The organism is Streptomyces sp. NPDC005576 (assembly GCF_042871745.1).
Taxonomy (GTDB): Bacteria; Actinomycetota; Actinomycetes; order Streptomycetales; family Streptomycetaceae; genus Streptomyces.
Genome location: NZ_JBIAJC010000016.1, coordinates 1 through 56,992, shown reverse-complemented (window position 1 = coordinate 56,992; position 56,992 = coordinate 1). Strand labels below are relative to the sequence as shown.

Below are 56,992 nucleotides of genomic sequence, written 5' to 3'. Positions count from 1 at the left end.
GACTACCACAACAACTTCGCCTTCAACCCGAACAACGAGCCCGACTTCCACACTCCGTGGATGTACACGTGGACCGACTCGCCGTGGAAGACCTCCTCCGTGCTGCGCGCGATGCGGACCCTCTTCACCGATGACGCGTACGGCATGCCCGGCAACGACGACCTCGGCGCCACCTCGTCGTTGCTCGTCTTCGCCATGGCCGGCGTCTTCGAGGCGCAGCCCGGTTCCGCCAACTACGTCCTCACCGCCCCGATGTTCGAAAAGGTCGAGATCCGGCCCGAGCACGGGCGCAGGATCAGCATCGAGGCCCCCGGCGCGAGCGCGTCGAAGCTCCAGTACGTGTCCTCCGTGCACACGGCGAAGGGCAAGCTGCGCCAGAGCTGGCTCTCCCACGAGAACCTGCTCCACGCCGGTACGGTGCGGATCAACCTCTCCGACAGGCCGACCACTTGGGGCGTCAACGCCGCCCCGCCCGCCATGGGCGCCACGGCCGCGAAGCACTGACTGCCCGGGGGTCCGGCCGAGTCGGCCACGACCGCCGCACGAACCCCGGTGGAACCACCCCGCAGGAGACGGCCCTGCCGTACGCGTCCGCGTACGGCAGGGCCGTCTCCACGACGGCGATTTTCAGCCACACGGACCTCCCCACCGCCGGAGAGGCCACCCCTTACCGTGCTCTCCGGCCTCCCGGACGGGGCCGGGGCCCGCGCATCGTGGCCGGCACCGTCAGGATGCAGGCGAAACTCCGAACATCCCCGCCCCCATTGGCACTTCGCCCCTCACGCCGCGAACTACGTGCTGCGCACCCCGTACTTCGCGGGAGTTGGTAGAAACTCTTGCGCGCCTCGCCCCGCCGGTTTAGCGTCTGTGCCACCCAAGCACCCCTCCCCCCACTCGACGTCATGTCAGAATTGTTAGCGCTAACAATTTCTCTCGATGACCTGACCTGCATCAACGTCACGACCGCCTCCGCCCCGCCGCCCGATTTTCCGGTGCGGCCCGGCCGGGCCGTCATACCGCGCACCCGCTCCGTCAACACCCCGCAGGCGCCGGACAGTCCCCCCACTCCGACGGCTCACCACGCGCGCCCGCGCACCGGATCCGCGCCCCGGCACTCTCCCGTACCCCTGTCACAGAGCTCCGTGCTGCCCCTCCGCACAACGGCCTCACCCGGTACCCGCCTCCGGGGGTGTCCGGCGGCTTCCCCTCCGAGCGGCGCGGAAGGACGGGGCCCCGAGGCTGCCGTAGCCGCTCCGGACCCGAACCGGACCACCCGTCGCGTGCACGTTCCCGACACCCATCAACGAATCGAGGACAGTGATGAAAGGACTCCGGTCCGCTTTCCGTCGCCGCGCAGCCGCGCTGACGGCGGCTCTGGCCGCCGTGCTCGTCGCGGGAGCCCTCTCGGGCACCGCGGTCTCCCAGGCCGCGACGTCCCAGCCCTGCGACCTGTACGCGGCCGGCGGTACCCCGTGCGTCGCCGCGCACAGCACCACCCGCGCCCTGTACGGCTCCTACAACGGGGCGTTGTACCAGGTGCGCCGCGCCTCGGACAGCACCACCCGTGACATAGGGGTGCTCAGCGCCGGTGGGTACGCCAACGCCGCGGCGCAGGACTCGTTCTGTGCGGGCACCAGTTGCGTCATCACCGTCATCTACGACCAGACCGGCCGCAACAACCGTCTCACCCAGGCACCTCCCGGCGGCTTCAACGGCCCCGCCGCGGGCGGTTACGACAAGCTCGCCAACGCGACGATGGCGCCGGTCACCCTCAACGGCAACCGCGCCTACGGCGTCTTCGTCTCGCCGGGGACCGGCTACCGCAACAACGCGACGAACGGGATCGCCACCGGCGACAAGGCCGAGGGCATGTACGCGCTCTTCGACGGCACGCACTACAACGACGGCTGCTGCTTCGACTACGGCAACGCGGAGACCAACAGCCGCGACAACGGCAACGGCACCATGGAGGCCATCTACTTCGGCAACAGCCGGGGCTGGGGCTCCGGCGCCGGCAACGGCCCCTGGGTGATGGCCGACCTGGAGAACGGCCTGTTCTCCGGCGTCAACACCGGGTACAACGCCAACGACCCGACCGTGAGCCACCGCTTCCTGACCGCGATCGTCAAGGGCGAGCCGAACCACTGGTCCATCCGCGCGGGCAACGCCCAGTCCGGTTCGCTCTCCACCTACTACAACGGGGTCCGGCCGAACGCCGCCGGCTACAACCCGATGAAGAAGGAAGGGGCGATCATTCTCGGCATCGGCGGCGACAACAGCGTCAGCGCCGCCGGCACCTTTTACGAGGGCGTCATGACCTCGGGGTATCCCACCGACGCCACGGAGAACGCCGTCCAGGCCAACATCGTCGCGGCCGGCTACGCCCAGGGATCGGGCGGTGGAACCGCCCTCAACTCCGGCTCCTCCGTCTCGCTCCGGGCGACCACCTCCTGCTGCACCACCAGCTACCTCAGCCACTCCGGCGCGAACGTCACCACCACGGCGCTCACGTCCGCGAGCTCCGCGACCGACAAGGCGAACGCCTCCTGGATCGTCCGGCCCGGCCTGGCCAACAGCGCCTGCCGCTCCTTCGAGTCGAGGAACACACCGGGCAGCTATCTGCGCCATCAGAACTACCAGCTCTATCTGCACGCCAACGACAGCACCGCCCTGTTCGCCAACGACGCCACCTTCTGCTCGCAGGCAGGCGTGAACGGCCAGGGCTCCACGCTGACCTCGTACAACTTCGCCGACCGCTCCATCCGCCACTACAACAACACCGGATACGTCGCCTCCAACGGCGGGTCCAACACCTTCGACGCCGCCGCGCTCTGGCCCGACGACGTCAGCTGGGCCGTGGTCGCCGCCTGGACCCCCTGATCCCGTGAAGCGCGGGCGGCCGCCCCCGAAGGACGGCCGCCCGCGCTCCGCTGCGCCCTCACTCGAAGAGCTTGAGACTCCAGCCGGTGTCCGTGGCCGCTCCGGGGACGTTGGCGCGGCTGTAGGTCGTACCGCCCCACCAGCAGAAGGTGCCGGTGTACCAGTACCGGTTGTCCCACGAGTACGCCGTGCCCTTCGGGACCGCGTGGAACATCAGGGGAAACGTCGGGCCGGCGGGCGGGCTGGTGGCGATGTCGCCGTCCAGCAGCACGAAACTGTGGTGCCCGGGACCGTTCACCTGCTGGGTGGGGTCCCATCCGGACATCATCGTGGAGCGGTTGGAGCCGAACAGGCACCCGTTCGACTTGTACCAGTCCCATACGTACGTGGGGTCGCCACCGGCCCGCAGTCGCAGTTCGGCCAGGCAGTACTGGTCGCTCCAGCTGCCGTTGGCCGAGTACACGATGTGCAGTCGGCCGTTCGGGTCCTTGATCGCCTCGGGTGCCTCGTTGATGAACGGGTTGCCGACCACCCGCTCCCAGCTCTCCCGGGGCTGGGAGATGACGTAACGCGCGCCGGTCGGCGTGGTGGGGCTGCTCATCCGGGCGATGTAGAGGTTCTGCTCGACGTTGGTGTCCCCGGCCCAGCCGGACCAGACGAACCAGCGCTGCCCGTCGAAGGTGAACATCGTGCCGTCGATGGCCCATTTCCCGTCGGGCAGGGCCAGTTGGGTCTCGGTGGTGTACCCGCTGTCGGGGGTCGCCGAGCTGATCACGTACATCCGGTGGGCGCTTCCGCGTCCTGCCGTGAAGTAGATGTAGTACCGGCCGCCGTCCCGTACGACCTCGGGCGCCCAGACCTCGCCGAGGCCCCGGGTGTCGGACCAGACCTGCCGCGCGGGAGCGGACGCCAGGGCGGCCGTGGACGACGCCTGGCGCACGGCGATGCCGCCGCCGGTCGACTGTACGGAGACATAGGTGGAGCCGACCCGGATCACGCTCGGGTCGGCGGCCCGCATGCTCGTCTGGGAGGCCCTGGCCGGCCCGGCCGACGACACGGACATCACGGCCGTGAGGAGCCCTGCGAGAACGAAGGCGGCAAGGCCGCTCACCTTCGTACGGCGGATGAGATTCATGGTCCTGTTCATGGTCCCGTTCCCGTGATTCCTCCGCTTCGACACCGGACGGGAGCCGGCCGGGGAGGGCCGGACCGTGCACGGCATCCGGCCGGGACCGCTTCGGAGGACGCCGCAGGGGCGGTTCCGGCCGTCGAACTCCCCCGCTCGCCGGGCTTCCCGGCCCGGCCGCCCCCTGACGGAGCATCCCCACATCGCTGTGAGAGCGCTCTCACAGCATCGGGAATGGCCCTGTGCATGTCAATAACTGGGGCCGGACGGCCCTCCCCACGAGCCGTCAGGTGTCACACCGTCGGGCGCTCCACGCCGACGTCGGCGCCCGCCCACCCAACTCCCCGGCATCCGCCCCGGACTCGTCCCGGAACGATCAGTTAGCCCGTTCGCCGTCCGGTCCCGGTCCCTCCCCGGGTCCGCCCCGGACGAAGGTGACCTGCGTAAACAGAAGGCCCCAGTCGCCCCACCGGGCCTGACCGGGTGACACGGGCGGCGACTCTCCGTGTTGCGGGGGTGATGGAGTGTCGGTTGCCTCGGACGCGGAGCACAGCGGAGGAGCCGCGCAGTCCGGCCGGGCCCCGCTCTCGATGGAGGAACCTCATGCGCAACACACGCACCGGTGCGGGTATCTGTCTGGCCGTGGGTCTGCTGGCCCTCGCGGCCCCGGCGGCCGTGGCCGCGGACCCCGCCGGTGAGCAGACCATTCGCATCAGCCCGGCGAGCGCCTCGCCCGGTTCGCTGGTCACCGTCAGCACCCGGGCCTGCGGCAAGGAGACCTACGGCAAGGGGACCTCGGAAGCCGCAGGCGCGTTCCACCTCTTCGAGGGCGACCGCAAGGGTGTGCTCGTCGGCGAGTTCGAGGTGCCGGACGATGCCCGGCCGGGCACCGACACGGTCACCGTGAAGTGCCCCCCGCGCATCCAGATGACGGACGACTACCGGGTCGCCGACCGTACCCCCAGCGGCGGGGTGGCCGCCGGATTCAGCGTCCCCGTGAACCACGGCGCCCAGCTCGCCCTGGGAGGCGTGCTGCTCGCCGGGGCGGCGGCCGGGACCGTGTTCAAGATGCGCCGCCGGGCGTCGTCGGCCCGCGGCTGACCGTACGACAGCTGTCCGCGCGCCCCGTATCCCGCCGTGCTCCGGGGCGCGCGGACGTGCCACCCACCCACCGCGACACAGAGGACACGCGATGCAGACCGGGCGCAGGACCAGTACGTCGCCCCAGTCGTTCCCGGCGGTGAGACACCTGGTCTGGGCCGTGGTGGCGGGTACCGTGCTGGTGGTCAACGGCATGCGGGACGACCGGCCTCCGCAGCCACCGGCCGTCGCCGCGCCCGCGCCGCCCACCGCCGCTCCGTCCTCCTCCCCCCACGCCGCCCGGCCCACGTCTCCGGCCGCCCCGGGGCCGGTGTACATGGCGCCGCGGTATCCGGTGCGCCTGCCGCCCTCCCTCGTACGCCGGTCCACCGCCCCGCCGGTGCTGCTCCCCCGGCCGCCCGTCCGGCCGGCGCCCCTGCGTCCGTTGCCGACGGGCCCCCGCGCGGCCGGATCCGCCGGCCCGGCCGCCCCGGCGCATCCCGCCGTACGGCCCCTTCCGCCGTCTGCGCCCGTGCGGCTGCGGATTCCCGTACTCAAGGTGGACTCGCCCATGATGAAGCTGGGCCTCGACGCCTCCGGCGCGCTGGAGACTCCGCCCGACAACAACCCCGTGCTCAGCGGCTGGTACGCCGACGGGACGGTACCGGGGTCGGTGGGCACCGCCATCACGACCGGGCATGTCGACACCCGGCTGGGGCCTGGCGTCTTCTTCGAGCTGGGCGCCCTGCGCAAGGGCGCCACCGTCGAGATCGTCCGGGCCGACCGGAGCATCGCCGTGTTCACGGTGTACGCCGTGGACTCCTACAGCAAGAAGGACTTCCCCGACGAGACGGTCTACGGCCCCTCGGACCGACCGGAGCTGCGGGTGATCACCTGCGGTGGCGACTACGACAAGAAGTCCGGCTACCAGGAGAACGTCGTGGTCTTCGCGGCCCTGACCGGCTCGCGCTGACAGCCGGGCGGCGGCGACCACACCGTCGGCCGCGCGCCGACGACGACATCCCGGCGACGCACCGGTCCCCGGCGGCCCGAGGGCGCGCCGGGGACCGGTGTGCGTCGGTCAGACCCGGTGGAGCAGGGTCGTCATCACCTGGTGGAGCGCCGCCTCCGGGTCGGGGACCGCGTCCTGCGCGCGCCACGCGACGAATCCGTCGGGGCGTACCAGCACGGCGCCCTGGGCGGTGGTGCCGTGGACGGCGGCCCAGTCAGCAGCGTCCTCGGACCGCAGATCCGCGTCGGGGCCGGACCCGACCGTGAACGCGTCCAGACGGATCGCCAGTTGTTTCGCCACCTGGCCGGCCGCGCCGCGCCACTCCGGGCTGTTCGCGTCGCAGAGCAGCACGAACGCCTGCTCGTAGAGGTCCAGCGTCGAGACCCGCTCGCCGGCGCGGTCGAGCCACATGTGCGGGGCGCGGGTGCCGGGTTCGCCCGACAGGCCGACGCCCTCGGGAACGACGGGCGACTCCGGGTCGGCCCCCAGGACCGCTCCCCGCACGTAGCGGTAGCCGAGGGCGACGGAGAGCATGCCGCCCTTCCTGCCGCCGCCAGGGCCGCCGGGCCCCCCGGAGCCGTCCTGTCCACCCGGACCAGCCGGTCCACCCGGTCCGCCCTGTCCATCAGGTCCGCCGGGAGGACCGGCGTACCCGGGGTGGCTGTGCTCCCCCGAACGGGCCGAGGCACGCGCGCTCGTGGCCTTCGCCACCGGGAGCCGCTCCGCCTCGTAGGAGTCCAGGAGCTCCGGGCCCGCCGCCCCGCCGACCACGGCCGCGAGCTTCCACGCCAGGTTGTGCGCGTCCTGGATGCCGGTGTTCGAGCCGAATGCCCCGGTGGGCGACATCTCGTGGGCGGAGTCACCGGCCAGGAAGACCCTGCCGGAGGCGTACCGTTCCGCGACCCGCTCGGCCGCGTGCCAGGGGGCCTTGCCGGTGATCTCGACGTCGAGGGCGGGATCACCGACCGCCAGGCGGATGTGCTCGGCGCACCGCTCGTCGGTGAAGTCCTCCAGGGTCTCGCCCCGGTCGGGCTGCCACGGCGCGTGGAAGACCCACCGCTCCTCGTTGTCCACCGGCAGCAGAGCCCCGTCCGCCGCCGGGTTGGTCAGGTAGCAGACGATGAAGCGCCGGTCACCGACGACGGAGGCGAGCCGGCGGGAGCGGAAGGTGATGCTGACGTTGTGGAAGAGGTCTCCGGGGCCGGTCTGGCCGATGCCCAGTTGCTCGCGGACGGGGCTGCGGGGGCCGTCGGCCGCGACCAGGTAGTCCGCCCGCACCGTGGTGTGTTCCCCGGTCTCCCGGTCCTTGACGACGGCGGTGACCCCGTCCTGGTCCTGCTCGAAGGTGAGCAGTTCGGTGGAGAACCGCAGGTTGCTGCCCTGGGACCGGGCGTGGTCCACGAGGACGGGTTCCAGGTCGTTCTGGCTGCACAGGCACCAGCCGCTCGGGCTGAACCGGGCGAGGCCGCCGCCCGGGTCGATCTCCTTGAAGAGCCACTCCTGGTCCTCGCCGGTGAGTGAACCGGCTTGCAGGATGCCGTGGTTGTCCGCGAGCACGGACGCCGCGTCCCGGATGAGCCGCTCCGCGCCCGCGGCGCGGAAGACCTCCATCGTGCGGACGTTGTTGCCCCGGCCCCGGGGGTGGGTCGAGGTGCTTCGGTGCTTCTCCACCAAGAGGTGGTCGACGCCGAGCCGGCTCAGGAAGAGAGAGGTGGACAAGCCCACCAGGGAGCCACCCACGATGAGGACCGGCACGCGGTGGTCGACGCTTTCGTTCATTCGACTGCTCCAGCTCGGAGACATGGGGACGGAGTGTCCATGCCCTGGCGGGAGGCGGTCGGCGGGGCTTGTGCCGACGCCTCACCTGAACGGTTCATAAATCTGGCGCCGCCCGTACCAGCGTTCCACGATCGGTCGCGGGAGCGGTGCGCGCGTCGCACGGGGCGGGACGCGACCCACCGGCAGGCAGGGACCTGCGCGACTTCACCGAAACCGGCCCATGCCGGGCGGGAACGGGACAGGAGAACAGAAGCGATGACAATCCTCTCGGAACGGGTATCCCAGTCCGCCTTCGACGGTTCGAGGCTCCGGGTCATACTGCTCCTTGACCTGCACGACGGCGCCCAGAACCAGTTCCTGGAGGCGTACGAGCACATGCGCAACCAGGTCGCGTCGACCCCCGGACACATCAGCGACCAGCTGTGCCAGTCCATCGAGAACCCCTCGCAGTGGCTCATCACCAGCGAGTGGGAGAGCGCGCCCCCCTTCCTCGCCTGGGTGAACAGCGAGGAGCACGTGGCGACGGTGCAGCCGCTGCACAGTTGTGTGCGCGACACCCGTTCACTCCGCTTCAGCGTGCTGCGGGAGACCGGGGCCGCGTTCGAGAGCACCCCCGAACCCCTCCGGGGCCGGCTCCAGTCCGCGCCGCGTCTGGGTGACGGCATCGTGCGCCACGCGCTCACCTTCACGGTGAAGCCGGGGACCGAGGAGATGGTCGCGAAGATCCTCTCCGACTACGACCCCCCGCAGGCACAGGTCAACGAGAACACCCGGCTGCGCCGCACCTCGCTCTTCATGCACGGGAACCGCGTCGTGCGGGCCGTCGAGATCGAGGGCGACCTGATGGCGGCCCTGCGCCACGTCTCCCGCCAGCCCGAGGTCAGGGCGGTCGAGGAAGCGATCAACCCGTACCTGGAGCAGGACCGGGATCTGGGCGACCCCGACTCCGCCCGGATGTTCTTCACCCGGGCGGCGCTGCCGACCGTCCACCATGTGACGGCCGGGCGCCACAGCGCCGCTGACGTCCAGCGGCACGCGCTGTTCTACCAGGCCAAGGAGGGCTGCGGGATGGCGCTGGCCCGGTTGCTCGCCGGCCAGGACGAGGAGAACGCGGACGACCTCGCGAGCCCCATCGAGAGCAGCACGATCTTCCAGCGCGACGACGTGGTGGTGCGGCTCCTCGAAGTGGTCGGCCCGCTCGACGCGCAGCCCACCCAGGCGCTGGGCATCGGTGGTGACCGCAAGGCGGCCATGCTCGACCGGCTCCTCGACGGCGGTGCGCAGGGCATGCCGACGAACGACCTGGAGGCCGCGCGCTTCCTCGCCCGGGCGGAGATGAACCTGATCACCGACCGCCGGTCCGCCGAGTCCTGACGCGTCACCGGCAACGGGGGCCCGCCCCGGCCTGCCGTCACACCTCACAACGTGCCTGGAGAAATGCAGCCATGACCATCCACCGGCATCGCATCGTGGATCTCAGCGAGACCCAGCCCAACCGCAGGCGCGGCGGCGACCTGCGCGCCTTGCTCACCCCGACGGCGGTCGGCGCCACCAGCGGCTTCATGGGGCTGGCCCTCGTCGACCCCGGTGACCGGATCGGCGAGCACTACCACCCCTACTCCGAGGAGTTCGTCTACGTCGTGGCCGGACAGCTCGAAGTGGACCTGGACGGTGAGACGTATCCGATGCGGCCCGACCAGGGTCTGCTGATCCCGCCGCACGTGCGCCACCGCTTCCGCAACGTGGGGGACGTGGAGGCGCGCATGGTCTTCCACCTGGGCCCGCTCGCCCCGCGACCGGAGCTCGGCCACGTCGACACGGAGGTCACCGAGGCCACGGAGGCGACCGTGACGGCCGAGCGCGGAGCGCCGCCAGAACGAACGGCGGCGTCCTCATGACCCGGCGCGTGGCGGTCACCGGGGTCGGCGTCGTCGCCCCCGGTGGCATCGGCACCTCCGCGTTCTGGGATCTGCTCGCCAACGGCCGTACGGCGACGCGCGGCATCACCCTGTTCGACCCGTCGCAGTTCCGCTCGCGGATCGCCGCCGAGTGCGACTTCGATCCTGTCGCCCACGGCCTGGACGCGGAGCTGATCGCCCGTTCCGACCGGTACGTACAGTTCGCCCTGGTGGCCGCCAGGGAGGCGCTGGGCGACGCCGGGCTCGACCTGGAGAAGGAGGACCCCTGGCGCATCGGGGTCTCCCTCGGAACGGCGGTCGGCGGCACCACGCGTCTGGAGCACGACTACGTCGCGGTCAGCGAGAGCGGGGCGCGCTGGGACGTCGACCACCGGTCGGCCGGCGCCCACCTCGAGCGGGCGTTCGCGCCGAGCACCCTGGCCTCCGCGGTCGCGGAGGAAGTCGGCGCGCACGGGCCGGTACAGACCGTCTCCACGGGCTGCACCTCCGGTCTCGACGCGATCGGCTACGCCTTCCACTCCGTGGAGGAGGGCCGGGTGGACGTCTGCATCGCGGGGGCGTCCGACACGCCGATCACTCCCATCACGGTGGCCTGCTTCGACGCCATCAAGGCGACCTCGGCGAACAACGACGACCCGGAGCACGCCTCCAGGCCGTTCGACGCGCGCCGGGACGGGTTCGTGATGGGCGAGGGCGGTGCCGTCCTCGTCCTGGAGGAGCTGGAGCACGCACGGGCCCGCGGGGCTACCGTCTACTGCGAGATCTCGGGGTACGCCACCTTCGGGAATGCGTACCACATGACCGGGCTGACCACCGAGGGGCTGGAGATGGCCGAGGCCATCAACAGCGCCCTCGCGCACGCCCGGCTCGACGGCTCCCAGGTCGACTACGTCAACGCGCACGGTTCGGGCACCAAGCAGAACGACCGGCACGAGACGGCAGCGGTGAAGCGGGCTCTGGGCTCGCACGCGTACAAGGTGCCGATGAGTTCGATCAAGTCCATGGTCGGCCACTCGCTCGGCGCCATCGGCGCGATCGAGATCGCCGCGTGCGTCTTGGCCCTCAAGCACCAGACGGTGCCGCCGACGGCCAACTACGAGACCGCGGACCCGGAGTGCGACCTCGATTACGTACCGCGCACCGCACGGCCGGTCAAGCTGCGCAGTGTGCTCTCGGTCGGCAGCGGATTCGGGGGATTCCAGTCCGCCGTCGCCATGACCCGATCGGGCGGGAGGACCTCATGAGTGCCACGACAGCGTCCGCACACCGCACCTCCGTCATCACCGGCATCGGTGTCGTCGCCCCCAACGGGACCGGCGCCGGCGCCTTCTGGAAGCAGACCCAGGAGGGTGTCAGCGTCCTCGACCTGGTTTCCCGGGAGGGTTGTGAGAACCTTCCGCTCCGGGTCGCGGGCGAGGTCAGGGACTTTGACCCGGTCGCGTTCATCGAGGAGCGCTACCTCGTCCAGACCGACCGTTTCACGCACTACGCCATGGCCGCCGCCGACCTCGCCCTGAGCGATGCGAGGCTCGGCCGCGCCGACTACGAGGACGCGCCGTTCAAGGTGGGTGTGGTCACCGCAGCCGGTTCGGGAGGCGGCGAGTTCGGCCAGCGTGAACTCCAGCGGCTGTGGGGCGAGGGCTCGCGGTTCGTCGGTCCGTACCAGTCCATCGCCTGGTTCTACGCGGCCAGCACCGGTCAGATCTCGATCCGGGGCGGCTTCAAGGGGCCGTGCGCCGTCGTGGCGAGCGACGAGGCCGGTGGCCTCGACGCTCTGATGCACGCGGCGCGTTCCATCCGGCGGGGCACGGACGCCGTGGTGGTCGGCGCCGCCGAGGCGCCCCTCGCGCCGTACTCCGTCGTCTGCCAGCTCGGTTACGCCGACCTCAGCCTCAGCGACGAACCCACCCGTGCCTACCGGCCGTTCACCGCGGACGCCTGCGGATTCGTGCCGGCCGAGGGCGGCGGCATGCTGGTGGTCGAGGAGGAGGCGAAGGCCCGCGACCGCGGCGCCAGGGTGCGGGCCGAACTGGCCGGCCACGCCTCCACCTTCACCGGCGCGTCCCGGTGGGAGGAGTCCCGCGCGGGTCTGGCCCGCGCGATCGAAGGGGCGCTGCGGGAGGCCCGATGCGCGCCGGAGGAGATCGACGTGGTCTTCGCGGACGCGCTCGGTGTCCCCTCGGCGGACCGGGCCGAGGCGCTGGCGATCGCCGACGCGCTCGGCGCGCACGGACGCCGGGTGCCGGTGACGGCACCCAAGACCGGGACGGGGCGCGCCTACTGCGGCGCACCGGTGCTGGACACGGCAGCCGCCGTACTCGCCATGGAACACGGGCTGATCCCGCCGACGCCCAACGTCTTCGACGTCTGCCACGACCTGGACGTGGTCACCGGGCGGGCGCGCCCCGCAGAACTGCGCACGGCGCTCGTGCTGAGCCGCGGCCTGATGGGTTCGAACTCGGCCCTGGTGCTGCGCCGCCCCACCGACACCCCGCTGTGAGAAGGAGTTGCCCCCATGCCCGATCAGCTGACGTACGAAGAGCTGTCCACCCTGATGAAGAGCGGTGCCGGCCTCACCGCCGATGCCTCCGAGATGGCGAGCCGTCCCGAGTCGAGCTTCGAGGAGTACGGCCTGGACTCGCTCGGCCTGCTCGGCATCGTGGCCGCGCTGGAGAACCGCTACGGCCACGCGCTGCCGGCCGACGCCGACCAGTGCAAGACGCCCGCCGAGTTCCTCGACCTCGTCAACAACACCCTCGTGACAGGAGCCTGACGTGTCCGGACACACCGAGAACGAGATCGTCATCGCCGCGCCGCTGGATCTCGTCTGGGAGATGACGAACGACCTGGAGAACTGGCCCCGGCTGTTCAGCGAGTACGCGGCCGTCGAGGTGCTCAAGAGGGAGGGGCAGAAGACGACCTTCCGCCTCACCATGCACCCCGACGACAACGGCAAGGTCTGGAGCTGGGTCTCGGAGCGCACCACCGACCGCTCGGGGCGGCATGTGCAGGCCCGCCGGGTCGAGCCCGGACCGTTCCAGCACATGGACATCCGGTGGGAGTACGCGGAGGTCCGGGGCGGCACGCGAATGCTCTGGCGGCAGGACTTCGCGATGCGCCCGGACGCCCCGGTCGACGACGTGTGGATGACGGACAACATCAACCGCAACTCCCGGGTCCAGATGGAGCTCATCCGCGACAAGATCGAGCAGCGCGACCGGGAGCTCCGGTCCGCCGCCGTACCCGCCAACTAGTCCCGAGAGGCAGCCAGATGCACCACGCTCTGATCGTCGCCCGGATGGCTCCGGGTTCGGCTCCGGACATCGCGAAGGTGTTCGAGGCCTCCGACAACACGGACCTCCCCCATCTCGTCGGCGTCCACCGGCGCACCCTGTTCCAGTTCGGCGACGTGTACCTGCACCTGATCGAGTCCGAGCGTCCCCCGGGTCCGGAGATCGCGAAGGTGATGGAGCACCCGGAGTTCAAGGCCATCAGCGACCGGCTGACCGCCTTCGTGAGCCCGTACGACCCGCAGACCTGGCGCGGTCCGAAGGACGCGATGGCCCAGCCGTTCTACACGTGGCAGCGGTAGGGCTCCGGCCTCCGCACGGGAAACGCCCCGGGTCCGGCACTGCGGTGCCGGACCCGGGGCGTTTCCGGTCGCGCGACCGGTTGCGGGCGGGCCTTACGGCACGGTGCACTCGAACGCGTGGAGGTAGGCGTTGACCGGGTGGATCTCTCCCACCCGGAGGCCGGCCTCGGCCATGCGTCCGAGCAGGCTCTCCCTGGTGTGCTTCGCTCCCCCGACGTTGAGCAGGAGCAGCAGGTCCATGGCGGTGGTGAACCGCATCGACGGGGTGTCGTCGACGAGGTTCTCGATGATCACCACGCGGGCGCCGGGGCGGGCCGCGGCGACGACGTTCCGCAGGGTCCTGCGGGTGCTCTCGTCGTCCCATTCGAGGATGTTCTTGATGATGTAGAGGTCCACCTCGAACGGGATGTCCTCGCGGCAGTCGCCGGCGACGATCCGGACCCGGTCGGCGAGCGGGCCGCCGTCCCGCAGCCGCGCGTCCGCGCGGGCGACGACACCCGGGAGGTCCATGAGGGTTCCCCGGACCGAGGGGTGCTTCTCCAGCAGGCTGGCGAGCACGTGTCCCTGGCCGCCGCCGATGTCGGCGACGGAGGAGACACCGGTCAGGTCGAGGAGCTCGGCGACGTCCCGGGCCGACTGCACGCTGGAGGTGGTCATCGCACGGTTGAACACCTGGGCCGACTCGCCCGCGTCCTGGTGGAGGTAGTCGAAGAAACCCTTGCCGAACGCCTCGGGGAAGACGCTGCTGCCGGAGCGCACCGCGTCCTCCAGGCGCGGCCAGACCTCCCAGGTCCAGGGCTCGGTGCACCACAGGGAGATGTAGCGCAGGCTGTGGGGGTCGTCCTCGCGCAGCAGCCGGGAGGTGTCGGTGTGGACGAACATGCCGTCCGCGGTCTCGGCGAAGACGCCGTAGCAGGTCAGCGCCCGCAGCAGGCGCTGGAGCGGTACGGGCTCGGCGTCCACCACGAGGGCGAGCTCGGCCGCGGAGGCGGGGGTCTCCCCGAGGGCGTCGGCGACGCCCAGCCGCGCCGCGGCGCGTACGGCCGCGGCGCAGGCCGCTCCGAAGGCGAGCTCGCGCAGTCGCATGGACGGGTGCGTGGACGGGGCCGGGGCGCCGGCGTGGATCTGGGGCCCCGCGAGGGTGGAGGTGAGGGGGGCGTTCTCGGGGCTGGTCTCCGGGGTGGGGCTCACGGTGGTCATACCGTCTCGTTCCTCCTGGTACGGCGGTGGGGGGTCATTCGGCGCACATCCCGGCCGGTACCGAGGTGGCGCACGTGTTGCCGACGAACGTGTTGCCGGTGCCAGAGGTGTCGCGGTTGGCGAGGTCGGCCGGGCTGTTGCCGCTCACGAGGTTCTCGCTGACGGTGTTGTCGGTGTTCAGCGCGCCCACGAAGCTCTTGATGAGCAGGATGCCGCCGGAGAAGTCGGTGGAGCCGACGTTGTCCTGGATGACGTTGGACCGGACGACGGTGCTCTCGCTGCCGGTGAGGACGATGCCGGACCCCTGGATGGCGGAGAGGCGCGGGGTCGCGGCGCAGGACTTGTTGTTCTTCACGATCCGGTTGCCACTGATCGTCATCGCCCCGGCCGCGGGCTTGGACTCGTCGCCCACGACGAAGATCCCGCTGCAGTTGCCGGTGATGGTGTTGTCGTCGACGTTGAGGTTCCTGACCCGGCGTACGGTGACGCCGATGCGGTTGCCGCTCACCGCGTTGTCCGCGATGGCCGTCCCGCCGGTGTCCGTCGCTCCGCCCTCCTCGCTGACCGAGTTGGCGACGAAGATTCCCGCGTCGCCGTTGCCGGTGGCGGTGTTGTGGCGGAAGTCGGCGCGGGTCGAGCGCTCCTGGGCGATGCCCCAGGTGCCGTTGTCCCGGGCGGTCACCCTGCGGACGGAGAGCCCGTCGGTCCGGGACGCCCAGACGCCGTTCTTCGTGAAGCCGGAGACGGTGAGTGCGCGGATCCTGACGCCGTCGACGGGGTTCTTCTCGGTGCCCACGACGCAGATGCCGTTCCCGCCCGCCGCGCAGGCGTTGGCCGCCCTCGGTCCCTTGGCGGCGGCGGGAGCTCCGGCTGACGTCGGGGCGGGCGCCGACTCGGCCGCCTGCGGGGCGAGGACCGTACGCTCGCCCGTTCCGCGCAGCGTCAGGTTCGGCGTGGTGATCAGCACGCTCTCGCGGTAGGTGCCGGGCAGGACGACGACGGTGTCGCCGGGGTGTGCGGCGTCGACCGCCTCCTGAATCGATTCCCCCGGGCGCACCACGCGCTCGTGGTGTCCGGACGCGGCCGTGGGCGCGGCGGAGAGCCCGAGGACGGTGGCCGTGACGGCGGTGACGCCCGCCAGGCATTGCATGTGTGTTCTTCTCATGAGCCGAAGTTATGGGCGATCAACCTCCGACGCCACGCAGGGTGAGCGAGTGGATACAACGCGCGCACGAATGGCTTACCGGTGTACCCCACGGCCTCGCCGGTCCCTGTCGCGACGGGGCCTGCGGGGTGGTCAGTGGGCGTCTCCCGTCGTGGACGAGGTGATGATGTCACCGTGTGCGAAGACGCCCGGCGGGATGCCCGGATGATGGCTCTCGGGTCCCGGCCGCGGGGCGGAGGTCCCGAGGGCCAGCCGGGAGACGATGCGGTAGCGGTCACCCCGGTAGAGGGAGTGCACGTACTCGACGGGCCGGCCCGCCGTGTCGGTGGTGAGACGCTCGATCAGCAGGGCGGGAGAGAGAACCGGAATGTCCAGGACCGCCGCCTCGGCCTCGTTGATGACGGTCGGCTCGATGGACTGGACCGCCTGGTCGACATGGACGTGGTGGTGCTCGCGCAGATGGTCGTAGAGGTCGCCCGCCTCCAGCTCCTGCGGGGTGAGCGAAGGGACGAGCCCGGCCGGGATGTGCAGGTGCTCGATCGCCATCGGTGAGCCGTCCACCAGGCGCAGGCGGGCGATGTAAACCACCTCCGCGGCGGGCGAGACCCGCAGCTTGCGCCCGATCCGCGCTCCCGCCCGGATCGTGTCGAGCTGCAGGAGCCTGCTGGACCAGGTGCCCGCCGCCCGGGGCACCGCGAAAGCCGCGTCGTCCGAGACGAGTTCCTGGGTGATCTTGGCCGGGGCCACGAACATGCCGCGCCCGTGTTCGCGTACGAGCTGTCCGGTGGCGACGAGTTCGTCGACCGCGGCTCGCAGGGTGGGCCGGGAGACGCCGAGTTCCGCGCTGAGCGTGCGCTCCGAGGGGATGGCGTCCCCGGGCCGGCGCACCTCGATCAGTCCGAGGAGATGCTCACGGACCCGCTCCCGTTTGAGTACGCCACCTGAGCCCGAAGAGCTGTTCTGCATGGATCCGACCTCTCCGCCTTCTCGTCGGCAACTGGTTCAGTGGTAAGCGATGACTGGGACACCAGGGAGTCTACAACGCACTCAACTGCGCGTATTCCTGCGAGGGTTGACGTCATCACTGGTCTATGCCACCTTCTACCCACGCCGTTGTCCAGTTGACCAATTGGTCAACTCTTTCTCGAGGTGAATCCAGTGAAGATCCGCTTCATCCCGGCCGCGGTCGCCCTGGCGGCCACATGTGCGCTCACCGCGTGCGACAGCTCCTCGTCGGGGTCCGACCAGTCGGACGGACCCGCCACGCTCACTGTGTGGATCATGAAGGACAGCGTCTCCGACGCCTATCTCCAGCGGTTCGAGAAGGACTTCGAGACCCAGCACGAGGGAACCGCTCTGGACATCCAGATACAGGAGTGGGACGGGATCGGTGAGAAGATCACCGCCGCGCTCGCCAGCAAGGACGCCCCGGACGTGATCGAGGTGGGGAACACCCAGGTCGCCCAGTACGCGCAGAGTGGCGGGGTGCTCGATCTCAGCGACAGGGTCGCGGAGTTGAAGGGGGCGGACTGGCTGCCCGGCCTCGCCGAGCCGGGGAAGGTCGACGGGAAGCAGTACGGCATCCCCTGGTACGCGGCCAACCGCGTGGTGATCTACAACAAGGACCTCTTCGCGAAGGCCGGTGTCACCGCGCCGCCGGCCACCCGGGAGGAGTGGCTGGAGATCACGGGGAAGCTCGACAAGGACGGCACGCAGGGCATCTACCTCCCCGGGCAGAACTGGTACACCCTGGCCGGGTTCGTCTGGGAGGAAGGCGGCGAACTCGCCGTCAAGGACGGGGACACGTGGCGGGGCGCGCTCGACAGCCCCGAGGCGCTCCGCGGCATGGACTTCTACCGGCGGCTCCAGGCCCTGGGCCAGGGCCCCAAGGACTCCGACGAGGCGAAGCCTCCCCAGGCGGACGTCTTCGCCAAGGGCGACGTCGCCCAGATCATCGCCGTACCCGGCGGCGCCAAGATCGTGGAGCAGGCCAACCCCGCCCTCGCGGGCAAGCTCGGCTTCTTCCCGATTCCCGGCAGGACGGCCGGCAAGCCGGGGGCGACCTTCACCGGCGGTTCCGACCTCATCGTCCCGGTCGCCTCGCCCCACCAGAAGGCGGCGTACGAGGTGATCGCGGCGCTCGCCGGAGAGAAGGAGCAGACCGAACTCGCCCGCACCATGAGCTACGTGCCCAACCGGACGTCCCTGGCCGGTGTCCTCAAGGACGACGAGGGCGACGCGGCGATGGCCGCCGCCGCCGCGCAGGGGCGCGCCACGCCCAACTCCCCTCAGTGGGCGGCCGTCGAGGCCACGAACCCGATCAAGGAGTACATGACGGCCGTGCTCACCGGGACCGACCCGGCGAAGGCGGCGAAGGCCGCGTCCGACGCCATCAGCAAGACCCTCAACCCGTGAGCCGGACCCTGCCCGAGGGGGGACGCGCGTGACGCGGACCGCGGACCGGCCCGGCACGGCGCGGCCCGTACCGGCCGGCCCCGCCGCCCCGGAGGCCGATCCCCGCGGGCGCGGGCGGGGCAGTCTCCGCCGCAGCGTACCGGGCACCCTCTGGCCGTATCTGCTGATCGCCCCCACCGTGATCGGGTTCGCGTTCCTGCTGGCCTATCCCCTCGCCCGTAACCTGCTGATCTCCTTCCAGCACTACGGCATGGCGGAACTGATCCGCGGGAACGCGGACTTCGCGGGCCTGGAGAACTACTCGGCGATCCTGCGGGACGGCGAGTTCTGGCAAGTGGCGCGGCGCACGCTGTGGTGGACCGCGATCAACGTCACGCTCATCATGGTGATCGGCACCGGCGTCGCGCTGATGCTGCAACGGCTCGGCAAGCGGATGCGGACCCTGGTCCTCGTGGGGCTGGTGCTCGCCTGGGCCAGTCCGGTGATCGCCACCACCACGGTCTTCCAGTGGCTCTTCTCCTCCCGGCTGGGAGTGGTCAACTGGCTGCTGGTCCGGCTGGGCTTCGACTCCTTCGAGGACTACTCCTGGTTCGCGCACGGTCCGGCCGCCTTCACCGTCCTGGTGCTGCTCGTGGTGTGGCAGTCGGTACCGTTCGTCGCCATCACCCTGCACTCCGCGCTGACCACGGTCCCGGCCGAACTCTTCGAATCCGCCCGGATCGACGGAGCGGGCGGCTGGCGGATCTTCCGCTCCATCACCCTGCCGGTCCTGCGGCCGGTCTTCGGTCTGATGCTGAGCCTCGAAGTCATCTGGGTCTTCCGGTGCTTCGCGCAGATCTGGGCGGTCACCAAGGGCGGTCCCGGCGGCGCGACCACCACGCTCCCCGTCTACGCCTACCAGGTCGCCCAGTCGCTGCACCGCTACGACCTCGGGGCCGCGGCGGCGACCCTCACGGTGCTCGTCCTGGTCGGCGCGCTGATCCTCTACTTCCGCCAGATGTTCCGTCAGGAGGCCGAGCTGTGAGCACCCGTCCCGCCCGTGTGGCCCTGCGCGGCTTGCCCGTGAACGCCGGGGCGCTGATCGTCTTCGCGCTCAGTGTCTTCCCCGTCTACTGGATGATCCTCACCGCATTCAAACCGACCGCGGACATCCAGGCCGAGACTCCGGTGTTCCTGCCCACCTCGGTGACGCTGGAGCACTTCTCCGACGCGGTGACGGCCGACGGCTTCTGGTCGTTCTGGCGCAACAGCCTCCTCGTCACGGCCGGCTGCGTGCTGCTCGCCCTCGCCGTCGCCCTCGGTGCGGCGTTCGCCGTGGCCCGGTTGCGGTGGAAGGGGCGGCGGGGCTTCGTCCTCATGGTGTTCGTCGCGCAGGTCGCCCCCTGGGAGGCGCTGCTGATCCCGATGTACGTCATCGCCCGCGACACCGACATGCTCGACCGGCTCACGACCCTGACCCTCGTCTACTTCATGATCACGCTGCCGTTCACCATCGTGACCCTGCGGAGCTTCCTCTCCGCGATCCCCGCCGAGCTCGAGGAGGCGGCCCAGGTGGACGGCTGCACCCGGGCCGCCGCCTTCCGCCGGGTCACCTTCCCCCTGCTGGCGCCGGGCCTGCTCGCCACGTCCCTCTTCGGCTTCATCACCGCCTGGAACGAGTTCGCCTTCGCCAACATGCTGATCATCAAGAACCAGGACGACCGGACGCTGCCCGTCTGGCTCTCCTCGTTCTCGAACGTCTTCGGCACGGACTGGGGCGCCACCATGGCGGCCTCCACCCTCTTCGCGCTGCCCGTCCTCGTCCTCTTCCTCGTTCTCCAGCGACGGGTCGCCACCGGTATGACCGGTGGCGCGGTCAAGGGATAGGAGAAACCGTGTCCATGCCCCCCGCCGGCCTCGGCCTCGTACCGGGTCCCTTACGGCTCCACGTCCGACGAGGCCGGTTCACCTTCGACTCCGCCACGGCGATCCGCGCGACCCCGGGCACCGCGCCCGCCGCCCTGCTGCTGCGTACCCTGCTCGCCCCGGCGACCGGGCTGCCGCTGCCCCTCGCGAACGACGGCCGTATCGTCCTCGCCCTCGATCCCGGGCTCACCGGACTCGGCACCCAGGGCTACGGACTCACCGTGAGCGAGGACGCCGTCCTGCTGCGGGCGGCCCGGCCCGCGGGCCTGCTGCACGGCGTCCAGACACTCCGTCAGCTCCTGCCACCCGCCGCCCTCTCCGCCGTCCCGGTGCACGGCACGCCGTGGTCGGTCCCCTGCCTGGAGACGACGGACGTGCCGCGCTTCGCCTGGCGCGGGGCAATGCTCGACGTGGCCCGCCACTTCCAGCCCGTCTCGTTCCTGCGGCGCGTCACGGACCTGCTCGCCCTGCACAAACTCAACGTGCTGCACCTGCACCTCACCGACGACCAGGGCTGGCGGATGCCGGTCGGTGCCTACCCCCGGCTCACCGAGGTGGGCGGGCTGCCGCACGGGGGCGCGTACACGCGGAGGGAACTGACGGACTTCGTCGCGTACGCCGCCGACCGCGGGGTGACCGTCGTCCCGGAGATCGAGATGCCCGGCCACGTCCGTGCCGCCCTCGCCGCCTACCCGCACCTCGGCAATTTCCCCGACCGCCGGCTGGACGTCTGGGACCGCTACGGCGTGTGCGACACCGTCCTGGGCGTCCACGACGAGGCACTCGACTTCTGCCGGACCGTGCTAGGAGAGGTGATGGAGGTCTTCCCCTCGCCGTACATCCACGTCGGCGGCGAGGAGTGCCCGACCGACGAGTGGCACTCCTCGCCCACCGCGCTGCGGCGCGTCGCCGAACAGGGTCTGGCCGGGCCCGAGGAGCTCCGCGGCTGGCTGATGGAACAGGTCGGCACGTTCCTGACCGAGCACGGCAGACGCCCGCTGGGCTGGACCGAGAGCGGTGACGACCTGCCGGAGTCGTTCACCGTGCTGGCCTGGCGGGAGGCGGAGCACGGGCTCGCGGCGGCGCGTCAGGGCCACCCGGTCGTCATGACCCCGCACCGCTCCACCTACCTCGACTACCCGGCGTCCACGCACCCCGAGGAACCGCCGGGGCAGCCCGGCCTCACCGTGGACCTGCCGACCGTCTACGCCACCGACCCCGCGCCCGGCCACTGGGATCCGGCGGACGCCGCCCAGGTGCTCGGCACCCAGGCGCAGTTGTGGACCGAGTACGTGCCCACCGCCGCGCACGCCGAGTACCTCCTCTTCCCCCGGCTCTGCGCTCTCGCCGACACCGCCTGGTCCGGCGGCGGCGACTGGGACGGGTTCCGGACGCGACTGGACCACCACAAGACCCGGCTCGACGCCCTGGGAGTGCCGAGCCGTCCCTCCACGCTCCACCATCCCGAAAGGAACACCAGGTGACGAGCACAGCCACGAACGACAGAGCACGCACCCGCCGCCCCCACGTCTCCCGAGTCCGCGTCGCACTGGCCGCCGCGGCGCTGGCCGGCCTCGGCTGCGCCACCTTGGCGGCCGTACCCGCCACCGCCGCCGGCGTACCGCTGACGGTCCAGTACCGGCAGAGCTCCGCCGGCTCCGACCAGGCGGAACCCTGGTTCAAGGCCGTCAACACCGGCAGCGCCTCCGTCTCCCTCGCCCAGGTCAAGATCCGCTACTACTTCAAGGCGGAGGCCGGCGCCTCGTACACCTACGCCTGTTCCTGGGCGGTCAAGGGGTGCGCCAACATCACGGGCACCTTCGGCACGCTCGCGAACCCCACCGCGACGGCCGACCGGTACCTGGAGATCGGCTTCACCGCCGGGGCCGGCTCGCTCGCCCCGGGCGCGGACACCGGGGACATGCAGTTGCGGTTCTACCGCTCCAACTGGCAGCCGCTGAACCAGAGCGACGACTACTCCTTCGGGTCCGGGCAGACCTCGTACGCGAACTGGTCCAAGGTCACCGCGACCGTCGGCGGCACCCAGGTGTGGGGCACCGCGCCGGCCGGCAACGGACCGGGCACCGACCCCACCGGCCCGACCGACCCGCCCGCCGCCGGCCCCCGGCTCTTCGACGACTTCGACTACACCTCGTACAGCGACCCCTCGATCGGCGCCCACGGCTGGAACGTGCGCTCCAACTCGGGCGGCCCCGGGGTGCCCGGTGCGAGCTGGCCGGCCGAGAACGTCACCTTCGCCAAGGAGGGGACCAACTCGATCATGAACCTGGAGACCTCCACCGCCGGTACGGCGGAGACCACCGAGCAGGCGGAGGTCCTCACCAAGGCGACGAAGTTCCGCAACGGCACCTACGCGGCGCGGGTGCGGTTCGCCGACGCGCCGAAGTCCGGCCCCGACGGGGACCACCTCGTCAGTACCTTCTTCACCATCAACGACCTCAAGGCGCCGATGGCCGACGACTACGCCGAGTACGACTTCGAGTACCTGCCCAACGGCGGCTGGGGCGAGCCCTCGAACATCCTCTACACCACGTCCTGGGAGACCTACCGTCCCGACCCCTGGGAGGCGGTCAACCAGCACTCCGAATCACGGGTCAGCTACGCGGGCTGGCACGACCTCGTCCTCGCCATAGACAACACGTCCATCGTCTACTACATCGACGGCGTCGAGTTCGGGCGCCACGACTCCCGCTACCTGCCGGAGCGGCCGATGTCCATCAACTTCAACCAGTGGCTGATCGACCTCGCGGGCCAGACCAGCACCACCCCGCGCGCCTACGACCAGAAGGTCGACTGGGTACTGCACGTCAAGGACCAGGTGCTGACCCCGGCCCAGGTCACGGCCGAGATCGCCGCCTACCGGGCGGCGGGCAAGTCCTTCGAGGACACCGTGCCGGCTGCCTGACCCCGCCCTTCCCGCCGGAGCCCTCCGGCGGGAAGGGTCCTCGCACCCGCTCACCCCGTCGGTCCGGCGGACCGGGGTGCGCTCAGCGCGCGAGCAACGCCCGGGCGGCGGACTCCACGTACTCGTGAAGTCCGTACGGCAGGACCAGTCCCAGCAGCGCCGACACCGCGACCACCGCCGCGAGCCCGGCCGTGGCCGCCCGCGCACCGCGCGAATGCGGCCGCGAAGGTTCCGGGCCCAGCAGGGCCCTGACCCGCTGCGGGACCGGGCCGGTGGCGACGGAGAGCAGCGGGCCGCGGATCGTGTCCGGCCGTCCGGAGGACGCGACGGCCAGTGCCGCGTGCGCGATCGCCGTCGCGGCGAGCTTCCGGTCGCCCACCGAGGCGGCCGCCGACTCGTCCGCCCAGCGCTCCAGGTGGTAGTCCAGGGCCGGGAGCAGCGAGCGCAGGGCGGGGTGCACCGCCCCGGCCAGGTGGACGGCGAGGGTCAGCAGGTGGTGACGGCCCGCCAGGTGGGCCCGCTCATGGCTGTACAGCACCTCGTGCTCCGCCGGGTCCAGAGCCTGGAGCATGCCCGTCGTCACCACGACGCGCCCGTGCCGCCCGCGCCGGCCCGGAAGTGCGAAGGCCTGTGGACCGGAACCCGGCACCACCAGCAGGTCGCCGTCGCTCCCCGCTTCACCGGTCGCCGCCCAGGCGCTCGCCAGGATCGAGCGGAGCTCGTACCAGCGGCGGCCGGCCAGCAACGCCTGGATCGAGAGCACCGCGCCGGCGGCGGCGGCGAGCGGCGCGGTCGCGGGCCACTCGGCGGCCGACCGCGCCAGCGACACCTGTTCGAGGGAGGCGAGGAACGGTACGTGGAAGAGGCCGACGAGCGCAGCGACCGTACCGGCCGCCAGCAGCAGGGCAGCCGACGTGAGCGCGGCGCAGGCTTCTCGCGGCGGCAGGAGCGAGGCCAGCCGACGGGTTGCCGCGGCTGCGCCCCACGGAAGCAGCAGGGTCAGCACGACCACGGTCAGAACGAGCGTCACGCGTGTGCCCCCGACGCGTCTCCCCCGGACTCCAGCAGCATGCGCCGCAGTGCCTCTTCGTCGCCCTCGGAGAGCGAGGAGACGAAGCGTTTCAGAACGAGGTCGCGACGGGGCTCGCGCTCCAGTTCACGGCGCATCCGGCCGGCCGCCAGCCCGGCGGCGTCGTCCGCCGCGGCGTAGGCGAAGCCCCGGACCGCACGGGTCCGCACGAGCATCCCCTTCTCGTGCAGCCGGGTCAGGATGGTCGTCACCGTGGTCCGCGCCAGGTCCCGGCCGATCGCGGCGTTGATCTGCTGCGGGGTCATCGGCTCGCGTGCGGCCCAGAGAACCGCCAGTACGTCCGCGACGAGCCCACCGTGCGGACGCCTCGCGTCCTGGCCGTCCCCCACCGTCCCGCCACCGCCTTGCCGTCACCCCGGGCGAGCATGCCCGGGCATCAGAGTAGGTATGCCTCACCTCACTCTACAAAGGCGGTTCCCGGCCGTGGCCCGCGCCGTCCTTCCGATGGCACGCCGCTCCGGTTCAGGCGTCTCTCAGGGCTGCTCGCCCTGGGCGATCTCGATGCCGGTGTGCAGGTCGGCGGCGGCGTGGAGGGACGCGCCGGCGGACACGACGACGCAGGCCAGCAGGGCGGCGGCGGCCACCCGCCGGGTCAGGGGCCGGACGGTTCGGTCCGGAGCGTGCCCACCGAGCAGGGCGGCCACCCGCTGGGGGACGGGGCCGGCGGTCGCCGCGAGGGCCGGGCCGGGTCGTGCGGGCGGAGCCAGGGAAGTGGCGCGCGCCGAGAGGGCGGCCCGGCCGATGGCCCGGGCGGTGAGCCGGCGGTCTCCGACGGCGGCGGCCGCCGATTCGTCGGCACTGCGTTCCACCGCGTAGGCAAGGGGTTCACGCAGGGCGCGCAGAGCCGGATGGCAGAGTCCTGCCAGATCGACCACGGCGGTGAACAGGTGGTGGCGGTCGTCGAGGTGGGCGCGCTCGTGGGCGAGGAGGGCTTCGCGTTCGGGTGCGGTGAGCGCGCGCAGCATGCCCGTGGTGACGACGATGCGGCCGGGCCGGCCGGGCAGCGCGTAGGCGTCGGGGAACTCCTCGGGCAGGACGACCAGCTCACCGTCCGCCCGGGCCGCCAGGTCGCGGGCCTGCCGCAGGCGGCTCCGGCGCCGGACGACCCCGCGCACCAGCAGGGTGACGCACCACACCAGCGACGCTGCCGCGACGACGGTGACGGCGACGGTGGCGCCGGGCGGTCCGGAGGTCAGCGGTGTGAGCAGATGCGCCAGGACCGCGACGTCGTGCAGATGGGTGGCGCCGGGGACGACGAGCAGTGCCAGCGCACAGGTGCTGGTCGCCGCGAGGCCGACGGCGGTCAGGGCCAGCAGCCGGACCGCCTGCCTCGGGGGCAGAGCCGCGCTCAGCCGACGGCCCACCGGACCCGCGAGGAAGGGAAGCAGCAGGGGAAGCCACACGGCGAGCATCACGAGGGGGCCCCGTCCTCGTCGAGGAGGGAGCGCAGCAGACGTTCGTCCTCGTCGCTGAGCTGGGAGACGAACCGGCTCAGCACCGCGCCCCGGTCCTCGTCCTTGGCGAGTTCGGCGTGCATCCGCCGGGCGGTGAGCCCGGAGGCGTTCTCGGCCGGGACGTAGGCGAAGCCGCGCCCGGATCGCGAGCGCGTCACGGTCCCCTTCTCGTGGAGGCGGGACAGAATGGTCGTCACCGTCGTACGGGCGAGTGAGCCGCCGACCGCCTCCTGGACCTGGGCCGGCGTGAGTGGGCCTTCCGCCGCCCAGAGTGCTGCCAGCACACCGGCCTCGAGCTCTCCGGCCGGGCGCCGCTCACCGGTCGCGTCCCCCATGGGTGCGCTCCTCCACGATCGATCGTCTACAGTGATGTAGACCGTCTACAGCACTGTAGACGGTCATGCGCTGAGGTGTTCCCCTCCGGCCTCGGTCCTCTCAAGCTTATGGGAGCTGTTCGAAGTGACCCTGTCCGTGAATGTGCTCGACGCCGGTTCCCTCCTGTCCGCGTTCGGTGCCATCGGCATCGCGGTGGTCCTGTTCGCCGAGACCGGTCTCCTGGTCGGCTTCTTCCTCCCCGGTGACTCCCTGCTCTTCACCGCGGGCCTCCTGGCCGCCCCGGGCATCCACGGGCCGGTCCACCTCTCTCTGCCGCAGGTGCTGTGCGCGGCGGTCGCCGGAGCACTGCTCGGGGCGCAGGCGGGCTACCTGCTCGGCCGTCGGGCCGGCCGGGCGCTGCTCACCCGCAGTTCCAGCCGGAAACTCCACGAGGGCGCCGAGCGGGCCGAAGAACTCCTCGACCGCTACGGACACGCCAAGGCCATCGTCCTCGCCCGCTTCGTACCGATCGTGCGGACCGTGCTGAATCCGCTGGCCGGGGCGCTCAACGTACCCGCCCGGGTCTTCACCCTCTGGCAGATCGTCGGCGGGATGGTGTGGACCGCCGGTCTGGTGCTGGCCGGTTACGGGCTGGGCTCCTCCGTCCCCAACGTCGATCGCTACCTCCTGCCGATCGTCGCCCTCGTCGTACTCGTCTCCCTCACCCCGCTGGCGGTCGAAGTGATCCGCCGCCGCGGCAGCGGCAAGCCCACGAACGGAGGCTCACATTGAGCCCACTCGCCCTTGACGGACCGTCCGTGGACGGAAGTCTCTACACCTCGATCACCGGCCTCGCCCAGCGCGCGCCCTCCTGGCTGGACAGCCTGATCTCGGCCTGGTCCACCTACGGTCTCGCCCTCTTCGGTCTGCTGATGGTGGCCGCGTGGTGGCGCGCCCGCAAGGCCGGTGACCCGGCGAGGACCGCGATGGCCCTGGCCGCACCCCTCGTGGTGTGTGCCACGTTCGTCGTCGACACCGGCATCAAGTCCGTCTTTCACGAACAGCGGCCCTGCCGCGCCCTGCACGCGGTCACGCTCGAGGCCTGTCCGCCGCCCGGCGACTGGTCCTTCCCCAGCAATCACGCCACCATCGCGGCCGCCACCGTCGCCGCCCTGTGGCTCGTCGACCGTCGGATGGCGGCGATCGCGGCCCCGGCCGCCCTGCTCATGGCCTTCTCCCGCGTCTGGGTGGGCGCGCACTATCCGCACGACGTCCTGCTCGGGCTGCTCGTCGGAACGGCCCTCGCTCTGCCCCTCTCCCGGGCGGCACGCCGCGGCGCGCCCGCCGTACGACGGCTGGGCACCACCGCACTGCGGCCCCTGGTCGTCTCGGGCTGAAGGGCTCGGGACGAAGATGAAGCTGACGGGCTCAGGGATGAAACTCCCCCTCGTACCGCCGGGGCGGTGGTGGCCGGCCGCGGCACTGGGCGCGGCGGCATTCGCCCTGCTGACCGCCCTGATCGCCCTCCGCCACGGGGCCCCGTATCCCTTCGACGAGAGTCTGCACCGATGGTCGGCTGCGCACCGGCCCCCGGTCGCCGTGACCCTCGCCCGGGGGATCACCGCGACCGGCAGCGGCCCCACGCCTTACCTGTGTGCCGCCGCAGCGGGACTCGTCGCCGGCCGGGGCGTCCGCGGGCGACTGCTGGCGGCGGTTGCGACGACGGGCTTCCTGCTGCTTGCGCAGGGTGTGCGCCTCGCCGTGATGTACCCCCTCGCCCGGCCCCGCCCGCCCGCGGTGGACTGGGCCACGCACGCCTCCGGGTACTCCTTCCCTTCCGGTCACGCCACGACCTCGGCGCTCACGGCCGGACTGCTGGCCTGGGCCGCCTGGCGGGCAGCCGCCCCGGCCGTCACCCGGATCTGCTGGTGCCTGCTCGCCGCCTGGGCCGTCACGGTCGGTCTCACCCGGGTCTACCTCGGCGTGCACTGGTTCACCGACGTGGTCGGCGGCTGGCTCCTCGCCGCGACCTGCCTCACCGTCACGTCGGCACTGCTGGGGCGGTTCCACCGGGAGGGGCGGCCGGGGCGCCCTCACACCCCGCACGGGCCCGGGGGCAGACGTATCGACGACCATCGTCTACAGTTCCGTAGTCGGAAGGGCAGCCTTGCCTAACTCTGCGGCTCTGCCGCCCCGCTTTCCCTGGAGCCATGATGTCCTCATCCTCCCGCGCGGCATTTCTTGCAGCCGCCGGTCTGGCGATAGTCACCGTCACCGCCACGGGGTGTGCCCAGAAGACCGACGCGGGAGCCACCGGCGCCATCCAGGTGACCGCGTCGGACAGTGCCTGCAAGGTCTCCAAGACCGAGTTCCCGGCGGGCAAGATCTCCGTCGAGGTCGAGAACAAGGGCTCCAAGGTCACTGAGCTGTACGTCCTCTTCCCGGACGACCGGATCGCCGCCGAGCGCGAGAACATCGGCCCCGGCACCAAGGCCACCATCACCGCCGAGGTCAAGGCGGGCGACTACGAGTTCGCCTGCAAGCCCGGTATGAAGGGTGACGGCATCCGCACCAAGGTCCAGGCCACCGGCAAGGGCGCGCAGAAGCGCAGCCCCGAGCTCGACGCCGCTGTCGCCGCCTACCGCTCGTACGCGCAGGGGCAGGCCGACGAGACCCTCCCGAAGGTCAAGGTCTTCACGGACGCGGTCCGCGCCGGTGACATCACGGCGGCAAAGGCGGCGTTCGCACCTTCCCGCACCGGCTGGGAGCGCACCGAGCCGATCGCCGAGTCCTTCGGCGACATCGACCCGCTGACCGACACCCGCGCGGACGGCCTGGAACCCGGCCAGAAGTGGACCGGATGGCACCGCCTGGAGAAGGCGCTGTGGGCCGACAAGAAGATCGGCGACGAGGAGAAGGCCCTCGCCACCCAGCTCGACAAGGACCTCACCGACTGGCAGAAGCGGGTCGGCCAGGCGGAGATCACCCCCACCTCGATGGCGAACGGCGCCAAGGAGCTGCTGGACGAGGTCGCCACCGGCAAGGTGACCGGCGAGGAAGACCGCTACTCCCACACCGACCTCGACGACTTCAAGGCCAACGTCGAGGGTGCCCAGAAGGCGTACGAGCTGCTCAAGCCGACCGCCGCGAAGAACGACGCCGCCCTGGTGACGGAGCTGGACAAGCAGTTCGCCGCCCTGGACGCCCTGCTGGAGAAGTACCGCAGTGCCCCGGGAGCCACCGCCTTCGTCACGTATGACAAGGTCGGCACGGCGGACCGCAAGCAGTTCTCCGACAGCGTCAACGCGCTGGCCGAGCCGCTCTCCAAGCTCGCCGCAGCGGTCGCCAAGTAGGGCCGGCCGGGAAGAAACGGGAATCACCATGCCGGAAGAACCCGAGCAGCACGACCAGTACGAGCAGCCCGAACAGGTCGAACAGACCGAACAGGTCGCGCGGGTACCGAAGGCCGGTCGCTCCGCGTTCTCGCGCCGTGCCGTGCTCGGCTGGGGCGGAGCCGGGCTCGCGCTCGGCGCCGCGGCGGGCGGCGCCGTCGCGGTCCTGAGCGGCGCCTCGGACGGGGACTCAGGTGCCGGGACCGGTTCCGCGGTGCCCTTCCACGGTGAGCACCAGGCCGGGATCGCCAGCGCCGTGCAGGACCGCCTGCACTTCGCGGCCTTCGACGTGAGGACCGAGGACCGGGCCGAACTGGTCCGGTTGCTCAAGGACTGGACGGCCGCGGCCCGCCTGATGACGGCGGGACTCCCGGTCGGTGAAGGCGGTTTCGGCGGTCTGCCGGAGGCGCCGCCGGACGACACCGGCGAGGCCCTCGGCCTGTCGGCGTCCCGCCTCACCCTGACCATCGGTTTCGGCCCCGGGCTCTTCGCGCGGGACCGCTTCGGCCTGGAGGCCGAGCGCCCGGAGGCTCTGGTGGACCTGGAGGCGTTCCCCGGCGACAACCTCGACGCGGCTCGTTCCGGCGGCGACCTCTGTGTGCAGGCCTGTGCGGACGATCCGCAGGTCGCGGTGCACGCGATTCGCCAGCTCGCCCGCATCGGCTTCGGCAAGGTCGCCGTGCGCTGGTCGCAGCTGGGCTTCGGCAAGACGTCCTCCACCACCCCGGACGCGCAGACTCCGCGCAACATGATGGGTTTCAAGGACGGCACCCGGAACGTGTCGGGCACCGACTCGGCCGCGCTGGACAAGCACGTGTGGGCCGGCCCGGACGACGGCAGCGCCTGGATGGCGGGGGGCTCGTACCTGGTCGCCCGCCGCATCCGGATGCACATCGAGACCTGGGACCGCGCCTCGCTCCAGGAGCAGGAGGACGTCTTCGGCCGGGACAAGGGGAAGGGCGCGCCCGTCGGCAAGTCCGAGGAGCGCGACGAGCCGTTCCTGAAGGCGATGAAGCCCGACGCCCACGTCCGCCTCGCGCACCCGGACTCCAACGGCGGGGCGACGATCCTGCGCCGCGGTTACTCCTTCACGGACGGTACGGACGGGCTGGGGCGTCTCGACGCGGGCCTCTTCTTCCTGGCTTACCAGCGTGACGTACGCAAGGGCTTCATCCCGATCCAGCGTGCTCTCGCGCGGCACGACGCGCTCAACGAATACATCCAGCACGTGGGTTCGGCCGTCTTCGCCGTCCCGCCGGGCGTCCGCGACAAGGACGACTGGTGGGGCCGGACCCTCCTCTCCTGACCTCCCGGAAGGAATTGACGCCGTGTTCGGCAACTATCTGATCGGCCTGCGCGAGGGCCTGGAGGCCAGCCTGGTCGTCTGCATCCTGGTCGCCTACCTGGTCAAGTCCGGCAACAAGGACAAGCTGGGGCCGCTGTGGCTGGGCGTCGGCCTGGCGGTCGCCCTGTCCCTCGGTTTCGGTGCCGTCCTCCAGTTCGGCTCCTCGACCCTGACCTTCCAGGCCCAGGAGCTGCTGGGCGGCAGCCTGTCGATCGTCTCGGTCGCCCTGGTGACGTGGATGGTCTTCTGGATGAAGCGCACCGCGCGCCACATGAAGACCGAACTGCACGGCCGGCTCGACGCCGCCCTCGCCATGGGCACGGGCGCCCTCGTCCTCACCGCGTTCCTGGCCGTCGGCCGGGAGGGTCTGGAGACCTCGCTCTTCATCTGGACGGCGGTGCAGGCCACCGGCGACGGGGTCCGTCCCCTCATCGGCGCCGCGCTCGGGCTTCTCACCGCCGTGGCACTGGGCTGGCTGTTCTACCGCGGTGCCCTGACCATCAACCTGTCGAAGTTCTTCACCTGGACCGGAGCCATGCTCGTGGTGGTCGCGGCGGGCGTCCTCGCCTACGGATTCCACGACCTCCAGGAGGGCGACTTCCTCCCCGGTCTGCACACCCTGGCGTTCGACATCAGCTCCGCCGTCCCCGCCGACAGCTGGTACGGCACCCTCCTCAAGGGCGTGTTCAACTTCCAGCCCGACCCGACGGTCCTCCAGAGCGCCGCCTGGGCGCTCTACGTCGTCCCGGTCATGGCGCTCTTCCTCGTACCCGCGCGCCGCTCGGCTCCCACCCCCGCCCCGGCCGTCGAGACCACCACCACCTGACCTCTTCCGACCTGGCCTCTTCCGAGCGCGCCGGGGGTGGTGGCGCCCGGATCGCGTGATGCGCGCGACGGGAGGACTCCTTCACTCCGGCGGAGGGGTGCGGCCGGACTCCAGTTGCCGCAGGGCACGTGAGACGTCGAACGGCAGGATCGTGACGGCGACGTGCGGCAGGTTGCCCAATGCCTTCGCCATCGCCTCGCCGGTGCCCCGGTGGAGCAGCTTGCCGAGGGCGTTGGCGTACATCCGGCGGGGCACGAGGACCGTCAGCGACGTCTCGTCGTCCTGTGTGGTGCGGACGGCGAGTTCCCGCATCGCGTGGCGCAGCCGGCGGTCCGGGCAGGCCACCAGTTCCAGTGCCACCGAGGTGGCGGCAGTCGATTCCCAGACGTCGGACAGGAGCCGTGCGCGGGGCTCGTCGATCGCGAAGTGCACCGCGCGGGTCCCGTCCGGCCGCAGTTCGTGGGCGTACCGCAGGGCCTTCAGCGTGGCCAGGTCCAGTGTGTCGACGAGGACGAACACCTGGTGGCGGCGGACCCGGGGCCGGTCCGCTCCCGTGGGAAGCCGTTCCAGCACGGCGGCCTCGCGCCGGTACTCGCGGTTGATCCGCACCAGCACCCACACTCCGAGCGGGAAGATCACCACGACCAGCCAGGCGCCCTCGGTGAACTTGGTGACCGCGAAGATCAGCACGACGGCCGCGGAGATGACCGCCGCGAGCGCGTTGACCGTGATCTTCGTCCGGCGCAGCGGCTCGCGCCGTCGCAGGTGGTAGGCGGTGAGACCGGCTCCCGCCATGGTGAAGGCGGTGAACACCCCGATCGCGTACAACGCCACCAGTCTCTCCACGCTGGCGCCGGTGGCGAGCAGCAGCGCCAGGGAGACCACGGCGAGGGCGATGATGCCGTTGGAGAAGGCGAGCCGGTGCCCCCGCCTGGTCAGCACCCGTGGCAGGAACCGGTCCTGGGCCACGAAGCCGGCCAGGAAGGGAAAGCCGGTGAAGGGGGTGTTGGCACCGGTGTAGAGGACGAGCGCGGTCGCCAGTTGGACGAAGACCAGTCCGGCCGTTCCCGCTACACCGCCGCCGAACGCCAGATGCGCTTCCTGCGCGATGACGGTCGGTGTTCCGTCGGTGTACGGGACGGCATGGGTGTAATGCGCCAGGGTGGAGACGCCGAAGACGAGGACGGCGAGGACGCAGCTCATGGTGACGAGGGTGCGCCTGGCATTGCGACCCTGCGGTTCGCGGAAGGCGGAGATGCCGTTCGAGATCGCTTCCAGGCCGGTGAGGGACGAGCCGCCGTTGGCGAAGGAGCGGAGCACGATGAAGAGCGAGGCGCCGTAGAGCCATCCGTCGCCGGGGGTGCCCAGGGGGACGGCCCCGGCGGCCTCGAGGTCGGCGTGCGGCAGGCCGCCGGTGAGGCCGCGCACGGCCGCCACGATCAGGACGAGGCCGACGGCGGTCATGAAGAGGTATGCGGGCAGGGCGAACATCCTGCCCGCTTCGCGGACCCCACGCAGGTTGCCGTAGGCGAGCAGGACGATCATCCCCGCCGAGACGGGAAGTTGCAGGTGGTCCAGGCCCGTCCAGCTGTCCCCGGCGAGGTGGGCGAGTGAGATCAGCGCGTTGGTGCCGGCCGAGACCTGGACGGCGACGGTGACGATGTAGTCGACCAGCAGGGCCACGGCGGCGAGCTGCGCGACGTTCGGACCGAAGTTCTCCCGGGCGACCACGTAGGAGCCACCGGCGCGGGTGTAGAGGGTGACCACGTCGCTGTAACAGAGCGTCAGGAGCAGCAGGACCAGCAGGATCGCCCCGGTCAGCGGCATGATCAGGGTGAAGGCGGCCGCTCCGACGACGGGAACGAGGACGCGGAGCATCTCCTCGGAGCCGTACGCCGACGAACTGATGCAGTCGGAGGCGAGTACGCCCAGCGCCGTCCGGTTGTCCAGCTTCTCCTCGCCGATGCGCTCGGTGGTGAGGGGTTCGCCGAGGAGGCGGCGCTTGGCGCGGTACATGGGCCGGTCGAGGGTCACGCCCTCCATCAGAGCGGGCGGGCGGGTGGGAGCCCGACAGGCTCCACCGGGAGCCACTCACACGGGGGGGGCGGTCAGAGGGCCCCAGGCGGTTGTGGCGCGCCATGACGGCGCTCCCGGGGGCACCGTCGTGGCCGGCTCCCCGCCCCTGCGTAGTGGCCCCGTCAGAAGGCGTACCGCACGCGCATCCACGGTGCGTTCTCCTCCAGCAACCGCTGGAGGCGGGAGAGGGCCTGCCGCTTGACCTCGCGCTCGTAGCGGACGTTGAGGGCGCCGTTCTGGGAGCGCTTGGTCTCCTGGGCCTCGGGCTGCCACAGCACGTCCTCGGCGCGTGGGTGCCACCCGAGGTTGACCTCGTGGAGCGACTGGTTGTGGGTCAGCATGATGATCTCGGCCGCCGCCTGCTCCTTCACGCGGGTGGGCAGCACGTCGTCGAGGTGGGTGAACAGGTCGGCCCAGTCCCGTTGCCATCCGGGGCGCAGCACGACGGGCGAGAGGTTGAAGTGGACCTCGTAGCCGGCGTCGAGGAAGTCGGCGGCCGCGGCGATCCGCTCCGTGACCGGGCTGGTGCGGATGTCCAGCAGCCGTGCGTCGTCGGGCGGCATGACGGAGAAGCGCACGCGGGTACGGCCCTGAGGATCGAGGGCGAGCAGGTCGGGGTTGACGAACTTCGTGGCGAAGGAGGCTTTCGCCGTCGGCAGGGTACGGAACGCGGCGATGAGGTCCGCGGTGTTGTCGCAGATCAGGGCATCCACGGAGCAGTCACCGTTCTCGCCGATGTCGTAGACCCACGCGTGCGGATCGCACTGGTTGGGCTCCGGCTTGGGGCCCTGGGCCCGTACGTGGCGCCGGACGTGGGCGACGATCGCCTCGATGTTGGTGAACAGCGTGATGGGGTTGGCGAAGCCCTTGCGCCGGGGGACGTAGCAGTAGACGCAGGCCATCGCGCAGCCGTTGGAGGGGCCGGGCGCGATCCAGTCGGCCGACCTGCCGTTGGGGCGTGTGGCGAGCTGGTGCTTGACGCCGAGGACGAGTGTCTCGGTCTTGACGCGTACCCACCGGGCGATGTTGCCGTCGTTGCCGTGGAGGGAGGGAATGCGCCAGTGGGAGTCGACCTCCGTCACGCGCGCCCCGGGCAGCCGGGCCATGATCTGCCGGCCGCGCGGGGAGTCGAGGGCCGCAGGTTCGGCGTAGACCTCCCGTACGTCGAGCATCCGGCGCGCCTGCGGGCTGTCCCGGAACGGCTGGGGCGCGGCGGACGCCGGGGCGCTCTCCGGCCAGGCGAAGAGTGCCTGCTGCTCGGGCTCCGCCGGGGCGGGTTCTTCTCCGGCGGGCCCCCCGGACGGCTGGGTCACGTGCTTCTCCTTCTCGAGTGCGGGCGGCCGGCGGCCACCGGGTGTGCCGGATCGTGCGCTCAGTCCTCGCGGCGGCTCTCCTGCTCCAGCAGTTCGTCGAGATCGGTGAGCCGGTCCAGCCCCCGGACCACCTGGCTCATCCGCGCGTTGCGCTCGAACCGGTCGCGGTGGCGGTGCAGCAGGTTCCAGTATCCGGCGGTGAAGGGGCAGGCGTCCTCCCCCACCCGCACGGACGGCTTGTAGCGGCACGGGGAGCAGAGGTCGCTCATGCGGTCGATGTAGGCGCCTCCGGAGGTGTACGGCTTGGAGGTCATGCGCCCCCCGTCCGCGTACTGCGACATGCCCACCACGTTCGGGACCATCACCCAGTCGTAGCCGTCCACGAAGCTGCGGTGGAACCAGTCGGTGACGGCCCGGGGGTCCCAGCCCCGTTGCAGGGCGAGGCTGCCCAGGATCATCAGGCGCGGGATGTGGTGGGTCCAGCCGGTCTCCCTCACCTGGTCCAGAACGTGGCCGACGCAGTTCGCGCCGGTCCCCTCCGAGGACAACTCGGTGAACCAGTCGGGGAGTCGGCCCCGGTGGCCCAAGGCGTTGCTCTCCCGGTACTCCGGGCCGAAGTACCAGTAGACCTGCCAGACGAACTCGCGCCATCCCGCGATCTGCCGTACGAAGCCCTCGACGCTGTTGAGCGGCGCGTCGCCGGACCGCCACCGCGCCTCCGCCCGTTCGACGCATTCCGCGGGGTCCAGCAGCCCGAGGTTGAGCGACGAGGAGAGCAGGCTGTGGCTCATCGTCGTATCCCCGGCGAGGATCGCGTCCTCGTACGCGCCGAACGTGGCGAGCCGGTGCTCGGCGAAGCGGCGGAGTGCCGCGAGGGCCTCGCGGCGGGTGGCGGGGAACCTGCGGGGCGCGTCCTCGCCGACGAACCCGACGTCCCCGTCGCGCGCCCAGCGGTCGAGGTCGGAGCGTACTTCGGCGTCGATGTCGCTCTCCCGGGGCCGGTAGGGCGCCGGAACGCCCAGTCCGGTCGCGCCGCGCGGTGGCGGTTGCCGGTTGTCGTGGTCCAGGTTCCACCGGCCGCCGGCCGGCTGGTCGCCCTCCATCAGCAGATCGTGCGTGCGGCGGACCCAGCGGTAGAAGTCCTCCTGACGGAGATGCTTCGTGGCGCGGTCGTCCGCCCACTTCCTGAACTCGTCGTGCGCCACGAGGAAGCCGCGCGCCGGCAGCACACGTACGGAGGGCAGGGCGTCCACGAAGGCGCGGGCGGCGTGGGACGTGGGGTGGTGCACGGTCACCGGGCCGTCCCCCACGGCCCGACGCAACCCCTCGCGGTAGGTGTCCGCCTTGACGTATCTCACCCGGTCGCCCAGTTCGGCCGCCCGGTGGCGCATCGCCGACAGGATCAGATGGGCCTTGGCGCGGTGGAACCGTCTCCGGCGGAAGACGCTCCTCGCCTCGATCATCAGCAGCGGCGCGTCCCGGTGCGGTCCGCCCCGCGCCGGGTCGGCGAAGTGGGGGCCGAGCTGATCGCCGAACAGCCAGTGGGGGGTGGCGGACTCTTCATCGGTCATGCCGGGTGCTCCATCGACGGTCCGTTCTGCCCTGTCTTCGTCCACCGATCAAAGCGCACGCCGTCGCGGACGGTGTCCCGCACACGCCGGGCGCCTCCCGCGGAGGGGGTGGCTGCCCGTGTGCGAACGGGGTTTCGGGCGGCAGGACCGGCGGTGCCGTCCGGGCACGGGCGGTCGAGCGCCTCGCCGGTGGCCGCGTCGGCCGGCGGGAACGTCCCGACGGCCGGCTCCGCGGCGGTCACGTCGAGCGGCAGGTCCGGGTCTCTTCACGCGGTCGTACGCGCAGGAGCCGGAGCGGGCGATTCCGGCGGCGGCGGCGGTTTCGTCACAAACGGAGGGAAGTCACCGGCGCGGCCGTGGACGGCCGCATTCTGTTCCCGGTCCGTTCAACTCCCCGTCCCTGGGAAGGTCGGGTGTCGGCCCTACGGTCCTCGAAGGTTGTTCGAGGAAGGGACTCATGGACACTCTCCCCGCAATCCGGGCGCGCGGGATCACCAAGCGCTTCGGCGACGTCATCGCGCTGGACGGCGTCGATCTGGAGGTACCGCGGGGTCGGATCCACGGCCTGGCCGGACCGAACGGTGCCGGCAAGACGACCTTGCTCGGCCTCCTGCTGGGCCTGGCCACCGCCGACAGCGGCCGGCTCGACATCCTGGGCACGCCGGTCGGACGGGCGCTCTCCGCACCTGAGGGCGTCGCCGGATTCGTGGACGGTCCAGGGCTCTACCCCTCGCTCACCGCACGGCAGAACCTCACCGCGCTGACCGCTCTGCGCGGCGGCGGCTCACGGACAGCGGCGGTCGACGACGTGCTCGACGAGGTCGGTCTCACCGACGTCGCGGACGACCGCATCCGCGGCTTCTCCCTCGGGATGCGTCAGAGGCTCGGTCTGGCCGCCGCCCTGCTCACCCGCCCCCGGCTCCTCGTCCTCGACGAGCCCTCCAACGGCCTCGACCCGGCCGGAAAGAGACACGTGCACGGTGTCCTCGCCCGCCTGGCGGCGGATGGCACCAGCGTCGTGCTGTCGAGCCACCGCATGGACGACCTCGAAGCACTGTGCTCGGCGGTCACCATCCTCGCGGCCGGCCGGGTCGTCTTCTCCGGCCCCCTCGGCCGGCTGGCGACCGAAGACCGCGAACTCGCTTACCGAGTGCTCACTCCGGACCGCGAGGCGGCCCTGCGCGTCGCCGCCGACACTGCCGGGGTCGAGATCGTCGAGGACGCCACGAGGCGGCCCGACGCCGAGGTGCTCCTGGTACGGGCGCAGGCACCCGCCCTCGACGATCTGGTGGTGCGGCTGGTGGAGGCGGGCATCGCGCTGCGGGAGCTCGCCCCCGTCGTGTCGCCGCTGGAGGCCGCGTTCCTCGCCCTCACCGAGCAGCGGGAGGCCCTCCGATGACCGCGACCCTCACCAGGGCGGCCGATCCCGGCACGCGCCCCGTCCCGGTGGCCCGCTGCTACCGGTTCGAAGCGGTCAAACTGCTCTCGCAGTGGCGGATCCGCCTGGTGATTCTCGCCTGCTGGATCGCACCCGCGCTCTTCGTGGCCGCGGTGGGCCGGCAGAGCTCCCTGCCCGTCGACACCCTGTTCGGCCGCTGGATGCACGCCACGGGGTGGGCCGGACCTCTGGTGGTCCTCGGCTTCGCCGGAACCTGGGCGCTCCCGCTGCTGACCTCGCTCGTCGCGGGCGACGTGTTCGCCTCCGAGGACCGGCTCGGCACCTGGCGCCACCTGCTCGTGGCCGTCCGCTCGCCCCGGCGGATCTTCGCGGCCAAGGCACTGGCCAGCCTCACCGTCCTCCTTCTCCTCGTGGCCGGACTGGTCTGCTCCAGCGTGGTCGGCGGAGTCCTGACGGTGGGGCACCACCCGCTGGTGGGCCTCGACGGCCACCTGCTGGCGCCGGCGGACGCGGCGACCAGGGTGCTGCTGGCCTGGGCCGCCGTCCTCGCGCCGACCCTGGCGCTCGCCGGTATCGGACTGCTGGGTTCCGTCACCCTGGGGCGTTCCCCGATGGGTCTGCTCCTGCCCGCCCTCGTGGCCCTCGCGATGCAGCTCGCCCAGCTGATGCCGCTGCCGGTCCCCGTCCGCCTCGCGCTGCCCGGCTATGCCTTCATCGCCTGGAACGGCCTGTTCACGAGCCCCGGCACGCTCGGGCCGCTCCTGATCGGCATCGCGGTCAGCCTCGTCTGGGCGGTGGTCGCGACAACTCTGGCGTACCTGCACTTCGTACGACGCGACTTCACCGGCCCGAGCGAGGACGGCTCGCCCCGTCGCGCGGTCGTCATCGGAGCCCTGCCGCTCGCCGCGCTGCTCTCCCTGACGGTGGGAGTGGTCGCCGCCTCGTCCACGGCCACCGGCTCCGGGATCGAGCAGGTCAAGGTCGAGCACTCGGTCGCCACGGCCTTCGCCCACCTGTACCGCCTGCAGACCGGGCAGCTCCACCGCCCCGACGTCACCGAAGCGCGGCTGAAGGCGGCGGCGACGTGCACCAAGGGCGACGTCGCGGACGGTGCGCGGGGGCCGGGCAACGACTGGCGCTGCGTCGTCTCCTGGCATCTGCCCGACGTCGAGGCCACCGGGACAGCCGTCTACCAGCTCGACATCACTCCGGACGGCAGGTTCATGGCCGACGGCGACGGGCCGAAGCAAGTGAACGGTTACTTCCTCGTGCGGACCCCGGACGGTGACGCCCCCAACCCGCTCTGGCAGTTCGACGGCAGTGTCGAACTGCTCGGCACCACGAAGGGATGAACTCATGCAGGTGACACGCAGACGTGTCGAGAAGCCCCGGCCGGGCGTTCTCGGCAGGCGCGTCGGCCGGACACCGCTGGTGACGGCCGCCCTCACCGCTGTCGCCGTCGCGGCGGCCGGAACCGCCTTCGCGACGACACGCCAGTTCGGCAGCGAGCAGGTCGGCCGGACGACCCATCAGGGTCAGGTCATTTCCAGCGACCAGCACCTCGCCCCGTACGGCGACCGCCTCGTCATCGACAACGGCAAGATCATGTCGTCCTCGGTCAGCCCGGACGGCACCCATCTCGCGGCCTCGGTCACCGACGGCGGCGCCGCGTTGTCGATCGTCGATCTGAAGAGCTGGAAGGTGCAGCAGCTCGTCAGCAACTCCGCGTCGTCGGTCCCTCGGATCGGCAGCAACTCCGTGGGACAGGAAGGCCCCACGTACTCGCCCGACGGCAAGCAGCTCTGGCTGGGGCAGCCGGACGGCTACACACGGTTCAGGGTGAACCCCGACGGCAGCGTCACCGACCCGAGGACCGTCGGCATCGCGGCGGACGGGGCCAAGCACGCCCTGGTGGGAGAGGCGGTGTTCTCGCCCGACGGTGCCACCGTGTACTCCGCGGTCAACGGCCAGAACCGGGTGGTCGCCATCGACGCGGCGTCCGGGACCGTCCAGCGGAGCTGGGCGGTGGGCAACGCCCCGCGCGACATGGTGCAGGTGGGCACCAAGCTCTACGTCAGCAACGAAGGCGGCCGGGCGGCGAAGCCCGGCGAGTCCACGATCAACTCCTACGGCACCCAGGTGCCGGCCGACCCGGACACCGGGGCCACCACCACCGGCACGGTCAGCGTCATCGATCTGACGAAGCCGGCCGCCACGGTCGCGAGCATCGCCGTCGGGCTCCACCCGACCGCGATGTACGCGAAGAAGGGCACGGTGTTCGTCACCAACACCGCGACCAACGACGTGTCGGTCATCAGGACCGCCGACGACAAGGTCGTGCAGACCATCGCCACCCGGCCGTGGCCGCAGGCATCGGTGGGCTACGAGCCCGACGCGGTGACCCTCACCGACGACGGTCACCTGCTGGTGACACTCGGCCGCGCGAACGCGGTCGCGGTCTACCGGTACACGAGCGCGCAGGCACCGGTCAGTTACCTCGGTCTGCTCCCGACGGACTACTTCCCCGCGGAGATCGCCTCCGTCGGGAACCAGGTGGTGGTGTCCCACACCCGCGGCATCGATGCCCGCCGCTCCACCGCGGGCACCGGGCACGCCACCCACGACACGACGTCGAGCCTGACCCGCTTCACCCTGCCCGACGACAGGACCGTCAGGGCCGAGACGGCCAAGGTCTTCCAGCAGAACGGCTGGACGGCCGGCTCGGTCGAGGTGGCCCGCGGCAAGAGCAGGGCGAAGCCGGTCCCGGTCCCCGCGCGGCTCGGCGACCCGTCGACCATCAAGCACGTCTTTCTGATCGTCAAGGAGAACCGGACCTACGACCAGGTCCTCGGCGACATTCCCGAGGGCAACGGTGACCCGTCGCTGACGCAGTTCGGCGAGAACGTGACCCCGAACCAGCACGCGCTCGCGAAGCAGTTCGGGCTGTACGACAACACGTACGACATCGGCACGAACTCCGCCGAGGGCCACAACTGGCTGATGCAGGCCGACAACCCCGAGTACACCGAGTCCTCGGCCGGTGAGTACCTGCGCAGTTACGACACCGAGGACGACGCCCTCGGTCACCAGCGGACCGGATTCCTCTGGACCGGTGCGCAGGCGGCCGGCAAGTCCGTGCGCGACTTCGGCGAGTTCCAGCAGTTCCTGACCAAGCCGGCCGGCGCGAGCTGGCAGAACCTGTACTGCGACAGCAAGAACATGGAGGCGACGGGGCAGGACACCGCCTACCCGATGCTCTCCTCCTCCCCCATCCCGTCGCTCAACGACGTCTCGGTACACCGCTTTCCGAAGTTCGACACCAGCGTCCCGGACGTCTACCGGTACGGGATCTGGAAGCAGGACTTCGAGAAGAACGGCCCGGCGAACCTGAACATGTTCTGGCTCTCCAGCGACCACACCGGCGGCCCGGCGAACGCGGCGGCCCAGGTCGCGGACAACGACCTCGCGGTCGGCAGGATGGTCGACGAGATCTCGCACAGCCCGTACTGGAAGGACTCCGCGATCTTCGTCGTCGAGGACGACTCCCAGGCCGGTCTCGACCATGTGGACGGCCACCGCGCACCCATCCAGATCATCAGTCCCTACGCCCAGCGCGGTGCCGTCGACAGCCACTACTACACGCAGATCACGATGATCCGCACCATCGAGCAGATCCTCGGCATCCACCCGATGAACCAGAAGGACAGCGCGGCCACCCCTATGACGGGGGCCTTCACCCGGACGGCGGACCTCGCGCCGTACGACGCCCTCGCCAACCGGACCCCGCTGACCGACGGACTGGCGACCCCGCCCGCCTGCGGCCTGGACACCCCGGCGCCGCAGGACCCGGACGCCGCGGCCGTCGAGACGGCGAAGGTGCCCACCGCCATGGCCGCGGTCGCGTCGCAGTGGGACGCCTGGAAGGCCCAGCAGCGGCTGACCGGCCCCCGGGCCGTTCCCGACTACGCCAACCCCGCCCAGATGAACCACTTCACCTGGTACCAGACGCACAACTGGACGAAGCCGTACCCGGGCGAGAGGAAGGTCCTCGCACCCAAGGACGTGCCCGGCGCCTTCATCCCCTCGGCCGAGTCCGACGGGTGAGCCGGGGCCGCGTCGACCAGGGCCGGACCCCGGCTGACGCGGCACCTTCGTACTTCATGGCCCGGACGTCCCCGGACGTCTCCGGCGATCCGGAAGAGCCCTTCGCAGTGAGTCACCGCGAAGGGCTCTTCGCGGTTTTCGGCGTCCGCACGGCTGACGCGACGAACCGGGGGCGGACCTTCCGGACACCGCCCGGAGCAGTCGCGCTGCCGCCGACGCGGCGGCCGAAGCTAGTGCCGCGCCCGTACAAACATCAGGCGGGACATGATCATCGTATCGAGTTAATGTCGACGGTTTCCCTGGCTCCGGAAGGCGTAGCGGCCGTTAGTGTCCTCGGCGTCTGGACGGTTCTCCGTTCATCTGTCCCTTTTCCTCCTGTTGCCCGGTGGCGTCCGTACGCGCGCGTCACCGCCCTGACCATGGAGAGCGTGCACGATGACTGTTGACTCGAGCCCGGACGAGCAACTGGCGCTGCCCCGGCAGTCGAGCCTGAGCACGGCGGCTGCCCGCAAACTCGCCCACACGGCCAAGTCCGCGCCGCAGATGCAGGAGATCACCTCCCGCTGGCTGCTGCGGATGCTCCCCTGGGTGGAGACCCAGGGTGGCGCGTACCGGGTGAACCGTCGCCTCTCCTACACCGTCGGCGACGGGACCATCGAGTTCGTCCAGGAGGGCGCCGAGGTCCGGGTGATCCCCCGTGAACTCGGTGAACTGGCGCTGCTGCGCGGCTTCGACGACGTGGCGGTGCTGACCGCCCTCGCCGACCGGTGCGTGCAACGCGATTTCCGCGCCGGCGAGACACTGGTCGAGCGCGGGACGACGGCGGACCGGATCCATCTGATCGCTCACGGCCGGGTCAGCCAGACCAGCGTGGGCACGTACGGCGACGAGGTCTCCCTGGACGTGCTCGCCGGCGGCGACCTGTTCGGGGAGCACGCCCTGCTGGACGAGGACGCCCGGTGGGAGCAGACGGCGACCGCCGAGACCTCGGGCACGCTGCTCACCCTGTCGCGCTCCGACTTCGCGTCCGTGCTGTCCGGCGCGCCCGGTCTCCGGGCGCACGTCGAGGAGTTCACGGCGCTCTCCCGCCGGCAGCAGAACCATCGCGGCGAGGCGGAGATCGCGATGTCCGCCGGCCATGTCGGCGAGCAGGAGTTGCCGGGCGCCTTCGTGGACTACGAGTTGAAGCCGCGCGAGTACGAACTCTCCGTCGCCCAGACCATTCTGCGGGTCCACACCAGGGTCGCCGACCTCTACAACGGGCCGATGAACCAGACCGAGGAGCAGCTCAGGCTCACCATCGAGGCGCTGCGCGAGCGCCAGGAGCACGAACTGATCAACAACCGGGAGTTCGGACTGCTCCACAACGCCGACTTCAAGCAGCGCCTCCAGCCACACGCCGGCCCGCCGACCCCGGACGACCTGGACGAGTTGCTCTGCCGACGCCGCGGTTCCGAGTTCTTCCTGGCGCACCCACGGACGATCGCGGCGATCGGGCGCGGGTTCAACGCGCGTGGCGTCTATCCGGCCCACGTCGACCTCGGCGGGCAGCAGGTGCCGGCCTGGCGCGGGGTCCCGATCCTCCCCTGCAACAAGATCCCCGTCACTCCGGAGAAGACCAGCTCGATCCTCGTCATGCGTACCGGCGAGGCGAACCAGGGCGTCATCGGTCTGCACCGGACCGGTCTGCCGGACGAGTACGAACCGGGCTTGTCGGTCCGCTTCATGGGCCTCGACGAGAAGGCGATCACGTCCTACCTCGTGAGCACCTACTACTCCACCGCCATCCTCGTACCGGACGCGGTCGGCGTGCTGGAGAACGTGCAGATCGCCCACTGGCCCAGGTAGCGGGCCTGCCCGAAAGGAGTGGCCCGGTGTCCGGCCATCGCCCTGGGCCCCGTTCCGCGGGACGGGGCCGCTGCCCGCTGTAGCGGAAGTATGGGGACCGCATAGGGGCGGATTGTGCAATGCGGGCATGACACCACTACCACGGACGGACACCACGGCGGTCGTCGTTCAAGGGCTGGTCAAGAGCTACGGCGGGCAGTCCGGGGTGACCGCTCTCGACGGAGTGGACTTGGCTGTGCCGCGCGGAACCGTTCTCGGGGTGCTCGGACCCAACGGGGCCGGCAAGACGACTCTGGTGCGGATTCTGTCGACACTCGTGCGGCCCGACGCCGGCACCGCTTCGGTGGACGGCTTCGACGTCCTGCGCAGGGCACGGGACGTACGCCGCAGCATCGGCCTCACCGGGCAGTACGCGGCGGTCGACGGGAAGCTCTCGGGCCGGGAGAACCTGTATCTGATCGGGCGGCTGCTGGACATGTCGCGCAAGATCGCCCGGGCCCGCGCCGACGAGTTGCTGGAGCGGTTCTCGCTGACCGAGGCCGCAGGGCGCCAGGCGGCGACGTACTCCGGCGGCATGCGCCGGCGGCTCGATCTGGCCGCGAGCGTGATGGGGCGTCCCCGTGTTCTCTTCCTGGACGAGCCGACCACCGGGCTCGATCCCCGTACCCGCAACGAGGTCTGGGACGAAGTGCGCGGGCTCGCCGGAAACGGCACGACCGTACTGCTGACGACCCAGTACATGGAGGAGGCCGAGCAGCTCGCCGACGAACTCACGGTCATCGACCGGGGGCGCGTCATCGCGAACGGTCCGGTGGAGGACCTGAAGGCGCGGGTCGGGAGACGCGAGCTGCGCATCCGTCCGGAGCGCGCCGAGGACCTCGGCCCGATGGCGGCGGCGCTCGTGGCCGCCGGGCTGCTGGAGACCGGGGCGCCGCAGGGCGGGGCACCGGATGCTCCGGTCAGCGGGCGGGGAGGAGCCGAAGGGGTGCTGCGGGTACCCCTGCGCGGTCCGGAGCATCTCAGCGCGCTGGTCGGGGTGCTGGGTGCGCGCGGGTTCGCGCTGGCCGGGCTCGACACGCGTCTGCCGAGTCTGGACGAGGTGTTCCTCACGCTGACCGGCAAGGACGCCGCCCGCGCCACAGAGGTTGACGAGGCTCTCGGCGTGGACGAGGGGGCCCTCGTATGAGTGCCGTGGAAGCGCCCCGAGGCGGCGCGAGTGTGTACGCGCGGAGCGGGATCGGGCATGTGAGCGCGCTGATCCGACGGAACCTGCTGCAGATCAAGGCGGACCCGGACTCCCTGTTCGACATCCTGCTGATGCCGGTGATCTACACCGTGCTGTTCGTGTACGTCTTCGGCGGCGCGGTGGCGGGGAGCCAGGAGGAGTACGTCCAGTACGTGATGCCGGGACTCATGTCGATGATGGCGGTCAACATCGCCATGACCGCCGGAACCGGGATCAACTCCGATTTCAGGACTGGCGTCATGGACCGGTTCCGCACGCTGCCGATCCACCGGGCAGCCGTGCTGACCGCGAAGGTGGCCGTGGAGTGCGGGCGGATGGCGGCCGCCACCGCAGTGCTCCTGGTCATGGCGTTCCTGCTCGGGATGAAGCTTCCGGGCGGTGTGCTGGGACTGCTGGGAGCGGTGGGGCTGACGGCGCTGTTCGGGCTGGCGCTGCTGTGGGTGTCGGTGCTGCTCGGACTGGCGCTGAAGAGCCCTCAGGCCGTACAAGGACTGGGGATGGTCGCGGTACTGCCCCTGCAGTTCGGCAGTTCGATCTTCGCTCCGACGTCGACCATGCCGGGCTGGCTGCACGCCTTCACCGATGTCAACCCCCTGTCGAACCTGGCGGACGCCTGCCGGCTGCTGATCGGCACCGGTTCCGCGCCCACCGGAACGGTGCTGACGACGGTCGGCTGGTCCGTCGGGATCATGCTGCTGGTCGTGCCCTGGTCGGTCTCCCTGTTCGGCCGGTCCGGGCGGTGAGGGAGATGGGTGGGGAGACGGAGACGACCGCGGACGCGGCGGCGGAAGCCGACGGGGTGTACTCCTCGCTGACCTCGTTCATCGAGGAGGAGGACTTCGTCTGCCTCGGAGCGCGAGCGTCGCTGCGGCGCGGTGCCATCGAGCACCACCACTACGGCGATCTCGGGTCCGCGGCTGCCGTCGGGGCCCAACTGGAGGACCTCTACACGTTCCTGTCCACGTTCGAGCCGAGCGCGCGCAGCTTCACCTCGTTCGTCGCCACCTTCGACGGGCCGGGGCCGCTGCTCACCGAGGAGGAGTTCGAGAGCGCGTTGTGGCAGCACCTTCAGGCCATCCACGAGCTGGACAGAACGCGGTTCGGCTGGAACGAGACGTACGACAGCGATCCTGGGTCCAAGCACTTCGCGTACTCCGTGAAGGGCCACCCCTTCTTCGTCGTGGGGCTGCACCCGGGGGCATCCCGGCCGAGCCGCAGGTTCTCGCGGCCGACGCTGGTCTTCAACTCGCACGAACAGTTCAACGCGCTGGGCGTCAACTTCTTCAAGCTGCGCATGAAGATTCGCAAGCGGGAGCGGGCCTTCCACGGTTCGGCCAACCCGAGTTTCCTGACGTACCAGGAAGAGGCGCGGCATTACGGGGGCCGGATGACGGAACGGGAGTGGCGCTGCCCGTTCCGCCCCGGGGACGGGCCGACGACCCCGACCTGATCCTCAGCGCTGTCGCACGCTCTGCCGGCAGCACTCTCCCGCACGCTCTGTCGGCGCGATTTCGTCGGTCCTCCACCGGCGAAATCGAGCCGACAGCCGTACGACACGGCCCTTCGTTAACGTCCGCCCACGGATGTAAATCGAGGTCAGATGTTAACGGGGTACACGATGGAGTTCCGCATCCTCGGGCCGGTGGAGGCTCGCCGTGACGGCGCGGTGCTGCCGCTCGCCGGGTCCAAGATCCACACGGTGCTGACCGCGCTGTTGCTCGCCCGGGGGCGGGTGGTCTCGGACGGCCGGCTCAGCGAATTCCTCTGGGGCTGGGCCCCGCCGACGACGATGAAGGCGCAGATCTACACGTACGTCTCCCGGCTGCGCAAGCAGTTCGCCGATGACATCGAGATCGCGCGCTGCCAGCCGGGCTACGTACTGGCGGCGGGCGACTCCTGGGTCGACAGCGTCGAGTACGACCGGCTGGACCGGCTGGGCCGCGAGGCCCTGGAGGCCCGTCACTTCGACAAGGCGAGCACTCTGCTGGCGGCGGCGCTGGAGCTGTGGCGGGGAACACCGTTCGCCAGCACGACCGAGTTCCTGTGCGAGTCCGAGGTCCCGCAGTGGGAAGAGGCCTGGTCGACAACGCTCTCCTGCCGCATCGAGGCCGATCTGGCACTGGGCCGGCACCATGAGCTCATCGCCGAGCTGACGCGGATGGTGGCCGTCCACCCCCTCGACGAGCGGCTGCGCGCGCAACTGATGACCGCCCTCTACCGGGCTTCCCGGCAGGGCGACGCCCTCTCCGTCTACCAGCAGGGCCGTTCGATGTTGCGTGAGGAACTCGGCATCGACCCGGGGCCCGTACTGCGGGAGGTGCACCGGCAGGTGCTGGACGGCGGGGAGTTCGTCCCCCCGGGCAGGACGAGGGCGGTGCCCGGGGCGCTGCCCGGGACCACCGGCCCGTACGGCGGGCGCACCGCGTCCGGCCCCACCGGTGCCCACGGGCCCCTGTCCGCCGGCAGACCCGTACCCGCCATGCTGCCGCCCGACGTCACCCACTTCACCGGACACGCGCTGCCTCTTGCCGAGGTGGTGTACGAGCTGCGCGGCTCGACCCGGCCCCCGCACGCGGGCCGGCGGCACCGGGTCGTGATCACCGGAATGCCCGGGGCGGGCAAGTCCGCACTGGCGGTACGGGCCGCCCATCTGCTGCGCGACCAGTTCACCGACGGTCAGCTGTACGCGGACCTCGGCGGGACCGAGGGCTCCCGGCCCGACCCGCAGGGCGTGCTCCGTGACTTCCTGCGCGCCCTCGGGACACCCGCGCACGCGTTGCCCGACTCGGCCGAGGAATGCGTCCAGCTCTACCGGCGGGTCCTCACCGACCGGCGGGTCCTCGTCGTTCTGGACAATGTCGTGGACGCCGCGCAGGTCGCTACGTTGCTCCCGACGGGCACCCGGTCACGGTCCATCCTGACCAGCCGGGCACCTTCTGTCCTCGACGGTGCGTACCGGCTCGTCCGGCTGCACCCGCTCGGCACCGACGAGGCGTTGGCCCTCCTTGCCGCGGTAGCGGGACCCGAACGCATCGCGGCCGAGGCCGCCGCCGCGGCCTCGCTCGCGGAATTGTGCGACCACTCGCCGCTCGCCCTGCGGATCTGCGCCTTGCGACTGGCGGACGAACCGAGGGCTCGAGTGACCGCACTCCTCTCCCGGCTGCTACCCGTCCGGCGGCGCCTGGACGAACTGCGCCACGGCGACCTGGACGTCCGGGCCGGCCTGCGTTCCGGCTGCGCGGCACTGCCCGCCTCGTCCGTGCGGACGCTCCTCCGGCTGGCCACCCTGCCGGAGAACGACTTCTCGGCGGCGGCCGCGGCGTCGGTGCTGCGCACCGGCGAGCGGGCGGCCGAGGGGGCCCTGGAAGCGCTGGCGGACGCGCGGCTGATCGACGTGACGGGGGTGGGGTCCGACCAGCGCCTGATGTACCGACTGCCCACGCTGGTACGGCTGTTCGCCCAGGAACAGCCACCGAAGCAGTCACCGGTCCGGGAACAGGGGTGTGCCCGGCCTGGGCGGTGAGGCAGGCGGGGCGCCAGGGGGAGACCCCGGAGGGACCACGGGCCAGGACAGGACGGGAGGCTCCGGCCCCGGAGCCGGCCCCCGCTTCCGGCTCGGGCCCCACAGCGTGACCGTGCTTCCGGCTCAGCCCTCGGTGCCGGTCGGGTGCAGGACGACGACGCCGGTGGTGTGCGGCGCGCCCCGCCGGTCAGGGGCCTCTGCCGGGCGGGCCACGGCGGCGGTCCACGGGCCCTCGACCGGTACGTCGTGGACCTCCCACCAGGTGAGGGTTCGTCCCCGGTCCCGGAAGGCGCTCCGCACCGGTCCCGGGTCCTCGGGACGGACCTCCAGCCGGGTCAGGTCCGCCAACAGCAGTCCGCTGCCCGCGGCTTTGACGACGGCTTCCTTCCGGGTCCAGCAGGAGAAGTGCCGCTGTGCGCGGACGGGTCCTTCAGGAACACCGAGCACGTGGGCACGCTCGCGTCCGGTGAGGACCACGTCGGCGAGCCCTTCGGCGTCGACCGGGCGGAGCGCCTCCACGTCGATGCCGACCGAGGTGTCCGCGGAGACCGCCAGCATCCCGTAGCCCTCGGTGCGGGAGAGGCTGACGGCCAGGGGGTAGGGCGGGCGCAACAGGACCGGCGGGCCGTGCTGCCGGGCTCCGCAGGAGGGGCACGGGCGGTTGCCCAGGGAGACGTCCCGGGCGGGCACGTCAAGCAGTCCACCGAGCGCTCTCCGGGCGTTCGCCCGGGTCCGGGCGAACGCGGCGGCGTCCCGGGGATGGTGGTACTCGCGCACACGGCGGAGTTCGCCCTCGTCGAGCAGGTCGAGATCGTCGGCGTCCGGAGCGCTGCCGGTACGCCAGCCCCAGACGTGGATGTCGCCGGTGCGGCGGAGTTCGCCGAGCACCCCGAGGGCGGAGAGCCGCCCCCCGGCCGCCGTCGCGTCGTCGGCCGGGCGGCCTTCTCCGCCGGCGTTCGTGCCCGCGGTCGTGGCGCGGGTGGTCGTCACTGTTCCCCCTGGGCCGTGTCTGATGATTCGCGTCGGTTCGGCGGGCGGCGCCCGGTGCGGTGCACCGCAAGGCGGAGGATCGCCCGCGTACTGGAGGTACTCGGGCGTTCCGACACCACCGCGAGGTGCCGTGCCGGGCGCCGCCCGCCCGCCGGGAATTGTCGGACACGGCTCAGGGATTCGAGTGCTGGTCAGGCTCTCTCCTCTTCCCGGACCTGTCCGGTTCCACTCCGTCTGCGCGCTCCTCGCGCTCCTCGCGCTCCTCGCGCTCCTCCAAGGGTTCTCCCGCCATTCGTGGTGGGTCGGTGCGCGGCGTCGGATGCGGTGGTCGTGAGGCGGAGGAGCGTCCGCGTACCGGCTGTACGAGGAGTCCCGGCAGCGCGGCGAGGTGCCGTGCCGGGCGTCGCAGCCCTGGCCATGACCGGCCGGACAGCCCTCAGGCCCGCCCTCTGTCGCGGTTCGCGCGGTACCGGTGCCGCAGCGGGCCGACGACCAGCCAGACGGCGGTCACGAGGGCGAACTGGGCGACCAGGTTCCAGAGTCCGGAAGCCTGGGCAGCCGGGGCCGCGACGACCGACATGAGCAGGGTGAGCGCGGCGGCCACCGTGCACGCCGTCACGCACCGCAGCCACAAACGCCATTCGTGCCGGACCCGTTCGGGTCCGGACTCCGGCGGCTTCGCGGGGGCCGGGGCGCCGGTGAGCCGGTGGGCCGACCATGCGTCGGCGCGGCGGACGATCTCGGGGCCGAATCCGATCGAGACCCCGAGGTAGACGGCGGCCAGCCCGTGGGTGGCTCCGGCGGTACCGCCGGAGTGCAGGTCGGCGAGGGAGAAGGCGACGAGCGCGAGGTCGGAGAGCGGCACGCACAGCAGGAGCACCGCACCGAGGCGGCGCGCGCGCAGGGCGTACCGGGCGAGGAGCCCGAGTACGAGGAAGGCCCAGAAGGCGATCTCGCACACGACGATCGCCCCGATTACCACCCCGTCGCCCTCCAGGGCTTGCGGGACGGAACGTGCGAGAGCGCTCATGCGGGGACTCCGGCCGTCGAGCGGCGCGCGCCGGGGCGGTCCCCGACCGCGTGCGCGCCGCCGTCGACATGGATGATCTCGCCGGTGGTCGCGGGGAACCAGTCGGAGAGCAGGGCCACGCAGGCACGGGCCACCGGGGCGAAGTGTTCGGCATCCCAGCCGAGCGGTGCCCTGCTCGCCCATTCCTCGGCCGCGTCGAAGCCGTCCCCGGAGCCGATGTTGACCGCCGCGGTGGTACGGAGAGGGCCCGCGGCCACCAGGTTGACGCGGACGCCGCTCGCCCCGAGGTAGGAGGCGAGGTAGCGGGCGCAGGACTCCAGGCCGGCTTTGGCGACGCCCATCCAGTCGTACTCCGCCCATGCCCGGGAGGCGTCGAAGTCGAGCCCGACGACGCTGGAGCGTTCGCCGAGCAGGGGCAGGACGGCGCGGGTGAGGGCCTGCAGGGAGTAGGTCGAGACGTGCACGGCGCGGGCGACGTCCTCCCATTCGGTCGTCATGAAGTTACCGCCGAGGGCGCCGGCCGGGGCGCCGGCCACCGAGTGGAGGACTCCGTCGAGATGGCCGGTGTGAGCTTCCAACCGTGCTGCGAGGGAGTCGAGTTGAACCTTGTCGGTGACGTCCAGTTCAAGCACCGGTGGCGGTTCGGGAAGTCTGCGCGCGATCCGCTCGACGAGGCTCATGCGGCCGTACCCGGTGAGCAGCACCGTGGCGCCCTGCTCCTGGGCGAGGCGGGCCGTGTGGAAGGCGATGGAGTTGTGGGTAAGGACTCCGGTGATGAGTACGGTCTTCCCCTTGAGCATGTCCATATTCTTTCCCTCTCGAATCTTCACGGGGTCTATATTCGGCCAATATTTACAAAGAAAGCGCCCCGGGGAACCCGGAACGCCGTTACGATGCACGCGAGAACATTAGACCAGCTTCTGTCACGCGGGGAAGAGGAACTGAATCAATGCTGTGGATTCTTGATATCGGCGGTGTGCTCCTGCTCCTCCAGGGGGTGGCCCCCATCGTCCAGCGGATGACCGGCAAGGACCCGGAGGAGAGTTTCTTCATCGTGAACTCGTTCCCGGGGAATCAGAATCTGGCGAGCGCGGTTCTCATCCTGGCGGGAATCGTTCTGCTCAGCGCGGCCGTCCGCGTCCGGCGCAGCCGCAAAGGCTGAACCGGACGCGGGTCCGCGTCAGCGCAGAGCACGTGCGACCAGTGCGGAGACGGTGCTCAGCACGGGCCGCTCGTGTTCCCGGAGATAGAAGTGACCGCCTTCGAATACGTGATCGGTGCAGAGCGCCGTGGTGAATTCCCGCCACGCGGAGGCCCCTTCCGGGGTGACCTCGGTGTCGTCGCGCCCGTGCAGGACCGCGATCGGCGCCCGGACGGGACGGGGCTGCTCCGGGCGGTACTCCTCGACGAGCCGGTAATCGGCCCTGATCATCGGGAGCAGCAGCTCCCTCAGGTCGGGGTCGTCCAGGGCGGTCGATCCGGCGGTGGAGAAGCCCCGGATCTCGGCGACGATCTCGTCGTCGGTCCGGGGGCGGCGGGCCGGGGTGCCGACCGGCCGCCGCAGGGGGGCGGAGCGCCCCGACAGCAGCAGCAGTCGGGGCATCAGACCCTCGGCCTCACACCGGCCGGCGACCTCCCAGGCCACGGAGGCACCCATGCTGTGCCCGAAGAGGATAACGTCCTTGTCGAACAGCGGGCGGATCGCGCCGGTGATCGCGTCGGCCAGTTCCGCCATCCCGGAGAAGGGCGTTTCGGCGAAGCGGTCCTCGCGGCCGGGGTACTGCACCGCGTGGAAGTCGATCTCGGCCGGCAACAGGTCGGGCCAGCCCCGGTAGAAGCCGGCGGAGCCGCCGGCGTGCGGCAGGCACACCAGGTTGACCGCGGCCCCGGGGCGGGGGTGCCAGTTGCGCAGCCACCGGGCGCCCGCCCCCTTCGCCGCGACCTCCCCCGTGCCCGCGCCGCCGACGGCCCCCATCAGTCTTTCGCCCCGGCCATCTCGCGGACCAGGCTCGCGGGCCGCAGGTCGGTCCACTCACGCTCGACGTACTCCACGGCGTCCTGCCGGGCGCCCGGGCCGAAGACCTGGTTCCAGCCCGCCGGGACCTCGGCGAAAGCCGGCCACAGTGAGTGCTGGCCCTCGGCGTTGACCAGGACGTAGAACTCGGCTTCGTTGTCCTCGAAGGGATTCACCATGACCTTTTCCATTTCTGTGATTTCCAGCAGGATGACACGACACTAGTCAATTCACTTGATTTCCGCAATAGCCTTTCCGATTTCCGCGAGAATCCCCGGAAGGGCTATCTCGTCATGTTTCACGGCAAGTTCGTTAAGGGTGATCGCGCCGCTCACGTGATCTTCCCAGCGCCGCACGTCCCGCCGTTCCGGGTCCACCGTCCAGTCGGCGGCCCGGAAGAACACCAGATCGCCGTCGAACACGCGGTGCCGGTAATTGAGGATCGCCCGGGTGTGCAGGAGGTAGGTCCGCAGGACGGCCTCCGCCATGGCGTCGCCGACCCGCCCGAGGGCGGCATCGCCGAGCTCTTCCCGTACGAGCTCCAGGGCCCGGTCCCGGGCGTCCGGGGCCTGCGGATCGGGCAACGCGTCCCCGAAGGTCTCGGCCATGATCGCGTCCCGGCCCACCGCCTCCCCTCCACCGTGTGGTAGCCGGGCCGGGTAGGAGTCCAGCACGACGAGTTGCTCGACCTTCTCGCCGCGCTCCTGGAGGCGTACGGCGACCTCGTGGGCGAGGTGTCCGCCGGCCGACCAGCCGAGCAGCCGGTAGGGACCGTGGGGCCTGATGCGGGTGATGTGCCCGACGTACTGTCCGGCGAGCGCGTCGAGGGTCTCCTCCTCCGGGGCCCCGGTGAGGCCCTGCGACTGGAGCCCGTACACGGGCTGTCGTGGGTCGAGGCCGCCGAGCAGGCCCGCGTAGCACCAGCTCAGCCCTGCCCCCGGCGGCAGGCAGAACAGGGGCGGCAGGCTGCCGGTGGTGCGCAGCTCCAGTACGGGGCCCAGGCCGCCGGATTCGAGGTCGCGGCCGCCCAGCAGGGCCGCGAGGGCCGCCGGGGTCGGGGCCGCGAAGACCGAGCGGACGCCGAGCTCGGCACCGAGTGCGGCACGGACCCGGTTGACCAGACGGGTCGCGGTCAGGGAGTGGCCCCCGAGGTCGAAGAAGCTGTCGTCGACACCGACCTTCTCCAGCCCCAGCACCTCCGCGAAAGCGGCGCACAGGGCCTGTTCGGTGGCGGTCCGCGCTTCCCGGCCACCGACGAGGGCCTCGAAGTCGGGGGCGGGCAGGGCCCGCCGGTCGAGCTTGCCGTTGGGGGTCAGCGGGAGGTCGGCGAGGGCGACGAAGGCGGACGGCACCATGTGGGCGGGCAGCGCGGCCGAAGCCCGCTCGCGCAGCCCGGGTTCCGTCGGGGGCGCCGCGGGGTCGGTGGGAACCACGTACGCGACGAGGTGCTCCCCGCCCGGTGGGCCGCCGACGACGACGCGGGCGTGGGCGACGCCGGGAGCGGTGGCGAGCACGGCCTCGATCTCGCCCGGTTCGATGCGCAGACCGCGGATCTTGACCTGGTCGTCGGTGCGGCCCAGGTACTCCAGCGCGCCGTCCTCCCGCCACCGCACGAGGTCGCCCGTGCGGTACATACGGGCGCCGGGGCGGTCGGAGGCGAACGGGTCGGCGACGAATCGCTCCGCGGTGAGCGCCGGGCGTCCGAGGTAGCCGCGCGCCAACTGCTTTCCCGAAAGGTGCAGTTCACCGACGATGCCGGGCGGCACCGGGCGCAGCGCGCCATCGAGGACGTAGAGCCGGGTGTTGTGGACGGGGCGGCCGATCGGCACCGGCGCCTCGCCGGGGACGCAGTCCCAGTGGGTGACGTCGACGGACGCCTCGGTCGGCCCGTACAGGTTGTGCACGGGCGCGCCGAGGACCTCGGCCGCCCGGTCGGCGGTCGCGGCCGGAAGCGCTTCGCCGCTGCACAGCACGCGGCGCAGCACCCCGGCGGTGCGGACGGCGGCGGGTTCCTGGAGGAAGGCGTCCAGCATCGACGGGACGAAGTGGACGGTGGTGACCCGCTGGGTGGCGATGGTCTCGGCAAGGTAGGCGGGGTCGCGGTGGCCGTCCGGCCTGGCGACCACGAGGCAGGAACCGGTGAGCAGCGGCCAGAAGAACTCCCACACCGAGACGTCGAACCCGGCCGGGGTCTTCTGCAGGACCCGGTCGTCCGGACCGAGGGCGAACCGGTCCTGGGTCCAGAGCAGCCGGTTGACGATGCCGGAGTGGGGGACGCCCACCCCCTTGGGGGTACCGCTGGAGCCCGAGGTGAAGATGACGTAGGCGAGGTGGCCGGGGCGCAGGGATGCCGCTCGCTCGGCGTCGGCGACTGGGTGGTGGGGGTGTTCCGCGAGGTCGCCGACGGTCGCGGGGTCGTCGAGCAGGACGGGTACGACGTCGCAGGCGGCGGCGCCGATGAGGACGGAGGGCCGGTCGGCGGCGGCCCGCAGGTCGGTGACGAGGATGGCGGCGCCGGCCGTGCGGAGCATCGACTCGATCCGCCCATGGGGCAGTTCGGGATCGACGGGCAGGTACGCGGCGCCCGCCTTGAGTACGGCGAGGAGGCTGACGACGAGTTCGCGTCCCCGGTGCAGGGCGACGGCCACCGGGCGGTCGGGGCCGGCGCCCCGGTCGATGAGAAGGCGGGCGAGCCGATTGGCGTCCGCGTGCAGTTCGGCGTACGTCGTCCCGGCCCACTCCGCTTCCTGGCCGCCCTCCGGCACGTGGTACCGGAGGGCGGTGGCGTCGGGCGAGCGGAGCGCGCCCTCCTCCAGGAGTGCGGTGAGCGTGGTGTCCGGGACGGGGTACGCGGTGTCGTTCCACGCGGTGAGCACCAGGTGCCGCTCGTCCTCGTCGAGCGGGACGAGGTCGCGTACGGCCACGTCGGGATCGTCGGCGAAGGCGGCCAGGACGCGGCGGAGCCGGCTGCCGAGGCGGGCGGCGGTCCGGGCGTCGACGAGGTCGGGGCGGTGGTCGAGCCGGAAGCGGAGCTGTTCACCCGGAAGGCCGAGGAGGGTGACGGCGTAGTGGGTGGCGTCCCGCGCGTCCATGTCGGTGATCTCGACGCCGCCGGCGAGCTGGGGGGCGGCGGCGGCGTCGACCGGGTAGTTCTCGAAGACGGTGGTGGTGTCGAAGAGTTCTTGGTGACCCGACTGGCTCTGGATCTCCGCGAGTTGGACGAACTGGTGAGGGGTGAGTGCGGACTGCCGGGCCTGCAGACCGGTGAGGAGGTCGCAGATCCGGTCCCCGGGCTGCCAGCCGACCCGCACGGGAAGGGTGTTGATGAGCAGGCCGACGACGGTCTCGACGCCGGGCAGCTCGGGCGGACGGCCGGAGACGGTGCCGCCGAAGACGACGTCGTCGCGACCCAGGAGCTGTCCGAGTATGAGCCCCCAGGCACCCTGGACCAGGGTGTTGAGGGTCCAGCCCCGGTCACGGGCGAGGGCGGTGAGGGCCCGGGTCTCGTCGCGGGTCAGCTCGACGGACAGGGTCGCGGGAAGGAGCGCACCGGCGCCGGTGGAGCCCTCGGGGCCCGCGCCGAGCAGGGTGGGACCGGTGAGGCCGTCGAGTTCGCGGGACCAGGCGGCGAGGGCGGCGGGGCGGTCCTGGCGGGCCAGCCACGCGAGGTAGTCCCGGTAGGGGGTGGCCCGGCGCATGCCGGACTCGTCGCCGCCACGCTCGTACAGCTCGAAGAGGTCGTCCAGCAGGATGGGCACGGACCAGCCGTCGAGCAGGATGTGGTGCAGGGTGATCAGCAGCCGGTGGGAGCCGTCGGGCTGCCGGGCGAGGACGAAGCGGAGCAGGACGTCCTCGTCCAGCACGAAGCGGCGGGCTCTCTCGGATTCCCGCAGAGCGTCGAAGTCGCCCGGAATCGGGCCGGCCTCGGAGCGAGGTGCTCCGAAGTCGACTTCGCTCCAGGGGAGTTCGACCTCCCTGCGGACGACCTGGACGGGCTGGTCCATGCCTTCGTGCATGAAGAGCGCCCGCAGGTTGGGGTGTCGGCGCAGCAGGGCTCCGGCGGCGGTCCGCAGGCGGCCGGCGTCGAGGGGGCCGCGCAGTTCGACGGCGAGCTGGACGGTGTAGAGGTCCGGACCCTCCTCTTCGTACAGCGCGTGGAACAACAGGCCCGACTGCAACGACGAGAGGGGCAGGACGTCCTCTATCTGGCTCTGGGGCATCGTTACTTCCTCAACTTCGCTTCGAGCAGGTCGATGTGGTGCTGGGTGAGGGGGACGAGGGAGAGGTCCGAGGGGGTGAGTCCGCCTGCGTCCGGGTTCTCCGCGTGCGCGACGAGTGCCCTCAACGCCTGGTGCCAGAGTCCGGCCAGAGCGCCCACCCGTGTTTCGGTGAACAGGGCGCCGGGCCAGGAGAGCGTGGCCCGCAACCGCGGCCCCTCCGTGGTGTCCTGGGTCGCC

At 71.3% G+C, this 56,992-nt stretch carries 49 protein-coding genes and 1 pseudogene (1 of these 50 cut by a window edge); 31 read left to right on the top strand and 19 right to left on the bottom strand.

The genetic code is table 11. The annotated features are described in order from the left end of the window. A protein-coding gene (locus tag ACFYPN_RS26765) for a GH92 family glycosyl hydrolase (RefSeq protein WP_389301636.1) crosses the window boundary here: on the top strand, positions 1–504 show its end. Its footprint begins 1,836 nt before the window's first position; only the last 504 of its 2,340 coding nucleotides appear in the window; its start codon lies off the left edge, out of view; the stop codon is at positions 502–504. Between the two features lie 816 nt (positions 505–1,320). Beyond that, complete coding sequence (locus ACFYPN_RS26760) at positions 1,321–2,880, top strand: alpha-L-arabinofuranosidase B (RefSeq protein ID WP_389301633.1); 1,560 nt, start codon at positions 1,321–1,323, stop codon at positions 2,878–2,880. A gap of 58 nt (positions 2,881–2,938) precedes the next feature. On the opposite strand, the gene ACFYPN_RS26755 is transcribed toward ACFYPN_RS26760, so the two are convergent. Further along, positions 2,939–4,015 carry a glycoside hydrolase family 43 protein gene (locus tag ACFYPN_RS26755; RefSeq protein ID WP_389301785.1) on the bottom strand — a complete coding sequence of 359 codons (1,077 nt, stop codon included), beginning with the start codon at positions 4,013–4,015 and terminating at the stop codon, positions 2,939–2,941. 594 nt (positions 4,016–4,609) lie between these two features. Here ACFYPN_RS26755 and ACFYPN_RS26750 point away from each other — a divergent pair. After that, on the top strand, positions 4,610–5,107 hold the full coding sequence (locus tag ACFYPN_RS26750; protein ID WP_358760196.1) for a sortase: 498 nt from the start codon (positions 4,610–4,612) through the stop codon (positions 5,105–5,107). A gap of 91 nt (positions 5,108–5,198) precedes the next feature. Beyond that, complete coding sequence (locus ACFYPN_RS26745; RefSeq protein WP_389301631.1) at positions 5,199–6,059, top strand: class F sortase; 861 nt, start codon at positions 5,199–5,201, stop codon at positions 6,057–6,059. Positions 6,060–6,167: 108 nt separating this feature from the next. Here the strand turns inward: ACFYPN_RS26745 and ACFYPN_RS26740 are convergent, their stop codons facing one another. Then, complete coding sequence (locus ACFYPN_RS26740) at positions 6,168–7,877, bottom strand: FAD-dependent oxidoreductase (protein ID WP_389301628.1); 1,710 nt, start codon at positions 7,875–7,877, stop codon at positions 6,168–6,170. A gap of 255 nt (positions 7,878–8,132) precedes the next feature. Between ACFYPN_RS26740 and ACFYPN_RS26735 the strand changes: the two genes are divergently transcribed. The 7 genes from ACFYPN_RS26735 to ACFYPN_RS26705 all read left to right on the top strand — a co-directional run bounded on the left by ACFYPN_RS26735 (position 8,133) and on the right by ACFYPN_RS26705 (position 13,388). After that, on the top strand, positions 8,133–9,251 hold the full coding sequence (locus ACFYPN_RS26735) for a SchA/CurD-like domain-containing protein (RefSeq protein WP_358760202.1): 1,119 nt from the start codon (positions 8,133–8,135) through the stop codon (positions 9,249–9,251). 71 nt (positions 9,252–9,322) lie between these two features. Continuing rightward, positions 9,323–9,775, top strand: a complete 453-nt coding sequence (locus ACFYPN_RS26730) for a cupin domain-containing protein (RefSeq protein WP_358760204.1) — start codon at positions 9,323–9,325, stop codon at positions 9,773–9,775. After that, complete coding sequence (locus tag ACFYPN_RS26725; RefSeq protein WP_358760206.1) at positions 9,772–11,040, top strand: beta-ketoacyl-[acyl-carrier-protein] synthase family protein; 1,269 nt, start codon at positions 9,772–9,774, stop codon at positions 11,038–11,040. The genes ACFYPN_RS26730 and ACFYPN_RS26725 overlap by 4 nt, the downstream gene beginning before the upstream one ends. Continuing rightward, positions 11,037–12,296 (top strand): ketosynthase chain-length factor, encoded by a 1,260-nt coding sequence (locus tag ACFYPN_RS26720; protein WP_358760208.1) that lies wholly within the window; start codon positions 11,037–11,039, stop codon positions 12,294–12,296. The genes ACFYPN_RS26725 and ACFYPN_RS26720 overlap by 4 nt, the downstream gene beginning before the upstream one ends. A gap of 15 nt (positions 12,297–12,311) precedes the next feature. Next, positions 12,312–12,569, top strand: a complete 258-nt coding sequence (locus tag ACFYPN_RS26715) for an acyl carrier protein (protein ID WP_358760210.1) — start codon at positions 12,312–12,314, stop codon at positions 12,567–12,569. A 1-nt stretch (position 12,570) separates the two neighbouring features. After that, positions 12,571–13,050, top strand: a complete 480-nt coding sequence (locus tag ACFYPN_RS26710) for an SRPBCC family protein (RefSeq protein WP_358760212.1) — start codon at positions 12,571–12,573, stop codon at positions 13,048–13,050. A 17-nt stretch (positions 13,051–13,067) separates the two neighbouring features. After that, positions 13,068–13,388 carry a TcmI family type II polyketide cyclase gene (locus ACFYPN_RS26705; RefSeq protein WP_389301623.1) on the top strand — a complete coding sequence of 107 codons (321 nt, stop codon included), beginning with the start codon at positions 13,068–13,070 and terminating at the stop codon, positions 13,386–13,388. 93 nt (positions 13,389–13,481) lie between these two features. Here the strand turns inward: ACFYPN_RS26705 and ACFYPN_RS26700 are convergent, their stop codons facing one another. From ACFYPN_RS26700 to ACFYPN_RS26690, 3 genes are all read right to left on the bottom strand, one after another. Continuing rightward, positions 13,482–14,588, bottom strand: coding sequence for a methyltransferase (locus ACFYPN_RS26700; RefSeq protein ID WP_358760215.1), 1,107 nt, complete (start codon positions 14,586–14,588; stop codon positions 13,482–13,484). Between the two features lie 34 nt (positions 14,589–14,622). After that, on the bottom strand, positions 14,623–15,753 hold the full coding sequence (locus ACFYPN_RS26695; RefSeq protein WP_358760217.1) for a right-handed parallel beta-helix repeat-containing protein: 1,131 nt from the start codon (positions 15,751–15,753) through the stop codon (positions 14,623–14,625). Between the two features lie 132 nt (positions 15,754–15,885). After that, entirely contained in the window at positions 15,886–16,719 is an 834-nt protein-coding gene (locus tag ACFYPN_RS26690) for a GntR family transcriptional regulator (RefSeq protein ID WP_389301620.1), read from the bottom strand. 192 nt (positions 16,720–16,911) lie between these two features. Here ACFYPN_RS26690 and ACFYPN_RS26685 point away from each other — a divergent pair, with 192 nt between their 5' ends. From ACFYPN_RS26685 to ACFYPN_RS26665, 5 genes are read left to right on the top strand one after another with little or no spacing between them, the layout of a single operon-like run. Further along, positions 16,912–18,168, top strand: a complete 1,257-nt coding sequence (locus ACFYPN_RS26685; RefSeq protein WP_358760221.1) for an extracellular solute-binding protein — start codon at positions 16,912–16,914, stop codon at positions 18,166–18,168. Positions 18,169–18,196: 28 nt separating this feature from the next. Continuing rightward, on the top strand, positions 18,197–19,192 hold the full coding sequence (locus tag ACFYPN_RS26680; protein ID WP_389301616.1) for a carbohydrate ABC transporter permease: 996 nt from the start codon (positions 18,197–18,199) through the stop codon (positions 19,190–19,192). Beyond that, positions 19,189–20,034 (top strand): carbohydrate ABC transporter permease, encoded by an 846-nt coding sequence (locus ACFYPN_RS26675; protein ID WP_389301613.1) that lies wholly within the window; start codon positions 19,189–19,191, stop codon positions 20,032–20,034. Before ACFYPN_RS26680 ends, ACFYPN_RS26675 begins: the two co-directional genes overlap by 4 nt. Before the next feature lie 14 nt (positions 20,035–20,048). After that, a complete protein-coding gene (locus tag ACFYPN_RS26670; RefSeq protein WP_389301784.1) occupies positions 20,049–21,557 on the top strand; it encodes a beta-N-acetylhexosaminidase in 1,509 nt (502 codons plus the stop codon). Next, positions 21,554–22,999 (top strand): cellulose binding domain-containing protein, encoded by a 1,446-nt coding sequence (locus tag ACFYPN_RS26665; protein WP_389301610.1) that lies wholly within the window; start codon positions 21,554–21,556, stop codon positions 22,997–22,999. Before ACFYPN_RS26670 ends, ACFYPN_RS26665 begins: the two co-directional genes overlap by 4 nt. An 82-nt stretch (positions 23,000–23,081) precedes the next feature. On the opposite strand, the gene ACFYPN_RS26660 is transcribed toward ACFYPN_RS26665, so the two are convergent. The 4 genes from ACFYPN_RS26660 to ACFYPN_RS26645 form a co-directional block, all read right to left on the bottom strand. Further along, on the bottom strand, positions 23,082–24,029 hold the full coding sequence (locus ACFYPN_RS26660; protein ID WP_389301608.1) for a M56 family metallopeptidase: 948 nt from the start codon (positions 24,027–24,029) through the stop codon (positions 23,082–23,084). Continuing rightward, positions 24,026–24,418 (bottom strand): BlaI/MecI/CopY family transcriptional regulator, encoded by a 393-nt coding sequence (locus tag ACFYPN_RS26655; protein WP_389301605.1) that lies wholly within the window; start codon positions 24,416–24,418, stop codon positions 24,026–24,028. Before ACFYPN_RS26655 ends, ACFYPN_RS26660 begins: the two co-directional genes overlap by 4 nt. Positions 24,419–24,562: 144 nt before the next feature. Continuing rightward, entirely contained in the window at positions 24,563–25,501 is a 939-nt protein-coding gene (locus tag ACFYPN_RS26650) for a M56 family metallopeptidase (protein WP_389301781.1), read from the bottom strand. After that, a complete protein-coding gene (locus ACFYPN_RS26645; protein ID WP_358760231.1) occupies positions 25,501–25,878 on the bottom strand; it encodes a BlaI/MecI/CopY family transcriptional regulator in 378 nt (125 codons plus the stop codon). The genes ACFYPN_RS26650 and ACFYPN_RS26645 overlap by 1 nt, the downstream gene beginning before the upstream one ends. Before the next feature lie 124 nt (positions 25,879–26,002). Between ACFYPN_RS26645 and ACFYPN_RS26640 the strand changes: the two genes are divergently transcribed. From ACFYPN_RS26640 to efeU, 6 genes are read left to right on the top strand one after another with little or no spacing between them, the layout of a single operon-like run. Then, complete coding sequence (locus ACFYPN_RS26640; RefSeq protein ID WP_358760233.1) at positions 26,003–26,650, top strand: DedA family protein; 648 nt, start codon at positions 26,003–26,005, stop codon at positions 26,648–26,650. After that, positions 26,647–27,255: a phosphatase PAP2 family protein gene (locus ACFYPN_RS26635; protein WP_358760235.1), complete on the top strand. Its 609-nt coding sequence runs from the start codon at positions 26,647–26,649 to the stop codon at positions 27,253–27,255. The genes ACFYPN_RS26640 and ACFYPN_RS26635 overlap by 4 nt, the downstream gene beginning before the upstream one ends. 37 nt (positions 27,256–27,292) lie before the next feature. Beyond that, entirely contained in the window at positions 27,293–28,033 is a 741-nt protein-coding gene (locus ACFYPN_RS26630) for a phosphatase PAP2 family protein (protein ID WP_389301602.1), read from the top strand. A gap of 38 nt (positions 28,034–28,071) precedes the next feature. Then, positions 28,072–29,211, top strand: coding sequence for an iron uptake system protein EfeO (gene efeO / locus ACFYPN_RS26625; protein WP_389301778.1), 1,140 nt, complete (start codon positions 28,072–28,074; stop codon positions 29,209–29,211). Between the two features lie 28 nt (positions 29,212–29,239). After that, positions 29,240–30,556 carry an iron uptake transporter deferrochelatase/peroxidase subunit gene (efeB, locus tag ACFYPN_RS26620; protein WP_389301600.1) on the top strand — a complete coding sequence of 439 codons (1,317 nt, stop codon included), beginning with the start codon at positions 29,240–29,242 and terminating at the stop codon, positions 30,554–30,556. A gap of 22 nt (positions 30,557–30,578) precedes the next feature. Next, positions 30,579–31,421 carry an iron uptake transporter permease EfeU gene (efeU, locus tag ACFYPN_RS26615; protein WP_358760241.1) on the top strand — a complete coding sequence of 281 codons (843 nt, stop codon included), beginning with the start codon at positions 30,579–30,581 and terminating at the stop codon, positions 31,419–31,421. Between the two features lie 81 nt (positions 31,422–31,502). Here the strand turns inward: efeU and ACFYPN_RS26610 are convergent, their stop codons facing one another. The 3 genes from ACFYPN_RS26610 to ACFYPN_RS26600 form a co-directional block, all read right to left on the bottom strand. Continuing rightward, positions 31,503–33,437, bottom strand: a complete 1,935-nt coding sequence (locus ACFYPN_RS26610) for an APC family permease (RefSeq protein WP_389301775.1) — start codon at positions 33,435–33,437, stop codon at positions 31,503–31,505. A 182-nt stretch (positions 33,438–33,619) separates the two neighbouring features. After that, positions 33,620–34,810, bottom strand: coding sequence for a spore photoproduct lyase family protein (locus ACFYPN_RS26605; RefSeq protein ID WP_389301597.1), 1,191 nt, complete (start codon positions 34,808–34,810; stop codon positions 33,620–33,622). A 59-nt stretch (positions 34,811–34,869) separates the two neighbouring features. Next, positions 34,870–36,381, bottom strand: coding sequence for a cryptochrome/photolyase family protein (locus ACFYPN_RS26600; RefSeq protein ID WP_389301594.1), 1,512 nt, complete (start codon positions 36,379–36,381; stop codon positions 34,870–34,872). A gap of 457 nt (positions 36,382–36,838) precedes the next feature. Between ACFYPN_RS26600 and ACFYPN_RS26595 the strand changes: the two genes are divergently transcribed. The 8 genes from ACFYPN_RS26595 to ACFYPN_RS26560 all read left to right on the top strand — a co-directional run bounded on the left by ACFYPN_RS26595 (position 36,839) and on the right by ACFYPN_RS26560 (position 48,501). After that, positions 36,839–37,780, top strand: a complete 942-nt coding sequence (locus ACFYPN_RS26595; protein WP_389301592.1) for an ABC transporter ATP-binding protein — start codon at positions 36,839–36,841, stop codon at positions 37,778–37,780. Further along, the gene (locus ACFYPN_RS26590; protein WP_389301589.1) at positions 37,777–39,132 is read left to right on the top strand and encodes an ABC transporter permease; all 1,356 of its coding nucleotides are present in this window, start codon (positions 37,777–37,779) and stop codon (positions 39,130–39,132) included. Before ACFYPN_RS26595 ends, ACFYPN_RS26590 begins: the two co-directional genes overlap by 4 nt. A 4-nt stretch (positions 39,133–39,136) precedes the next feature. Further along, positions 39,137–41,884, top strand: coding sequence for an alkaline phosphatase family protein (locus ACFYPN_RS26585; protein WP_389301586.1), 2,748 nt, complete (start codon positions 39,137–39,139; stop codon positions 41,882–41,884). Between the two features lie 435 nt (positions 41,885–42,319). Then, positions 42,320–43,732 (top strand): family 2B encapsulin nanocompartment shell protein, encoded by a 1,413-nt coding sequence (locus ACFYPN_RS26580; RefSeq protein ID WP_389301584.1) that lies wholly within the window; start codon positions 42,320–42,322, stop codon positions 43,730–43,732. 127 nt (positions 43,733–43,859) lie between these two features. Continuing rightward, entirely contained in the window at positions 43,860–44,918 is a 1,059-nt protein-coding gene (locus ACFYPN_RS26575) for an ATP-binding cassette domain-containing protein (protein WP_389301581.1), read from the top strand. Beyond that, on the top strand, positions 44,915–45,721 hold the full coding sequence (locus ACFYPN_RS26570) for an ABC transporter permease (RefSeq protein ID WP_358760253.1): 807 nt from the start codon (positions 44,915–44,917) through the stop codon (positions 45,719–45,721). Before ACFYPN_RS26575 ends, ACFYPN_RS26570 begins: the two co-directional genes overlap by 4 nt. 5 nt (positions 45,722–45,726) lie before the next feature. Continuing rightward, positions 45,727–46,428 (top strand): guanitoxin biosynthesis heme-dependent pre-guanitoxin N-hydroxylase GntA, encoded by a 702-nt coding sequence (gene gntA, locus ACFYPN_RS26565; RefSeq protein ID WP_358760255.1) that lies wholly within the window; start codon positions 45,727–45,729, stop codon positions 46,426–46,428. A 168-nt stretch (positions 46,429–46,596) separates the two neighbouring features. After that, positions 46,597–48,501, top strand: a complete 1,905-nt coding sequence (locus ACFYPN_RS26560; RefSeq protein ID WP_389301577.1) for a BTAD domain-containing putative transcriptional regulator — start codon at positions 46,597–46,599, stop codon at positions 48,499–48,501. Between the two features lie 123 nt (positions 48,502–48,624). On the opposite strand, the gene ACFYPN_RS26555 is transcribed toward ACFYPN_RS26560, so the two are convergent. The 3 genes from ACFYPN_RS26555 to fabI all read right to left on the bottom strand — a co-directional run bounded on the left by ACFYPN_RS26555 (position 48,625) and on the right by fabI (position 51,327). Continuing rightward, positions 48,625–49,491 carry a 4'-phosphopantetheinyl transferase family protein gene (locus ACFYPN_RS26555; protein WP_389301575.1) on the bottom strand — a complete coding sequence of 289 codons (867 nt, stop codon included), beginning with the start codon at positions 49,489–49,491 and terminating at the stop codon, positions 48,625–48,627. Between the two features lie 436 nt (positions 49,492–49,927). Beyond that, positions 49,928–50,521, bottom strand: a complete 594-nt coding sequence (locus ACFYPN_RS26550; RefSeq protein WP_358760260.1) for a hypothetical protein — start codon at positions 50,519–50,521, stop codon at positions 49,928–49,930. After that, positions 50,518–51,327 carry an enoyl-ACP reductase FabI gene (gene fabI, locus ACFYPN_RS26545; RefSeq protein WP_389301572.1) on the bottom strand — a complete coding sequence of 270 codons (810 nt, stop codon included), beginning with the start codon at positions 51,325–51,327 and terminating at the stop codon, positions 50,518–50,520. Before fabI ends, ACFYPN_RS26550 begins: the two co-directional genes overlap by 4 nt. Before the next feature lie 143 nt (positions 51,328–51,470). Here fabI and ACFYPN_RS26540 point away from each other — a divergent pair, with 143 nt between their 5' ends. Then, positions 51,471–51,683 (top strand): hypothetical protein, encoded by a 213-nt coding sequence (locus tag ACFYPN_RS26540; protein WP_358760264.1) that lies wholly within the window; start codon positions 51,471–51,473, stop codon positions 51,681–51,683. 18 nt (positions 51,684–51,701) lie between these two features. Here the strand turns inward: ACFYPN_RS26540 and ACFYPN_RS26535 are convergent, their stop codons facing one another. The 4 genes and pseudogenes from ACFYPN_RS26535 to ACFYPN_RS26520 all read right to left on the bottom strand — a co-directional run. After that, on the bottom strand, positions 51,702–52,496 hold the full coding sequence (locus ACFYPN_RS26535; protein WP_389301569.1) for a thioesterase II family protein: 795 nt from the start codon (positions 52,494–52,496) through the stop codon (positions 51,702–51,704). Beyond that, positions 52,496–52,714, bottom strand: coding sequence for an MbtH family protein (locus tag ACFYPN_RS26530; protein WP_358760268.1), 219 nt, complete (start codon positions 52,712–52,714; stop codon positions 52,496–52,498). The genes ACFYPN_RS26535 and ACFYPN_RS26530 overlap by 1 nt, the downstream gene beginning before the upstream one ends. A 51-nt stretch (positions 52,715–52,765) precedes the next feature. Continuing rightward, the gene (locus ACFYPN_RS26525; protein WP_389301566.1) at positions 52,766–56,755 is read right to left on the bottom strand and encodes an amino acid adenylation domain-containing protein; all 3,990 of its coding nucleotides are present in this window, start codon (positions 56,753–56,755) and stop codon (positions 52,766–52,768) included. Positions 56,756–56,757: 2 nt separating this feature from the next. After that, a pseudogene (locus tag ACFYPN_RS26520) lies at positions 56,758–56,992 on the bottom strand (peptide synthetase); the annotation flags it as partial.

Coding starts and splice junctions, on each gene's coding strand:
- ACFYPN_RS26590 (WP_389301589.1), top strand. CDS start 37,777: ATGACCGCGACCCTCACCAGGGCGGCCGATCCCGGCACGCGCCCCGTC.
- fabI (WP_389301572.1), bottom strand. CDS start 51,327: ATGGACATGCTCAAGGGGAAGACCGTACTCATCACCGGAGTCCTTACC.
- efeB (WP_389301600.1), top strand. CDS start 29,240: ATGCCGGAAGAACCCGAGCAGCACGACCAGTACGAGCAGCCCGAACAG.
- ACFYPN_RS26670 (WP_389301784.1), top strand. CDS start 20,049: ATGCCCCCCGCCGGCCTCGGCCTCGTACCGGGTCCCTTACGGCTCCAC.
- efeO (WP_389301778.1), top strand. CDS start 28,072: ATGTCCTCATCCTCCCGCGCGGCATTTCTTGCAGCCGCCGGTCTGGCG.
- ACFYPN_RS26700 (WP_358760215.1), bottom strand. CDS start 14,588: ATGACCACCGTGAGCCCCACCCCGGAGACCAGCCCCGAGAACGCCCCC.
- ACFYPN_RS26550 (WP_358760260.1), bottom strand. CDS start 50,521: ATGAGCGCTCTCGCACGTTCCGTCCCGCAAGCCCTGGAGGGCGACGGG.
- ACFYPN_RS26695 (WP_358760217.1), bottom strand. CDS start 15,753: ATGAGAAGAACACACATGCAATGCCTGGCGGGCGTCACCGCCGTCACG.
- ACFYPN_RS26530 (WP_358760268.1), bottom strand. CDS start 52,714: ATGGTGAATCCCTTCGAGGACAACGAAGCCGAGTTCTACGTCCTGGTC.
- ACFYPN_RS26650 (WP_389301781.1), bottom strand. CDS start 25,501: ATGCTCGCCGTGTGGCTTCCCCTGCTGCTTCCCTTCCTCGCGGGTCCG.
- ACFYPN_RS26760 (WP_389301633.1), top strand. CDS start 1,321: ATGAAAGGACTCCGGTCCGCTTTCCGTCGCCGCGCAGCCGCGCTGACG.
- ACFYPN_RS26560 (WP_389301577.1), top strand. CDS start 46,597: ATGGAGTTCCGCATCCTCGGGCCGGTGGAGGCTCGCCGTGACGGCGCG.
- ACFYPN_RS26735 (WP_358760202.1), top strand. CDS start 8,133: ATGACAATCCTCTCGGAACGGGTATCCCAGTCCGCCTTCGACGGTTCG.
- ACFYPN_RS26730 (WP_358760204.1), top strand. CDS start 9,323: ATGACCATCCACCGGCATCGCATCGTGGATCTCAGCGAGACCCAGCCC.
- ACFYPN_RS26745 (WP_389301631.1), top strand. CDS start 5,199: ATGCAGACCGGGCGCAGGACCAGTACGTCGCCCCAGTCGTTCCCGGCG.
- ACFYPN_RS26535 (WP_389301569.1), bottom strand. CDS start 52,496: ATGGGGGCCGTCGGCGGCGCGGGCACGGGGGAGGTCGCGGCGAAGGGG.
- ACFYPN_RS26580 (WP_389301584.1), top strand. CDS start 42,320: ATGACTGTTGACTCGAGCCCGGACGAGCAACTGGCGCTGCCCCGGCAG.
- ACFYPN_RS26600 (WP_389301594.1), bottom strand. CDS start 36,381: ATGACCGATGAAGAGTCCGCCACCCCCCACTGGCTGTTCGGCGATCAG.
- ACFYPN_RS26750 (WP_358760196.1), top strand. CDS start 4,610: ATGCGCAACACACGCACCGGTGCGGGTATCTGTCTGGCCGTGGGTCTG.
- ACFYPN_RS26690 (WP_389301620.1), bottom strand. CDS start 16,719: ATGCAGAACAGCTCTTCGGGCTCAGGTGGCGTACTCAAACGGGAGCGG.
- ACFYPN_RS26740 (WP_389301628.1), bottom strand. CDS start 7,877: ATGAACGAAAGCGTCGACCACCGCGTGCCGGTCCTCATCGTGGGTGGC.
- ACFYPN_RS26715 (WP_358760210.1), top strand. CDS start 12,312: ATGCCCGATCAGCTGACGTACGAAGAGCTGTCCACCCTGATGAAGAGC.
- ACFYPN_RS26595 (WP_389301592.1), top strand. CDS start 36,839: ATGGACACTCTCCCCGCAATCCGGGCGCGCGGGATCACCAAGCGCTTC.
- ACFYPN_RS26725 (WP_358760206.1), top strand. CDS start 9,772: ATGACCCGGCGCGTGGCGGTCACCGGGGTCGGCGTCGTCGCCCCCGGT.
- ACFYPN_RS26540 (WP_358760264.1), top strand. CDS start 51,471: ATGCTGTGGATTCTTGATATCGGCGGTGTGCTCCTGCTCCTCCAGGGG.
- gntA (WP_358760255.1), top strand. CDS start 45,727: ATGGGTGGGGAGACGGAGACGACCGCGGACGCGGCGGCGGAAGCCGAC.
- ACFYPN_RS26705 (WP_389301623.1), top strand. CDS start 13,068: ATGCACCACGCTCTGATCGTCGCCCGGATGGCTCCGGGTTCGGCTCCG.
- ACFYPN_RS26575 (WP_389301581.1), top strand. CDS start 43,860: ATGACACCACTACCACGGACGGACACCACGGCGGTCGTCGTTCAAGGG.
- ACFYPN_RS26525 (WP_389301566.1), bottom strand. CDS start 56,755: ATGCCCCAGAGCCAGATAGAGGACGTCCTGCCCCTCTCGTCGTTGCAG.
- ACFYPN_RS26585 (WP_389301586.1), top strand. CDS start 39,137: ATGCAGGTGACACGCAGACGTGTCGAGAAGCCCCGGCCGGGCGTTCTC.
- ACFYPN_RS26610 (WP_389301775.1), bottom strand. CDS start 33,437: ATGTACCGCGCCAAGCGCCGCCTCCTCGGCGAACCCCTCACCACCGAG.
- ACFYPN_RS26570 (WP_358760253.1), top strand. CDS start 44,915: ATGAGTGCCGTGGAAGCGCCCCGAGGCGGCGCGAGTGTGTACGCGCGG.
- ACFYPN_RS26755 (WP_389301785.1), bottom strand. CDS start 4,015: ATGAATCTCATCCGCCGTACGAAGGTGAGCGGCCTTGCCGCCTTCGTT.
- ACFYPN_RS26630 (WP_389301602.1), top strand. CDS start 27,293: ATGAAACTCCCCCTCGTACCGCCGGGGCGGTGGTGGCCGGCCGCGGCA.
- ACFYPN_RS26720 (WP_358760208.1), top strand. CDS start 11,037: ATGAGTGCCACGACAGCGTCCGCACACCGCACCTCCGTCATCACCGGC.
- ACFYPN_RS26645 (WP_358760231.1), bottom strand. CDS start 25,878: ATGGGGGACGCGACCGGTGAGCGGCGCCCGGCCGGAGAGCTCGAGGCC.